53 protein-coding genes, 1 tRNA gene and 1 pseudogene (2 of these 55 running past the window's edge) are annotated in these 57,671 nt (G+C 71.4%); 36 read left to right on the forward strand and 19 right to left on the reverse strand.

Translation table 11 applies throughout. From position 1 onward, the window contains the following. On the forward strand, positions 1–20 hold the end of the coding sequence (locus ORI94_RS20225; protein WP_266077715.1) for a molybdopterin-dependent oxidoreductase. Its footprint begins 658 nt before the window's first position; 20 of the gene's 678 nt are visible here — the last part of the coding sequence; its start codon lies beyond the left edge, outside the window; it ends in the stop codon at positions 18–20. Then, on the forward strand, positions 4–639 hold the full coding sequence (locus ORI94_RS20230; protein ID WP_266077551.1) for a cytochrome b/b6 domain-containing protein: 636 nt from the start codon (positions 4–6) through the stop codon (positions 637–639). The genes ORI94_RS20225 and ORI94_RS20230 overlap by 17 nt, the downstream gene beginning before the upstream one ends. A gap of 181 nt (positions 640–820) precedes the next feature. On the opposite strand, the gene ORI94_RS20235 is transcribed toward ORI94_RS20230, so the two are convergent. Next, positions 821–2,218: a gluconate:H+ symporter gene (locus ORI94_RS20235; protein WP_042168601.1), complete on the reverse strand. Its 1,398-nt coding sequence runs from the start codon at positions 2,216–2,218 to the stop codon at positions 821–823. 84 nt (positions 2,219–2,302) lie between these two features. Continuing rightward, complete coding sequence (locus ORI94_RS20240) at positions 2,303–2,821, reverse strand: gluconokinase (RefSeq protein WP_266077554.1); 519 nt, start codon at positions 2,819–2,821, stop codon at positions 2,303–2,305. Between the two features lie 137 nt (positions 2,822–2,958). Here ORI94_RS20240 and ORI94_RS20245 point away from each other — a divergent pair, with 137 nt between their 5' ends. Continuing rightward, positions 2,959–3,660: a FadR/GntR family transcriptional regulator gene (locus ORI94_RS20245; RefSeq protein WP_266077556.1), complete on the forward strand. Its 702-nt coding sequence runs from the start codon at positions 2,959–2,961 to the stop codon at positions 3,658–3,660. A gap of 61 nt (positions 3,661–3,721) precedes the next feature. On the opposite strand, the gene ORI94_RS20250 is transcribed toward ORI94_RS20245, so the two are convergent. From ORI94_RS20250 to ORI94_RS20260, 3 genes are all read right to left on the reverse strand, one after another. Further along, positions 3,722–4,684 (reverse strand): alpha/beta hydrolase family protein, encoded by a 963-nt coding sequence (locus ORI94_RS20250; RefSeq protein ID WP_266077558.1) that lies wholly within the window; start codon positions 4,682–4,684, stop codon positions 3,722–3,724. Between the two features lie 255 nt (positions 4,685–4,939). Then, positions 4,940–5,314 carry a YchJ family protein gene (locus ORI94_RS20255; RefSeq protein WP_266077560.1) on the reverse strand — a complete coding sequence of 125 codons (375 nt, stop codon included), beginning with the start codon at positions 5,312–5,314 and terminating at the stop codon, positions 4,940–4,942. A gap of 72 nt (positions 5,315–5,386) precedes the next feature. Further along, positions 5,387–5,471: transfer RNA gene (locus ORI94_RS20260), tRNA-Leu, on the reverse strand. Positions 5,472–5,738: 267 nt separating this feature from the next. On the opposite strand from ORI94_RS20260, the gene ORI94_RS20265 reads away from it, so the two are divergent. The 3 genes from ORI94_RS20265 to ORI94_RS20275 all read left to right on the forward strand — a co-directional run bounded on the left by ORI94_RS20265 (position 5,739) and on the right by ORI94_RS20275 (position 8,352). Next, positions 5,739–7,067: a M20/M25/M40 family metallo-hydrolase gene (locus ORI94_RS20265; RefSeq protein WP_266077562.1), complete on the forward strand. Its 1,329-nt coding sequence runs from the start codon at positions 5,739–5,741 to the stop codon at positions 7,065–7,067. Positions 7,068–7,210: 143 nt separating this feature from the next. Beyond that, complete coding sequence (gene chpH / locus ORI94_RS20270; RefSeq protein WP_042168569.1) at positions 7,211–7,444, forward strand: chaplin ChpH; 234 nt, start codon at positions 7,211–7,213, stop codon at positions 7,442–7,444. A 221-nt stretch (positions 7,445–7,665) separates the two neighbouring features. Beyond that, positions 7,666–8,352 (forward strand): chaplin, encoded by a 687-nt coding sequence (locus tag ORI94_RS20275; RefSeq protein ID WP_323056073.1) that lies wholly within the window; start codon positions 7,666–7,668, stop codon positions 8,350–8,352. Positions 8,353–8,455: 103 nt separating this feature from the next. Here ORI94_RS20275 and ORI94_RS20280 read toward each other — a convergent pair whose 3' ends face one another. After that, entirely contained in the window at positions 8,456–8,644 is a 189-nt protein-coding gene (locus ORI94_RS20280) for a DUF5703 family protein (protein ID WP_055574802.1), read from the reverse strand. 47 nt (positions 8,645–8,691) lie between these two features. Here ORI94_RS20280 and ORI94_RS20285 point away from each other — a divergent pair, with 47 nt between their 5' ends. Then, positions 8,692–9,390 carry a hypothetical protein gene (locus ORI94_RS20285; RefSeq protein ID WP_266077568.1) on the forward strand — a complete coding sequence of 233 codons (699 nt, stop codon included), beginning with the start codon at positions 8,692–8,694 and terminating at the stop codon, positions 9,388–9,390. Between the two features lie 122 nt (positions 9,391–9,512). Here ORI94_RS20285 and ORI94_RS20290 read toward each other — a convergent pair whose 3' ends face one another. Both ORI94_RS20290 and ORI94_RS20295 read right to left on the reverse strand, forming a co-directional pair. Then, entirely contained in the window at positions 9,513–11,846 is a 2,334-nt protein-coding gene (locus ORI94_RS20290; RefSeq protein ID WP_266077570.1) for a helix-hairpin-helix domain-containing protein, read from the reverse strand. Next, entirely contained in the window at positions 11,843–12,829 is a 987-nt protein-coding gene (locus ORI94_RS20295) for an aldo/keto reductase (RefSeq protein WP_266077572.1), read from the reverse strand. Before ORI94_RS20295 ends, ORI94_RS20290 begins: the two co-directional genes overlap by 4 nt. A 189-nt stretch (positions 12,830–13,018) precedes the next feature. Between ORI94_RS20295 and ORI94_RS20300 the strand changes: the two genes are divergently transcribed. Beyond that, on the forward strand, positions 13,019–14,074 hold the full coding sequence (locus ORI94_RS20300) for an LLM class F420-dependent oxidoreductase (RefSeq protein WP_266077574.1): 1,056 nt from the start codon (positions 13,019–13,021) through the stop codon (positions 14,072–14,074). 367 nt (positions 14,075–14,441) lie between these two features. Here ORI94_RS20300 and corA read toward each other — a convergent pair whose 3' ends face one another. Beyond that, positions 14,442–15,437: a magnesium/cobalt transporter CorA gene (corA, locus tag ORI94_RS20305; RefSeq protein ID WP_266077576.1), complete on the reverse strand. Its 996-nt coding sequence runs from the start codon at positions 15,435–15,437 to the stop codon at positions 14,442–14,444. Between the two features lie 113 nt (positions 15,438–15,550). Between corA and ORI94_RS20310 the strand changes: the two genes are divergently transcribed. The 4 genes from ORI94_RS20310 (at position 15,551) to mshC (ending at position 19,160) form a co-directional block, all read left to right on the forward strand. Then, complete coding sequence (locus tag ORI94_RS20310; protein WP_266077578.1) at positions 15,551–16,234, forward strand: histidine phosphatase family protein; 684 nt, start codon at positions 15,551–15,553, stop codon at positions 16,232–16,234. A 78-nt stretch (positions 16,235–16,312) separates the two neighbouring features. After that, positions 16,313–16,903, forward strand: a complete 591-nt coding sequence (locus ORI94_RS20315) for a DUF3090 domain-containing protein (protein WP_266077580.1) — start codon at positions 16,313–16,315, stop codon at positions 16,901–16,903. Next, positions 16,867–17,730, forward strand: a complete 864-nt coding sequence (locus tag ORI94_RS20320) for an SCO1664 family protein (protein WP_266077582.1) — start codon at positions 16,867–16,869, stop codon at positions 17,728–17,730. Before ORI94_RS20315 ends, ORI94_RS20320 begins: the two co-directional genes overlap by 37 nt. Before the next feature lie 200 nt (positions 17,731–17,930). Next, positions 17,931–19,160, forward strand: a complete 1,230-nt coding sequence (mshC, locus tag ORI94_RS20325) for a cysteine--1-D-myo-inosityl 2-amino-2-deoxy-alpha-D-glucopyranoside ligase (RefSeq protein WP_266077584.1) — start codon at positions 17,931–17,933, stop codon at positions 19,158–19,160. A gap of 257 nt (positions 19,161–19,417) precedes the next feature. Here mshC and ORI94_RS20330 read toward each other — a convergent pair whose 3' ends face one another. The 6 genes from ORI94_RS20330 to ORI94_RS20355 all read right to left on the reverse strand — a co-directional run bounded on the left by ORI94_RS20330 (position 19,418) and on the right by ORI94_RS20355 (position 26,646). Further along, the gene (locus ORI94_RS20330; RefSeq protein ID WP_266077586.1) at positions 19,418–20,404 is read right to left on the reverse strand and encodes a PAC2 family protein; all 987 of its coding nucleotides are present in this window, start codon (positions 20,402–20,404) and stop codon (positions 19,418–19,420) included. 203 nt (positions 20,405–20,607) lie between these two features. Beyond that, positions 20,608–21,279 carry a FadR/GntR family transcriptional regulator gene (locus tag ORI94_RS20335; RefSeq protein ID WP_266077588.1) on the reverse strand — a complete coding sequence of 224 codons (672 nt, stop codon included), beginning with the start codon at positions 21,277–21,279 and terminating at the stop codon, positions 20,608–20,610. A 175-nt stretch (positions 21,280–21,454) separates the two neighbouring features. Then, a complete protein-coding gene (locus ORI94_RS20340) occupies positions 21,455–23,071 on the reverse strand; it encodes a glycerol-3-phosphate dehydrogenase/oxidase (protein ID WP_266077590.1) in 1,617 nt (538 codons plus the stop codon). Between the two features lie 18 nt (positions 23,072–23,089). After that, positions 23,090–24,649 (reverse strand): glycerol kinase GlpK, encoded by a 1,560-nt coding sequence (gene glpK / locus ORI94_RS20345; protein ID WP_416237859.1) that lies wholly within the window; start codon positions 24,647–24,649, stop codon positions 23,090–23,092. A gap of 86 nt (positions 24,650–24,735) precedes the next feature. Next, positions 24,736–25,527 (reverse strand): MIP/aquaporin family protein, encoded by a 792-nt coding sequence (locus ORI94_RS20350; protein ID WP_266077592.1) that lies wholly within the window; start codon positions 25,525–25,527, stop codon positions 24,736–24,738. 354 nt (positions 25,528–25,881) lie between these two features. After that, positions 25,882–26,646 (reverse strand): IclR family transcriptional regulator, encoded by a 765-nt coding sequence (locus ORI94_RS20355; RefSeq protein WP_266077594.1) that lies wholly within the window; start codon positions 26,644–26,646, stop codon positions 25,882–25,884. A gap of 316 nt (positions 26,647–26,962) precedes the next feature. On the opposite strand from ORI94_RS20355, the gene metH reads away from it, so the two are divergent. The 3 genes from metH to ORI94_RS20370 all read left to right on the forward strand — a co-directional run bounded on the left by metH (position 26,963) and on the right by ORI94_RS20370 (position 33,489). Beyond that, positions 26,963–30,475 carry a methionine synthase gene (gene metH / locus ORI94_RS20360; RefSeq protein WP_266077596.1) on the forward strand — a complete coding sequence of 1,171 codons (3,513 nt, stop codon included), beginning with the start codon at positions 26,963–26,965 and terminating at the stop codon, positions 30,473–30,475. A 224-nt stretch (positions 30,476–30,699) separates the two neighbouring features. After that, the gene (locus ORI94_RS20365; RefSeq protein WP_266077598.1) at positions 30,700–31,440 is read left to right on the forward strand and encodes an HAD family hydrolase; all 741 of its coding nucleotides are present in this window, start codon (positions 30,700–30,702) and stop codon (positions 31,438–31,440) included. 444 nt (positions 31,441–31,884) lie between these two features. Next, positions 31,885–33,489, forward strand: coding sequence for an ABC transporter substrate-binding protein (locus ORI94_RS20370; protein WP_266077599.1), 1,605 nt, complete (start codon positions 31,885–31,887; stop codon positions 33,487–33,489). Between the two features lie 104 nt (positions 33,490–33,593). On the opposite strand, the gene ORI94_RS20375 is transcribed toward ORI94_RS20370, so the two are convergent. Both ORI94_RS20375 and ORI94_RS20380 read right to left on the reverse strand, forming a co-directional pair. After that, positions 33,594–34,265: a response regulator gene (locus ORI94_RS20375; RefSeq protein ID WP_055597029.1), complete on the reverse strand. Its 672-nt coding sequence runs from the start codon at positions 34,263–34,265 to the stop codon at positions 33,594–33,596. 69 nt (positions 34,266–34,334) lie between these two features. Then, on the reverse strand, positions 34,335–35,306 hold the full coding sequence (locus ORI94_RS20380) for a PD-(D/E)XK nuclease family protein (RefSeq protein WP_266077602.1): 972 nt from the start codon (positions 35,304–35,306) through the stop codon (positions 34,335–34,337). Between the two features lie 209 nt (positions 35,307–35,515). On the opposite strand from ORI94_RS20380, the gene ORI94_RS20385 reads away from it, so the two are divergent. From ORI94_RS20385 to ORI94_RS20395, 3 genes are all read left to right on the forward strand, one after another. Further along, on the forward strand, positions 35,516–37,174 hold the full coding sequence (locus tag ORI94_RS20385) for a site-2 protease family protein (protein ID WP_266077604.1): 1,659 nt from the start codon (positions 35,516–35,518) through the stop codon (positions 37,172–37,174). 66 nt (positions 37,175–37,240) lie between these two features. Further along, positions 37,241–38,143: a tRNA (adenine-N1)-methyltransferase gene (locus ORI94_RS20390; protein WP_266077606.1), complete on the forward strand. Its 903-nt coding sequence runs from the start codon at positions 37,241–37,243 to the stop codon at positions 38,141–38,143. A gap of 220 nt (positions 38,144–38,363) precedes the next feature. Next, a complete protein-coding gene (locus tag ORI94_RS20395; protein WP_266077608.1) occupies positions 38,364–38,942 on the forward strand; it encodes a hypothetical protein in 579 nt (192 codons plus the stop codon). Positions 38,943–39,078: 136 nt separating this feature from the next. Here ORI94_RS20395 and ORI94_RS20400 read toward each other — a convergent pair whose 3' ends face one another. After that, a complete protein-coding gene (locus ORI94_RS20400) occupies positions 39,079–39,384 on the reverse strand; it encodes a ferredoxin (protein ID WP_042168509.1) in 306 nt (101 codons plus the stop codon). Between the two features lie 260 nt (positions 39,385–39,644). Between ORI94_RS20400 and arc the strand changes: the two genes are divergently transcribed. From arc to prcA, 6 genes are all read left to right on the forward strand, one after another. Next, positions 39,645–41,411 (forward strand): proteasome ATPase, encoded by a 1,767-nt coding sequence (gene arc / locus ORI94_RS20405; RefSeq protein WP_266077611.1) that lies wholly within the window; start codon positions 39,645–39,647, stop codon positions 41,409–41,411. 235 nt (positions 41,412–41,646) lie between these two features. Next, positions 41,647–43,158, forward strand: coding sequence for a depupylase/deamidase Dop (dop, locus tag ORI94_RS20410; protein WP_416237860.1), 1,512 nt, complete (start codon positions 41,647–41,649; stop codon positions 43,156–43,158). Positions 43,159–43,321: 163 nt separating this feature from the next. Next, the gene (locus ORI94_RS20415; RefSeq protein ID WP_042168504.1) at positions 43,322–43,537 is read left to right on the forward strand and encodes a ubiquitin-like protein Pup; all 216 of its coding nucleotides are present in this window, start codon (positions 43,322–43,324) and stop codon (positions 43,535–43,537) included. Between the two features lie 211 nt (positions 43,538–43,748). Beyond that, positions 43,749–44,180 carry an endonuclease domain-containing protein gene (locus tag ORI94_RS20420; RefSeq protein WP_323056074.1) on the forward strand — a complete coding sequence of 144 codons (432 nt, stop codon included), beginning with the start codon at positions 43,749–43,751 and terminating at the stop codon, positions 44,178–44,180. Then, a complete protein-coding gene (gene prcB / locus ORI94_RS20425; RefSeq protein WP_266077618.1) occupies positions 44,132–44,977 on the forward strand; it encodes a proteasome subunit beta in 846 nt (281 codons plus the stop codon). Before ORI94_RS20420 ends, prcB begins: the two co-directional genes overlap by 49 nt. Positions 44,978–45,038: 61 nt before the next feature. Continuing rightward, the gene (gene prcA / locus ORI94_RS20430; protein WP_266077620.1) at positions 45,039–45,794 is read left to right on the forward strand and encodes a proteasome subunit alpha; all 756 of its coding nucleotides are present in this window, start codon (positions 45,039–45,041) and stop codon (positions 45,792–45,794) included. Between the two features lie 305 nt (positions 45,795–46,099). On the opposite strand, the gene ORI94_RS20435 is transcribed toward prcA, so the two are convergent. Then, positions 46,100–47,116, reverse strand: coding sequence for a LacI family DNA-binding transcriptional regulator (locus tag ORI94_RS20435; protein WP_266077622.1), 1,017 nt, complete (start codon positions 47,114–47,116; stop codon positions 46,100–46,102). A gap of 130 nt (positions 47,117–47,246) precedes the next feature. Here ORI94_RS20435 and ORI94_RS20440 point away from each other — a divergent pair, with 130 nt between their 5' ends. The 12 genes and pseudogenes from ORI94_RS20440 to ORI94_RS20495 form a co-directional block, all read left to right on the forward strand. Beyond that, on the forward strand, positions 47,247–48,506 hold the full coding sequence (locus ORI94_RS20440; RefSeq protein ID WP_266077624.1) for an MFS transporter: 1,260 nt from the start codon (positions 47,247–47,249) through the stop codon (positions 48,504–48,506). A gap of 9 nt (positions 48,507–48,515) precedes the next feature. Beyond that, entirely contained in the window at positions 48,516–49,877 is a 1,362-nt protein-coding gene (gene pafA / locus ORI94_RS20445) for a Pup--protein ligase (protein ID WP_266077626.1), read from the forward strand. A gap of 135 nt (positions 49,878–50,012) precedes the next feature. Beyond that, positions 50,013–51,014 (forward strand): FKBP-type peptidyl-prolyl cis-trans isomerase, encoded by a 1,002-nt coding sequence (locus ORI94_RS20450; protein ID WP_266077628.1) that lies wholly within the window; start codon positions 50,013–50,015, stop codon positions 51,012–51,014. A gap of 60 nt (positions 51,015–51,074) precedes the next feature. Beyond that, positions 51,075–51,446: an FKBP-type peptidyl-prolyl cis-trans isomerase gene (locus tag ORI94_RS20455; protein ID WP_266077630.1), complete on the forward strand. Its 372-nt coding sequence runs from the start codon at positions 51,075–51,077 to the stop codon at positions 51,444–51,446. A gap of 171 nt (positions 51,447–51,617) precedes the next feature. Continuing rightward, the gene (locus tag ORI94_RS20460) at positions 51,618–52,571 is read left to right on the forward strand and encodes a helix-turn-helix transcriptional regulator (RefSeq protein ID WP_042168486.1); all 954 of its coding nucleotides are present in this window, start codon (positions 51,618–51,620) and stop codon (positions 52,569–52,571) included. An 18-nt stretch (positions 52,572–52,589) separates the two neighbouring features. Further along, positions 52,590–53,585 (forward strand): helix-turn-helix transcriptional regulator, encoded by a 996-nt coding sequence (locus ORI94_RS20465; RefSeq protein WP_078878242.1) that lies wholly within the window; start codon positions 52,590–52,592, stop codon positions 53,583–53,585. Positions 53,586–53,646: 61 nt separating this feature from the next. Next, positions 53,647–53,955 carry a hypothetical protein gene (locus ORI94_RS20470; RefSeq protein WP_416237861.1) on the forward strand — a complete coding sequence of 103 codons (309 nt, stop codon included), beginning with the start codon at positions 53,647–53,649 and terminating at the stop codon, positions 53,953–53,955. Between the two features lie 89 nt (positions 53,956–54,044). After that, a complete protein-coding gene (locus ORI94_RS20475) occupies positions 54,045–54,239 on the forward strand; it encodes a hypothetical protein (RefSeq protein WP_042168480.1) in 195 nt (64 codons plus the stop codon). 239 nt (positions 54,240–54,478) lie between these two features. Beyond that, positions 54,479–54,766, forward strand: coding sequence for a Sec-independent protein translocase subunit TatA (tatA, locus tag ORI94_RS20480; protein ID WP_042168478.1), 288 nt, complete (start codon positions 54,479–54,481; stop codon positions 54,764–54,766). Between the two features lie 48 nt (positions 54,767–54,814). Beyond that, entirely contained in the window at positions 54,815–55,765 is a 951-nt protein-coding gene (gene tatC / locus ORI94_RS20485) for a twin-arginine translocase subunit TatC (protein ID WP_266077637.1), read from the forward strand. A 126-nt stretch (positions 55,766–55,891) separates the two neighbouring features. Beyond that, positions 55,892–56,062 (forward strand): annotated as a pseudogene (locus tag ORI94_RS20490) (sphingosine kinase); the annotation flags it as partial. 29 nt (positions 56,063–56,091) lie between these two features. Next, positions 56,092–57,671, forward strand: partial view of a DEAD/DEAH box helicase gene (locus ORI94_RS20495; protein ID WP_266077639.1) — the 5' portion only. The gene runs 1,276 nt beyond the window's last position; only the first 1,580 of its 2,856 coding nucleotides appear in the window; its start codon is at positions 56,092–56,094; its stop codon lies beyond the right edge, outside the window.

The following is a 57,671-nucleotide window of genomic DNA, read 5'->3' on the forward strand; positions in this document are numbered from 1 at the left end:
ACGATGAACCCACGGACTGACCTGCCGCCCACCGCCGTCGCCGCCACGACCGGCGTCCCGCGCTTCACCCGCGCCGCGCGGTGGGCGCACCGCACCACGGCCGCGCTGATGGGCCTCTGCGTGTTCACCGCCGCCTGCCTGTACGTCCCCCAGCTCGCCCAGCTGGTCGGACGCCGCGCCCTGGTGGTCACCGTCCACCAGTGGTCCGGGCTCGCGCTGCCGGTACCGGTCCTGGCCGCACTGCTCTCCCGGGCCTTCCGCGCCGACCTGGGCCGGCTGAACCGCTTCGGCCCGCACGACCGCACGTGGCTGCGGGCCGCGCTGCGCCGCGACGGACGCCCCTCGCAGCGGCCGGCCGGAAAGTTCAACGCCGGACAGAAGATCTACGCGGCCTGGACCGCCGGCGCCACGCTGGTGATGCTCGGCACCGGTCTGATGATGTGGTTCACCCACCTGACCCCGTTGGTGTGGCGCACCGGCGCGACCTTCGTCCACGACTGGCTGGCCCTCACCCTCGGCATCGTCCTCGCCGGCCACATCGGCATGGCCCTGGCCGACCCGGAGGCCCGGCGGGGCATGCGCACCGGCACCGTCGACCGCGACTGGGCACGGCGCGAGCATCCGCTGTGGCGGCCCTGAGCACAGGGCGGACGGGCGCGCCCCCCGCCCCCCCGGGGGGCGGCCCGCGGGGCGCCGCCGCCGCCCACCGGTGCGCCCGGGGCGGCCCGCCCCCCCGGGGGCCGGGGGGGGGGGGCGCCGCGCCCGCGGCCGTACCGGAGACAAGCTGCGTGATCAACCGGACGACCGGCGTGGTGACCGGCTAAATGACCAACGACAGCAGCAGCACCAGCGCCCCGGCGACCACCGAGATGATCGTCTCCATGACCGACCAGGTCTTGACGGTCTGGCCGACACTCAGCCCGAAGTACTCCTTGACCAGCCAGAAACCGGCGTCGTTGACATGGCTGAAGAAGACCGAGCCGGCACCGATGGCGAGCACCAGCAGAGCGGCGTGCGTGGTCGACATGTCGGCCGCGAGCGGTGCCACCAGGCCGGCCGCCGAGATGGTCGCCACGGTCGCGGAACCGGTCGCCAGCCGGATCGCCACCGCGATCAGCCAGCCGAGCAGCAGGGCCGGGATCGACCAGTCCTCGGAGATGTCGAGCACCATCCGACCCACACCGGAGTCGATCAGGGTCTGCTTGAAGCCGCCGCCCGCGCCGACGATCAGCAGGATGCCGGCGATCGGGGCGAGGCCCTTCTCGACCAGCCCCGAGATCCGCTCCTTGCTGAACCCGGCGGGCAGGACCAGCGTGAAGATGCCGACGAGCACGGACGCGAGCAGGGCGATCATCGGGGAGCCGATGACGTTGAAGACCCGCTGAACGCCGTTCTCCGGGTCGTCGACGACGATCTCCACCAGGGCCCTGGCCAGCATCAGCACGACCGGCAGCAGAATGGTCGCCAGCGTCGGACCGAACCCGGGACGCTTCTCCAGGTCCTCGGAGGGGCGCTGGGGGATCATCCGGTCCGGGGCGGGGACGTCCACCCAGCGGGCGGCGTACGTGGAGAAGACCGGACCGGCGATGATCACCGTCGGGACGGCGACGAGCACGCCCAGCGCGAGCGTCACGCCGAGGTTGGCGTCGAGCGCGTCGATCGCGACCAGCGGGCCGGGGTGCGGGGGCACCAGGCCGTGCATCACGGACAGGCCGGCGAGCGCCGGGACGCCGATCCGCATCAGCGAGTAGTTGCCGCGCTTGGCGACCATCAGCACGACCGGGATCAGCAGCACGACACCGACCTCGAAGAACAGCGGCAGACCGATCACCGAGGCGATCAGCACCATCGCCCACGGCATGGTGCGGCCGTTGGCCCGGGCGAGGATCGTGTCGACGATCTGGTCGGCGCCACCGGAGTCGGCGAGCATCTTGCCGAGGATCGCCCCGAGGGCGATGAGCACGCCGACACCGGCGACGGTGGAACCGAGCCCGGCGCTGAAACTGGTGATGACCTTGTCCAGCGGCGCCCCGGCGAACGCGCCGAGCGCCAGCGAACCGATGGTCAGCGCCAGGAAGGCGTGCAGTTTGAAGCGGGTGATGAGCACGACGATGACGGCGATGCCCGCCAGGACGGCGATGCCCAGCTGAGCGTGGCCGGCCGAGGTGATCGGCTCGGGTGCGTCCGCTGCCAGCAGCTCGACACTGAGTCTGGTCACGGTGAATCCCTTGTGAGTACGGGGAGGGGGAGCGGGGGGAACAGGGGAGCGGCCGGGCCGAGTGCCGGCTGCTCCGGGCGGGGGCTAGGAGGCCGCTTCGGAGAGGTCCGCGAGGGCGGCGACCGCCTGTTCGGTGATCTCCTCGGGGCTGCCCGTGACCTCCACGGCGACCCCGCGCTCGTCCGGCTCCAGCGGCTGGAGCGTGGCGAACTGGGAGTCGAGCAGCGCCGTGGGCATGAAGTGCCCCTCGCGGTGCGCCATCCGGTCCTCGATCAGCGCACGGTCACCCGTGAGGTGCACGAAGACCACGCCGGGCGCGGCCGCCCGCAGCCGGTCGCGGTACGACCGCTTCAGCGCCGAGCAGCTGACCACGCCGCCGAGGCCGCCCCGTCCGTGCGCCCACCCGCCGATGGCGTCCAGCCAGGGCCGGCGGTCGTCGTCGTCGAGCGGGGTGCCCGCCGACATCTTGGCGACGTTGGCCGGGGGGTGGAAGTCGTCGCCCTCGGCGTAGGGGACGCCGTACCGGGCCGCGAGCAGGGGACCGATGGTGGTCTTGCCGGTGCCCGCGACGCCCATGACCACTACGACATGGGGGATGTTCATCGCTGCCTCACAGTCTGCTGTCGTCGTCGACAACCTGATGTCGAGGCAACTGAAACTCAAAGGTAAGACAAATACAAGGGGGTGTGACGCATAAGTCTGACCTTTGGAACCTGTGATCCGCCCCGTACTCTGAGTGGATGAGCACCATGGGCCGGGGTCTGCACGGCCGTGTACTGGACACCCTCGGCCCCGAGATCACAGCGGGCGAATACCCGCCGGGCAGCGTGCTACGCACCGACGAACTCGCCCAGCGTTTCGACGTGTCGCGGTCCGTGATGCGTGAAGTGGTGCGCGTCCTGGAGTCCATGCACCTCGTCGAGTCCCGGCGCCGGGTGGGGGTGACGGTCCGCCCGGCCCGCGACTGGAACGTGTACGACCCCCAGGTCATCCGCTGGCGGCTGGCCGGCGCGGACCGCCCCCGGCAACTGCGCTCGCTCACGGTGCTGCGCTCGGCCGTCGAACCGGTCGCGGCGGGGCTCGCTGCCCGCAACGCCACCGCCGAGCAGTGCGCCGAACTCACCGAGTGCGCCCTCGGCATGGTCGCCCACTCGCGCGGCCACCAGCTCGAGGGGTACCTCTTCCACGACGTGGCCTTCCACCGCGTCATCCTCACCGCGTCCGGCAACGACATGTTCGCCCGCCTCGGCGACGTCGTCGCCGAGGTCCTCGCCGGCCGTACCCACCACGACGTGATGTTCGAGGACCCCGACCCGGCCGCGGTCACCCTGCACGTCCGGGTCGCCGAAGCGGTCCGCGAGCGCGACGCCGCACGTGCGGAGGAACTGACCCGGGAGATCACCGTGGGCGCACTCCAGGAACTGGACATCCTGGCCCCGTGACCGTGACCGTGACCGGGCCGGGGCGCCGCCGTGCCCGGTCCGCCGCGCCGGTCCGTCCGGCCTACTTGGACTCGACCCGGCCGAGCGGGCCGGGGCCGGCCGTCAGCGCGTCGCACGCCTCCTGCCAGGCGGAATCCCCCGGGTGGAACCGGCTGCGCAGGTAGGCCCAGGTGAGCCGCGCCACCGCGGCGACCCGCGCGGGGTTCTCGTCCGTGGTCTCGGCGACGTCGTAGCCGGAGATCCCGCCGAGCCCGTGCTCCGCGCCGAACAGGGTGAGCAGCGACTTCGGTCCCGGCGCGAGGGCGTACGGATCGGCGTGCCAGTCCGGACCGCGGACCGTCAGATGGGCGGAGTCGTCCTGGTCGCCGGCGACCACGAGCGCGGGCGTGGTCATCCCGGAGAAGTCCGTGGTCAGGAGGAAGGGAAGGGCCTCGGCCATGGAGGGGGTGAGGGCGTCGCCCCCTCGGCCGGGTGCGGCGAGCAGCACCCCCGCCCCGATCCGGGGATCGGTCAGGTCCACTTCCTTTCCGTCGTCCGGATCGGTGAGCCGGGCGCCCAGCAGCAGACTCGCGGTGTGTCCGCCCATCGAGTGCCCGGCCACCGCCACGTGGTCGCGGTCCACCCGCCCGCGCAGCTGCGGCACCGCGGCCTCGATCGCGTCGAACCCGTCGAGGACGCGTGTCATGTCCTCGGCCCGTGACCGCCAGTGCAGGGGCGCCCCGGGTGTGGCGGGGTCCAGGTCCAGTGTCCTCGAGCTGAGATGGGTCGGCTGGACGACGACGAAGCCGTGCGCCGCCCAGAAGTCGGCGAGCGGAGCGTAGCCGTTCAGCGAGGAGAGGTGGTTCGAGTGGCCCTGGCCGTGCGAGAGGAGGACGACCGGCAGGCCGCCCCCGGTCACGGGCGCGGAGACCCGGACCTCCAGGTCCACCGCCCGGCCGGGAGCCGGCACCACCACCGGACTGACGGAGAGGACGGGGGCGGGGGCGGGGAGGGCTGTGCGGGCAGGGGAGGTCGGTGTGCTCATGCGGGGGTTCCCTTTCGATGGCCTCCGGCGCCGGCGCCCGCTCTCGGGCGGCCGACGGTGGTCGAGGCGGTCGGAAACGTCCGGTTCCGGCCACGCCAATAAGCGGAACGCTGTTCCAATTACGATACGGAACAGCGTTCCGCTCTGTCAACGGCGGTCCGGAACGAGGGGGGACGGGCGGGGCCGGTGGGCGGGAGCCCTCTGGGCGGGGGTCAGCTGAGCGGGGTCGGGTGAGCGGGAGCCGGGCGGGCGGGCTCAGCCCGGGAACTCCCCGTCGAGGTACATCCATGCCCCGTCCACCCGCTCGAAGCGGCTCCGCTCATGCAGCGAGCCGCCCCGGTAGGAGGCCCGGAAGGTCACCGTCCCGGTGGAGTGGAAGGCGGACCCGGCGGCCGCCTCCAGGATCTCCAGTCCGGTCCACCGCATCCCGGGATCGAGGTCGATCCGCTCCGGCCGCGTCCGCGGATGCCAGGTCCGCAGCAGATAACCGGCGTCCAGCCGTACGAAGGCGCAGTACCGCGACCGCATCAGCCGCTCGGCGGTCGGCGCGGCGGCCGCCCCCGAGTGGAAACGCCCGCAGCACGCCTCGTAGGTCTCGAGGAGTCCGCAGGGGCAGGGGTGAACGGCCATGGTCTTCCTCCGTGACGGGACGCGACAAAGCGCGAGGGCCGCGACCTGATGGTCGCGGCCCTCGCGTTCACGTGTCCGAGGGGGGACTTGAACCCCCACGCCCGTTAAAGGGCACTAGCACCTCAAGCTAGCGCGTCTGCCATTCCGCCACCCGGACAAGGTGTCTGACGCGCGGGTTTCCCCCGCAGCGACGACGTAAACATTACCAGGCTTTCCGGGGTGGCCGATCACCCCCGGCGGGTGCCCGGCCCGGCGTGCCCGGCCCGGGCGTGCCCCGTTCCCGGGGAACGCCGTGCGACGGGCCGGGTCCGGTCTTGGGGCGGGGGCCGCGCAGGGGGGAGGATGAGGGGAGACCCACGAGCAGTGACGGCGTGCGGGGAACAGAGTGCAGTGACAAGAGTGCAGTGACAGCGGGAGGAACCACGTGAGCGCGACGGACGGCACGGCCAAGGGCGTCACCGGTGAGGACGAGGTCGTGGACCTCTGCCGCGACCTGATCCGGATCGACACCAGCAACTACGGCGACCACTCGGGCCCCGGCGAGCGCGGGGCGGCCGAGTACGTCGCCGAGAAGCTCGCCGAGGTGGGACTCGAACCGCGGATCTTCGAGTCGCACAAGGGCCGCGCCTCCACCGTGGCCCGGATCGAGGGGGAGGACCCCTCCCGGCCGGCGCTGCTGATCCACGGCCACACCGACGTCGTGCCGGCCAACGCCGACGACTGGACCCACCACCCGTTCTCCGGCGAGATCGCCGACGGATGCGTGTGGGGGCGCGGGGCGGTCGACATGAAGGACATGGACGCGATGACCCTGGCGGTCGTCCGCGACCGGCTGCGCAGCGGGCGCAAGCCCCCGCGCGACATCGTCCTCGCCTTCCTCGCCGACGAGGAGGCCGGCGGCACCTACGGCGCCAAGCACCTGGTCCGCGAGCACCCCGAGCTGTTCGAGGGCGTCACCGAGGCGATCGGCGAGGTCGGCGGGTTCTCCTTCACCGTCAACGAGAAGCTGCGCCTGTACCTCGTCGAGACCGCCGAGAAGGGCATGCACTGGATGCGGCTCACCGTCGACGGCACGGCCGGCCACGGCTCGATGACCAACGACGACAACGCGATCACCGAACTCAGCGAGGCGGTCGCCCGACTCGGCCGGCACACGTGGCCGGTACGGGTCACCAAGACCGTACGGGCCTTCCTGGACGAGCTCTCCGACGCCCTCGGCACCGAACTCGACCCGGAGAACATGGACGAGACCCTCGCCAAGCTCGGCGGCATCGCCCGCATGATCGGCACCACCCTGCGCAACTCGGCGGCACCCACCATGCTCGGTGCCGGCTACAAGGTCAACGTCATCCCGGGCCAGGCCACCGCCCACGTCGACGGCCGCTTCCTGCCCGGACACGAGGAGGAATTCCTGGCCGACCTCGACCGGATCCTCGGCCCTCGCGTGAAGCGGGAGGACGTGCACGCGGACCGGGCGCTGGAGACCGGCTTCGACGGCCGGCTCGTCGACGCCATGCAGACCGCCCTCAGTGCCGAGGACCCGATCGCGCGGGCGGTGCCGTACATGCTCTCCGGCGGCACCGACGCCAAGTCCTTCGACACGCTCGGCATCCGCTGCTTCGGCTTCGCCCCGCTGCGGCTGCCGCCGGAGCTGGACTTCGCCGGCATGTTCCACGGGGTCGACGAGCGGGTGCCGGTGGACGGCCTGAAGTTCGGTGTCCGGGTACTCGACCGGTTCCTGGACGCGTCCTGAACGACCCCTTTCCTTACCGGACAGACGTACGGATTTAGCTGGGAAGAGTGAATGCGACGATAAGCTCGTAGCCTCATTACTTCCTTCTCGTTACCCGTGATGTGACCCGCTGATGTGGATCGCATTGCCAACGAGGAGGAATAATGATCAAGAAGGTCGTCGCTGTCGCCGCCGCCACCGGTGGGCTGGTTCTCGCGGGTGCGGGCATGGCCGCCGCCGATTCCGGTGCCCAGGGCGCCGCCGTGAACTCCCCGGGCGTCGCCTCGGGCAACGTCGTCCAGGTCCCGGTGCACGTTCCGGTGAACGCCTGTGGCAACACGGTTTCCGTGATCGGCCTGCTGAACCCCGCGTTCGGCAACACCTGCGTCAACCAGTGACGTTGTGCCTCGCCCATTAGGGCACGCTTTTTCAGGGTTTGATCCTGTCGGCCCCGCAGTGCGCGCCACGCGCTCCGGGGTCGACCGGTTTTCCCGTACGTCCCGAACGCCGGGAACGGAATCCGAGGGAGTCCGTGAGTCCGTGAGTCCGAGAAATCCCAGGAATTCATGGAATCCCGGGAAAACCCTTCCCGGCACTTGTCGAAGGCAGGAATCAGTACATGCGACAGGCCACCCGTAAGGGTCTGATGACCGTGGCAGCCGCGTCCGGTGTGATCGCCGCCGCGGGCGGGCTCGCGCACGCCGACTCCGACGCGCAGGGCACGGCCAAGGGCTCGCCCGGCGTGCTCTCCGGGAACTCGGTCCAGGCGCCGGTGCACGCGCCGGTCAACGTCTGCGGAAACACGGTCTCCGTCGTCGGCGTCCTCAATCCGTCCGTGGGCAACTCGTGCGCCAACCAGGACGGCTCGGCGGCGAGCGGCCACGGTGGCGCGCAGGCCGACGGGGACACCGCAGGTTCGCCCGGCGTGGCGTCCGGCAACCGCGTCGAGGCACCGGTCCACATTCCGGTGAACGTCTGCGGCAACAGCGTCGACGTCATCGGTCTCGGCAACGCGGCCCTGGGCAACGAGTGCGCGAACGGCGGCTCCGACGACCAGGAGCCGCCCGGCCGGCCCGGCGACCCCGGCGAGGCCGAGCCGGGCACGCCGTCCACCCCGGGCGAGGCCGCCCTCGGTGGCTCCGCGCCCGGCAACCAGCCGGACACCCACTCCGCCGCGCTGCCCCGGAACGACGTGGAGCTGGCCGCTACGGGCAGCGAACTGCCGGTCGGGCTCGCCCTGCCGGTCGGGGCGGGCGTGCTGCTCGCCGGCGTGGTCCTCTACCGCAAGGCGCGAGCCGCCGCGTGACACCGGCCGCGACAGGGGCCGAAACCTGTCGTACGGAGCGGGCCCGGCTGCGCCGGTGCCCGCTCCGTGGGTGAGGGCGCAGCGGTCGGCGGGGTGTCCGGACTCACCAGGTCGCGCGTACCTGGCGGATGATCCGCCGCCGCAGCCGCACCTTGCGGCTGCCGTCGCGCAGCAGACGCAGTCGGTCCAACTCCCAGTGACCGTACTCCGCGTGGTCCGTCAGCAGACGGGCCGCCTCCTTGCGGGAGACCCCACGCGGCACGTACACGTCGACAAATTCGTATTCCGGCATCGCATCTATTGTGCGGGCTGGGCCCCGGTACGGATAGCGTCTGCACTATGTCTGATGCTGCGCAGCCCACCGCTGCCGAGGTACGCGCCGCCGCCGAGGCGGTCAAGACCGCGCTCGACCGCCACCTGGCCGCGGTCGAACGCCGGTCGGGGGAGGACGACCCGGCCGTCTACGAAGCGTTCAACGAGCTGGCCGGGGCCGCTGAGGCGTACGACGAACTGCTCTACGACCGCTACGACGAAGTGACCCCCTTCGAGATCCCCGCGGCCGAGGACGCCCTGCCGCCCTACACCGGCCCCGAGGAGCCCAGCGCGCTCAGCGTGCTGATCCGCCGCGACTACGCCGTCGCGGAGCCGCGGCGGCTGCTGGCGCACGCGCAGCGGATCGAGGCGGCGGACGACGAGGGCTCCGGCACCTCCGGCACTTTTGATGCCTCGGGCACCGTCCACGGCGCGCTCGGCCTCCTGTTCGGCGAGTACGAACCGGACGAGATCGCTTCCCGGCACAAGGAGTTCGGCCTCGAGGAGGGCGACTCCACCCTCTGGGTGACGGCATCGGACGAACCGGCGGAAGCCGGTGAATGGCTCGAGGCGCCGTTCGACCAGGTGGACCCGGCGCAGGTCGTGTGCCGCTTCGACGTCAGCGCCGTCTTCGACGAAGATCCCGACGACGAGGCGGACGACCTCGACGACACCGGCGGGGACCTCGAGGACGGGCCGGTGCCGGCCCTCGACGCCGACCGCTGACCACTCCCGAGCCGAGCCGACGGGACCGGTGACGGCGGCAGGAGCGACACCGGCGGTGGCGGTGGCGGTGGCACCGAGGGTGTCGCCGCCACCGCGGGCGTCGTGGCGGGTGGTGCCCCCGGTCAGCCGGCCGGTGCCGGTACCTGTGGTGCCAGCAGTACCGGCAGCCGGGTCGTCCGGGGCTTCGCCGCCACCTCGGCCACGGCACGCGGCAGTGCCTGCTCCGCGCCGTGCACCACGGACAGGTGGCGGTCCGCCCGGCTGAACGCGGTGTACACCCACGGCCGGCTCAACGCCCGCACGGCATCGCCGGGCAGCACCACGACCACGGCCGGCCACCGGTCACCCGCCGCCTGGTGCGCCGTCAGCGCCCAGCCGTGCCGCACCGACTGCTCCACCCGCTCCTGCGGTACGACGACGGCCTCGCCCGCGCAGGACAGGTGCAGCCCGTCCGCGTCGGCCTTCACCACCCGGCCCGGCACCGTGCGTCCCCGGGCGGGGGAGTAGGCGATCCGGTCGCCCGGGTCGAAACCGCCGAAGCGCCCCGGCCCCGGATTCAGCCGCTCCTTCAACGCCGCGTTCAGCGCGCGCGTACCCACCGCGCCCCCGTGCCCCGGCGTGATCACCTGCGTCTCCTCCGCCGGTACCCCGATCGCGCGCGGCACCGAGTCGACCACGAGCTGCACCGTCCGGTGCACGGCCTCGCCAGGGTCCCGCACCGGCACGATGACGACCTCCCTGCCGGGCGCCGCCACCTGGTTCAGCTCACCGACCCCGATACCGGAGACCAGTTCGCCCAGCGGCCCGGGGTCCGGCCGCCGGGAGGCGACCTGCGGACACGCGCGCGCCGCCAGCAGATCGGCGAACACCCGACCGGGACCGACGGACCACAGCACGCCCGGATCCCCGGCCAGCAGCAGCCGGGCGCCGTCCGGCAGCGACTCGGTGACCAGCGCGGCCGCCTCGACGTCCAGCCGGGGAGCGTCCAGCACGACGAGCAGGTCCAGCAGCAGCGCCCCGTCGGCGTCCCGCCCCGGCCCCTCGGCACCGGACAGCAGCCCGGCGACGGTGGCGACTTCGGGGCCCTCGGGCCCGGCCTCCCCCGCCACGTCTGCTTCGGCGGTCGCATCCCCCAGGCCCGTGGCCGTGCCCGTGTCCCCGGCCGTGGCGGCCTCCAGCAGGGCCGCGAACCGGGTGCGCCCGACGGGGGTGTGGGCGGCGGCCCAGGCGCGCAGCCCGAGACCGTGCGCCGCCCGGAGCAGGGCCGCGGGCTCGGCGAGCGACGCCTCCCCGCCCGTGTGGAGCACCAGCCCGTGACCGGCGACCGCGCGGATCAGCTCCCCCGCGGAGCCCCCCACCGAGGCGGCGGCCCGCTCCCACTCCGTACCCGGACCTCCTCGTTCGGGCGAGGAGTCGACGAGCCGGGCGAGCCCGTCGGCGAGGCTCTCCTCGGCCATCGCATACCGCTCGAGCCCCACGAGTACCCTGACGGGCCGCTCCTCGTCCGCGCCCTCCGCGCCCTCCGCGCCCTCCGCGCCCTCCGCGCCCTCCGCGCCCTCCGCGCCCTCCGCGCCCTCCGCGTCGTCCGTCCCGTCCTCGCCGTGCGCGGCGCCGGCTCGCTGCGGTGCCGAGGGGCCCGTTCGGGGCAGCGGGTCCTGGAAGACGAGGACGTCACCGTCGGAGACCGCGGTCCGCACGGCCTCCTCGGCATCCGGTACCCCCTGCCGCGCCAGCGCCGCGGTCAGCGCGGACATCTCCAGGGCGGTGTGCCCCGCCTCCGCGGCCTGCTCCAGCAGCCACCCGGTGACCGCCCGCTCCCGACGTCCGTCGTCCGGCCCGGCTCCGCCGCCGAGCAGCGCCCGGGCGAAACCGTCCGCCTGCTCGGGCCGTACGCCCGTCACCCGCAACAGCAGCCAGGGATCGTTCCGCAGCGCCTGTGCGGCCCCCCCGCCCAGCACATCGGCCGCCTGCACGGCGAGCCCTCCGGGCGCGCCGCCCCGGGCGAGCACCTCGCGCACGGCCGCGACCACGTCGGGGGCGGGGGCCGGCCCGACGGTCGTCGGCGGCGCCGGCCGTACCGGTTCGGGAGCGGGCCGCCGTGGCGCGGGCCGGGGCTCCTCGGACACCGCGGCCGCCGGCTTCTCGCCGCTCTCCACGGCCCGTACGGCGGCGAGCAGATCGGCCGCCGTGCCGCTCAGCTTGCCGCCGGCCGCGACCGGCCCCTGCCGCTCCGCCTTCCGCCGCTCGATCCGCTCCCGCTCGGCCCGCTGCGCCAGCAACTCGGCCTCGGCCTCGGACACCTGCCGGGGCCCGGGTGCCTGCTCGCCCTCCGCCGCCGCGTTCTCCGACTCCGCCGGCGTCTTCGAAGAGGCGTCCGCGGCGTCCGTGGTGTCCGCGGCCTCGCCCGGCGTCCCCGGCTCGGCGTCCTCCGTGGTCTCGGGCGGCTCCGTGCTCACAGCGTGCTCCAGTCGTGATCGGGATAGCGGTGCACGGGAGCCGACACATCGTCGAGCGCCCGGCAGATCTCGTCAGGAAGACTAAGCGCCTCCACCGACAACGCCGCCGTGAGCTGCTGTGCGTTGCGCGCGCCGACGACGGGGGCGGTCACGCCCGGCCGGTCCCGCACCCACGCGAGAGCCACCTGGAGCGCGGTCACGGCGAGCCCGTCCGCCGCCGTCGTCACCGCGTCCACGATCCTGCTCGCCGTGTCGTCCAGATACGGCTCCACGAACGGCGCCAGGTGCGCGGAGGCGCCCCGCGAGTCCGGCGGCACGGCGTCGCCCCGGTACTTGCCGGTGAGTACGCCCCGCCCGAGCGGTGACGAGGGAATCAGCCCGATCCCGGTGTCGAGGGCGGCCGGCAGCACCTCCCGCTCCACACCCCGCTGGAGCAGCGAGTACTCCATCTGGGTACTTGCGAGCCGGGCGCGCGAGCCGGGCGCGGCGAGCTGCCAGGTCGCTGCTCTGGCCAGCTGCCAGCCGCAGAAGTTGGACACGCCGGCATAACGGGCCCGCCCGCTGGAGACGGCGATGTCCAGGGCCTGGAGTGTCTCCTCGAGCGGGGTGGCGGGATCGTAGGAGTGGATGTGCCACACGTCGACGTGGTCGGTGCCCAGGCGCGCGAGCGAGGCGTCCAGCGCGGAGAGCAGGTGCCCGCGCGAGCCGTCGACCCTGCGGTCCGGATCCGGCACGCTCCCGGCCTTCGTCGAGATGACGAGGTCACGGCGCGACACCAGCCCGTCCATGAGCTGTCCGAGCAGATACTCGGCCTCCCCGTCGCCGTACACGTCGGCGGTGTCGACGAGGTTCCCGCCCGCCTCGCAGAAGGTCTTCAAGAGGTCCGCGGCGTCGTGTTCGTCGGTGTCCCGACCCCAGGTCAGGGTCCCGAGGCCGATCCGGGACACACGCAGGCCGGTACGGCCGAGATGCCTCTGCTCCATGGACGCCGAGATTACTGGCCGGACCTTGTGGTGCGGGACCTGCCGACAACGGATTTCCCCAGGCACCGGACCGCCCGGACCGCCGGGCCCCGCCCGGCCGAAGGCCGCGGGCGCCGCCCGCTCCGCCCGTCCCCCGCGGTATAGGGTCTCCGCACAAGCTACGTTACCGATCGGTAAGGGGAGACGGCCATGCAGCTCGGGATCAACCTCGGCTACTGGGGTGCCGGAATGGACGCGGACAACCTCGCCGTGGCGCAGGAGGCGGACCGCCTCGGGTACGCGGTCTGCTGGGCGGCCGAGGCCTACGGCTCCGACGCCGCCACCGTGCTCACCTGGGTCGCCGCCCAGACCGAACGCATCGACGTGGGCTCGGCCATCTTCCAGATCCCGGCCCGCCAGCCCGCGATGACGGCGATGACGGCCGCCACCCTCGACTCCCTCTCCGGCGGCCGGTTCCGCCTCGGCCTCGGCGTCTCCGGCCCGCAGGTCTCCGAGGGCTGGTACGGCGTCAAGTTCGACAAGCCGCTCGCCCGGACCCGCGAGTACGTCGAGATCATCCGCAAGGCCATGACGCGCGAGCGCCTCACCCACGACGGCGAGCACTGGACGCTGCCCCTCCCCGGCGGCCCCGGCAAACCCATCAGGCTGACCGTGCACCCGCAGCGTGAGCACATCCCCCTCTACATCGCCGCGATCGGCCCGAAGAACCTCGAACAGACCGGCGAGATCGCCGACGGCGCCCTGCTGATCTTCCCCTCCGCCGACCACCTCGAGGACACCGCCGTCACGTACCTGAGGGCGGGCCGCGAGAAGGCCGGCAAGACCCTCGAGGGCTTCGACGTCTGCCCCACCCTGCCCCTCGCCGTCGGCGACGACAAGGACGTCACCGCCCTGGCCGACACCTTCCGCCCCTACACCGCGCTGTACGTCGGCGGTATGGGCAGCCGCAAGCAGAACTTCTACAACCAGCTCGCCGGGCGCATGGGCTACGAGCGGGAGGCCGCCGAGATCCAGGACAAGTACCTGTCCGGCGACAAGCAGGGCGCCGCCGCGGCCGTACCGCACGACCTGATCGACTCCACCACGCTCCTCGGCTCCGTGGACCGCATCGCGGACCGGATGAAGGCCTACGCGGCGGCCGGGGTCACCACCCTCACCCTCGCTCCGGCGGGTCTCACCCTCGACGAGCGCCTCGCGTCGCTGCGCGCCGGCACCGAGGCCCTGGAGCGCGCAGGCCTCGCGTAGCACCGCCGACCCAGCAGCCGAAGGTTCTCCGGCCGTGGCGGGGGCTCGGGGGTCTTCCCCGCCACGGCCGTCACCCACCACAACGCCCGGTGGCCTCCGCGGTTACGCCCCGGCGCCCCCTCGCCCCTCCTGTCTCCGGCGTGGTCGCCGGCCGTCCCGGCTGCCGTGCGCCCCTCCTCCCGCCCGGCTCCTTCCTCGCGGACGACTTCCGGCCACCGCGGGCACTGCGGGCGCTGCGGAGCGCCGCAGCCGCGGACTGCGGAACCGCGGCACGTGCGGAATCCTCGCGGAGACGGGCCCATGATGCTTGGAGACGGGCCCGTGATGCTTCTCGGCCCCGACGCCCGCTGCTTCGGTCAGCCTCCCGCTACATCCAGCCGCGTTGCTTGAACAGCCGGTACAGCAGCACCTCCAGCACGGCCATCACCACGATCACCGCCGGGTAGGACCCCTCCCACCGCAGCTCCGGCATGTGCTCGAAGTTCATGCCGTAGACCCCCGCGAGCATCGTGGGGACCGCCGCCATCGCCGCCCACGCGGAGATCTTCCGCATGTCGTCGTTCTGCCGGACGCTCACCTGGGCCAGATGCGCCGAGAGGATGTCCGACACCAGCCGGTCCAGGCTCTCCACGGACTCGTTCACGCGCGTGAGGTGATCGTGCACGTCACGGAAGAAGGGCCGCGCCTTCTTGGACACGAAGGGCACCGCCGCACCGAACGCGCCCGCTCCCGCCAGCCGTGCCATCGGCTGCGTCAGCGGCCCGGTCGCCCTGCGGAACTCCAGGATCTGCCGCTTGAACGTGTAGATCCGGGACGCGGTGTGCCGCGCGCCGGCACCGTCGGGGCTGAAGACCTCCGCCTCCAGCTCCTCGAGGTCGGTCTGCAGCTCGGTCGCCACGTCGAGATAGTGGTCGACGGCCGCGTCGGCGATCGCGTACACCACCGACGTCGGCCCCTTCCCCAGCAGCTCCGGCTCGTGCTCCAGACGGTTCCGTACGGCGTTCAGCGGGGAGCCCTCGCCGTGCCGGACGGTCACCACGAACGCGTCCCCCAGGAAGATCATGACCTCGCCGCTGGAGACGGTGTCGCTGTCCGGCTCGTAGGCGACCGGTTTGAGGACCATGAACAGCGAGTCGTCGTACATTTCCAGCTTGGGCCGCTGATGCGCCTTGAGGGCGTCCTCGACCGCCAGCGGATGCAGTCCGAACTCCTGGGAGACCAGGCCGAACTCGTCCTCCGTCGGCTCGTGCAGCCCGATCCACACGAAGCCGCCCGAGGCCCGCGCCTGCTCCAGCGCGTCGGAGAAGTCCTCGGGCCCCTCCGTCCGGTGCCCCTCCCGGTAGACGGCGCAGTCGACGATCACGGAACGCACTCTCCCTTCACCGGCCGGCCGGCACATCCGGTCCCACCGCACCGGGCAGCGCACCTCGCGACGCGCCCGGCCACACATCCGCGCGTACGCCTACCCTGGGCCGCATGCCCACATTGCTCCTGGTCCGGCACGGACGATCCACCGCCAACACCGAGGGGCTGCTCGCCGGCCGCACGCCCGGCGTCGCCCTCGACGAACGCGGGACCGCACAGGCCGCCGCCCTGCCCGGACGGCTCGCCGCCCTGCCCCTTTGCGAGGTCGTCGCCAGCCCTCTCCAGCGTTGCCAGGAGACGATCAGGCCGCTCCTGGACGCCCGCCCCGGCCTCACCGCCCACACCGACGACCGTATCGGGGAGTGCGACTACGGCGACTGGACGGGCCGCAAGCTCGCCGAACTCAAGGACGAGCCCCTCATGGAGGTCGTCCAGGCCCACCCGTCGGCCGCCGCCTTCCCCGGCGGGGAGTCCCTGCGCGCGATGCAGACACGTGCCGCCGAGGCGGTGCGCGAGTGGAACGCGCGCGTGGAGCGCGACCACGGCGGTGACGCCGTCTATCTCATGTGCTCGCACGGGGACATCATCAAGTCCCTCGTCGCCGAAGCACTCGGACTTCACCTCGACCTCTTCCAGCGGATTTCCGTCGATCCCTGTTCCATCACCGCGATCCGGTACACACGGCTGCGCCCCTACCTCGTCCGGCTCGGCGACACCGGTGACTTCGCCGCCCTGGCGCCCCGGGCCGAGTCGCCCGCCGACGCCCCGGTGGGCGGCGGCGCGGGCGCACCGTGATCGTCGGCCGCAGTAGGGTGAAGCCGTCGCGGCAGCGCCGTGGCCACAGGTACCCACGACTCTCAATGGAGACAGGACGTGTCCCGTCAGGTGTTCCTCTACGACCAGCCGGAACGTTTCGTGGCCGGTACGGTCGGGCTGCCAGGGCGCCGTACGTTCTTCCTCCAGGCCTCAGCCGGCTCCCGGGTGACCAGCGTGGCCCTGGAGAAGACCCAGGTCGCCGCACTGGCCGAGCGCATGGACGAACTCCTCGACGAGGTCGTACGCCGTAGCGGGGGCGGCGCCGCCGTGCCCGCCGTGGCACCGACGGAGATCGCCGACACCGCCCCGCTGGACGCCCCCGTGGAGGAGGAGTTCCGCGTCGGCACCATGGCGCTCGCCTGGGACGGCGAGGAGGAGTGCATGATCGTCGAGGCGCAGGCGCTCGTCGAACTGGACGCCGAATCCGAGGAGGACCTCGCCGAGGCGGAGGAGCGGCTGCTGCAGGACGAGGAGAACGGGCCCCCGATGCTCAGGGTCCGGCTCACCGGCGTCCAGGCCCGTGCGTTCGCCAAGCGCGCCCTCGAGGTCGTCAACGCGGGCCGGCCGCCGTGCCCGCTGTGCAGCCTCCCTCTCGACCCGGAAGGACACGTATGTCCGCGTCAGAACGGATACCGGCGCGGAGCGTGACCCCCGACGGCTCCGCCGGCCCCGTGGACCCTGCCGGCCCCGCGGCCGCGGTGCTGCTGCTCGCCGAGGGCGAGCTGACCGTGCGCGGACGCATCCGTGAGGCGTCGAACGCGGCACTGTACTGCACCGTGACCCACGAGGGCCGCGAGGCTGCCTGTGTCTACAAGCCCGTCGCGGGGGAGCGGCCCCTGTGGGACTTCCCGGACGGCACGCTCGCCGGGCGCGAGGTCGCGGCGTACCTGGTCTCCGAGGCGACCGGCTGGGGACTGGTGCCGCCCACCGTGCTGCGGGACGGGCCGCACGGGGAGGGCATGTGCCAGCTGTGGATCGAGACCGCCCCGGACGCGGAACTCCTCGCCCTGGTCGACCGGGCGGAACCCGGACCCGGCTGGAAGGCGATCGGGTTCGCCGAGGTGGGCGAGGGACGCACCGCGCTGCTCGTGCACGCCGACGACGAGCGGCTGCGCCGGCTGGCCGTGCTCGACGCGGTGATCAACAACGCCGACCGCAAGGGCGGGCACCTCCTGCCCACCCGGGACGGCCGGCTCCACGGCATCGACCACGGTGTCACCTTCAACGCCGAGGACAAGCTGCGCACCCTGCTGTGGGGGTGGGCGGGAGAGCCCTTGACCGAGGAGGCGCGCGAGGTCCTGGAGACCCTGGGGAAGGCCCTCGCCGAGGACGGCCCGCTGGCGGCCTCACTGGCCGCGCACATCACCCCCGCCGAGATCGACGCCACCCGCGCCCGCGTGGCCTCCCTCCTCGCCACCGGCACGCATCCGGAACCCGGCGGCGACTGGCCGGCCATCCCCTGGCCACCGGTCTGAACCGGGTCCGCCGCCCGGCTCCGGGTCCTTCGGCCCGCCCCGGGTTTGGTGGTCCGGATCCGCCGCGGGCCGGGCCCGGCCCGCACACTCTCCGCACGCACACCACCAGCACCTTCCGCGGTGACGCGCAAGAGTGCCTTCCCGGTCGTCCGGCCTGCTCCGGTTCGTATCCTGGACCATGGTCCGGTTACGCTCATGACATGCATGCCTGGCCCGCTTCCGAGGTCCCCGCCCTGCCTGGTCAGGGACGCGACCTGAGGATCCACGACACCGCGACCGGGGGGCCGGTCACACTCGACCCCGGTCCCGTAGCCCGTATCTACGTCTGCGGCATCACCCCGTACGACGCCACCCACATCGGACACGCGGCGACGTACAACGCGTTCGACCTCGTGCAGCGCGTGTGGCTCGACACCAAGCGGCAGGTCCACTACGTCCAGAACGTCACCGACGTCGACGACCCGCTGCTGGAGCGGGCCGAGCGGGACGGCGTCGACTGGGCCGCGCTCGCCGAGCAGGAGACCCAGCTCTTCCGCGAGGACATGACGGCCCTGCGGATGCTGCCGCCGCAGCAGTACATAGGTGCCGTGGAGGCGATACCCGGGATCGTCCCGCTCGTCGAACGGTTGCGCGACCTCGGCGCGGCGTACGAACTCGAGGGCGACACCTACTTCTCGGTCGAGGCCGACCCGCGCTTCGGGCAGGTCTCGCATCTCGACGCCGCCGCCATGCGGCTGCTGTCCGCGGAACGCGGCGGCGACCCGGAGCGCCCGGGCAAGAAGAACCCCCTCGACCCGATGCTCTGGTCGGCCGCCCGCGAGGGCGAGCCCAGCTGGGACGGCGGGTCGCTGGGCCGGGGCCGTCCGGGCTGGCACATCGAGTGCGTGGCCATCGCCCTCGACCACCTGGGCATGGGCTTCGACGTCCAGGGCGGCGGCTCCGACCTGGTCTTCCCGCACCACGAGATGGGCGCCTCCCACGCCCAGGCGCTCACCGGCGAGTTCCCCATGGCCAAGGCGTACGTCCACGCGGGCATGGTCGCCCTGCACGGCGAGAAGATGTCCAAGTCCAAGGGCAACCTGGTCTTCGTGTCCCGGCTGAGGCAGGACGGCGTCGACCCGGCGGCGATCCGGCTGGCGCTGCTCTCCCACCACTACCGCGCCGACTGGGAATGGACCGACCAGGTCCTCCAGGACGCCGTGACCCGGCTCGGGCACTGGCGGGCCGCCGTCTCCCGCCCCGACGGCCCCTCCGCCGAGGCCCTCGTGGACGAGATCCGCGAAGCCCTGGCCAACGACCTGGACGCCCCGGCGGCCCTGACCGCCGTCGACCGCTGGGCCGTGACCCAGGAGCAGCAGGGAGGCACGGACACCGGGGCGCCGGGAATCGTCTCCCGCGCGGTGGACGCCCTGCTCGGCGTGGCGCTGTAGGCCGACAGGACCCGGCTGCCCGGAAACACAGAGGGGTGCCCCGTCGGCTGGCGGGGCACCCCTCTCCCGCACACCCATGTGTCCAGGGCCTGTGGCGAGGGTGACGCCGGCCAAGCGGCGTCCGGCACGCCCTCGCGCCGCACCGCCCGAAAGCCCGGGTACGCCCGGTGCGAGGGCTTCCGGGCGGCACTACGAGAGCCCGCACCGGACGCCGCGCGGCCGCCCTTCGGGCGACGACGCCGCTTTCGCCGCAGGCCCTAGTCCTCCGAGGAATCCTCGCCGTCCGTGTCCGGTTTCGGGGGTTTCGGCGGGCGGGGCCGGCTGCCCGGGGTGTCCCGCCGGAACGACGCGCCGTCCCCGCCGTCGGCCGTGGCGTGGCCGCCGGGCTGCGGCGGGCCGGACGAGCCGTCACGGCGCCGCAGATAGCGCTCGAACTCGCGGGCGATCGCCTCGCCCGACGCCTCCGGCAGCTCGGCCGTGTCCCGGGCGTCCTCCAGCGACTGGACGTACTCCGCGACCTCGCTGTCCTCCGCGGCCAGTTGGTCCACGCCCACCTGCCAGGCGCGCGCGTCCTCGGACAGTTCGCCCAGGGGGATGCGCACGTCGATCAGGTCCTCCAGCCGGTTCAGGAGGGCCAGCGTCGCCTTCGGGTTGGGCGGTTGCGACACGTAGTGCGGGACCGCCGCCCACAGCGACACCGCCGGGACACCCGCGTGCGTGCACGCCTCCTGGAGGATGCCGACGATCCCCGTGGGTCCCTCGTACTTGGTCTCCTCGAGGTCCATGCGGCGGGCCAGGTCCGGATCGGACGTGGTCCCGCTGATCGGGACCGGACGGGTGTGCGGCGTGTCACCGAGCAGGGCGCCCAGGACGACCACCAGTTCCACCCCGAGTTCGTGGGCGAAGCCCAGCAGCTCGTTGCAGAACGAGCGCCAGCGCATGGAGGGTTCGATCCCGCGGACCAGCACCAGATCGCGTGGCTTGTCGCCGCCGACCCGGACCACCGACAACCGCGTCGTCGGCCAGGTGATCTTCCGGACGCCGCCGTCCATGAACACCGTGGGCCGGTTGACCTGGAAGTCGTAGTAGTCCTCGGCGTCCAGCGCCGCGAACACCTGGCCCTTCCATTCCCTGTCCAGATGCGCGACCGCGGTGGAGGCGGCGTCGCCGGCATCGTTCCAGCCCTCGAACGCGGCCACCATGACCGGGTCGATCAGCTCGGGAACCCCCTCGAGCTCGATCACCCAGTGCCTCCTTCCGACGTGCCCTCGCGTACCCCCCAACCTTACGGCGTGCCGGGGGAGTGCCCGCAGCCCCCTCGCAGGGGGAATGCCCCAACACTGCCCCGGCGGACACCGGGAAACACCCCGCATTGATCCGAGCTGTCCGGCAGGGCCGCCCGCTCACGGGGCGCAGCGGACCGGCTCACGGCGCGGACGGCGGGCTCTCACAGCGTGGACCGCAGCCACTGCTCGACGCTCGCGATGTGGACGGTGGCCCACGACCGCGCCGCCTCCGCGTCCCGGTCCCGCAGGGCCGCCAGGATGGCCCGGTGCTCGCGCAGGGTCCGGCCGACGGCGTCCTCCTGGGTGAGCCCGCGCCAGACGCGGGCCCGGGTGGTGGGACCGGACAGACCGTCGAGCAGCGAACAGAGCACGGAGTTGCCCGAGCCCCGCACGATCCCCCGGTGGAATTCCAGATCGGCGGCGACCAGGGCCTCCACCGAGGGTTCGGGTCCCAGCCCGTCCAACTGCTCCGACAGCGCGTCCAGTTCCCGCTCGCTGATCAGCGTCGCCGCGACGGCCGTCGCGGCCGGCTCCAGGATGCGGCGCACGGCGAGGAACTCCAGGACCGTGTCGTCCCGGTGGAAGTCCACGACGAAACTCAGCGCCTCCAGCAGCAGTTGCGGATCCAGGCTGGTGACGTACGTGCCGTCGCCCTGCCGCACGTCCAGGATCCGGATCAGCGACAGTGCGCGCACCGCCTCCCGCAGGGAGTTGCGCGACAGCCCCAGTTCGGCCGCGAGTTCGCTCTCCCTGGGCAGCCGGTCGCCGGGACGCAGTGCGCCGGAGACGATCATCCCCTTGATCTTCTCGATCGCTTCGTCGGTGACTGCCATCCCGGCCTCCTGCGGATCCCCTACGGACCAGACGTCCGATGTATCCGGGCCATTATGCGGGCCCTCCGGGGCGGTCCCACAGCCGGAAGGGGCGACTCCGCCGGCCCGCAGGACCTGTCCGGAGTCGCCCCTTCCCGTCACCGTCTCCCGTGCGGGAGGACCGGTGACCGTGCGGTCACCTCTTGTCGAGCAGGCCCTGGACCTCCGCGCGGACCTCGTCCGTGGCAAGACCTCGGATCGTCAGCGTCGTGCGGCGGCGCAGCACGTCGTCCGCAGTCTCGGCCCACTCGTGGTCCCGGGCCCAGACGACCTGCGCCCAGATCTCCGGGGCGTCCGGGTGGACGCGCCGGGCCAGCGCCGGGTCGTCGTTGGCCAGCCGGGCGATGTCGAAGGCCAGCGAACCGTAGTGGGTGGCCAGGTGCCGGGCGGTGTCCTCGGCCATGCGCGGGCCGGGCGCGGGGCCGTCCACCAGCAGCCGGTGGGTGACGGCGCGCGGGTTGGCGACCCCCGGCAGCGGCAGCTTGCTCGGCAGCGCCGCGACGGGCTCGAAGTCGTCGCCCAGCGGGTGGCCGGGCAGTTCCTGGAGCTTGCGCATCACCGTGCGGCCGATGTGGCGGAAGGTGGTCCACTTGCCGCCCGCGACGGACAGCATCCCGCCGCGGCCCTCGCTGACGACCGTCTCGCGCTTGGCCTTCGCGGTGTCCCCGGGGCCGCCCGGCAGCACCCGCAGGCCGGCGAAGGAGTACGTGATCAGGTCACGGTCCAGCTGCTGGTCGCGGATGGAGAACGCGGCCTCGTCGAGTATCTGGGCGGTGTCCTTCTCGGTGACCGCGACGTCCGCCGGGTCGCCCTCGAACTCCTCGTCGGTCGTGCCGAGCAGCAGCATGTCCTCCCAGGGGAGGGCGAAGGTGATGCGGTACTTGTCGATCGGCGTGGCCAGCGCGGCCCGCCACGGAGCGGTCCGCTTCAGGACCAGGTGCGCGCCCTTGGACAGGCGGATGGACGGAGCCGCCTTCGGGTCCTCCATCCGGCGCAGGTGATCGACCCACGGCCCGGTCGCGTTCAGCACCAGACGGGCGTCGAGGCCGAACTCGTCGCCCGACAGCCGGTCGCGCAGCTCGGCACCGGTCACCCGGCCCCTGGTGAACCGCAGACCGGTCACCTCGGCGTGGTTGAGGACGACGGCGCCCGACTCGGCCGCCGCGCGGACCGTCATCAGCGCCATCCGCGCGTCGTTCATCTGGTCGTCGCCGTACACGGCCACGGCCTTGAGGTTGTCCGTGCGCAGCTCCGGAACGTCCCGCGCGGCCCTGGCGGGGGAGAGCAGATGGCCCACGCCGTCGCCGAAGGCCGAGAGCGCCGAATACGCGAAGACACCTGCTCCGAGCTTCGCCGCGCCGTGCGGCCCGCCCTTGTACACGGGGAGGTAGAAGGTGAGCGGATTCGCCAGATGGGGTGCCACCTGGCGGGAGACCGCACGGCGCTCGAAGTGGTTCTCCGCCACCAGCCTCACCGCGCCGGTCTGCAGATAGCGCAGACCGCCGTGGAGGAGCTTGGAGGAGGCGGAGGACGTGGCGCCGGCGAAGTCGCCGGCGTCGACCAGAGCCACCCTGAGGCCGGACTGCGCGGCGTGCCAGGCGGTGGAGATGCCCAGGATGCCGCCGCCGATCACGAGGAGGTCGTACGACGCCTTGGAGAGCTGCTCCCGGGTCTCGGCCCGGCTCGGGTTCGAGCTGGAAGCCGGGTGCGTCCCCAGGGCAGGCACGGACTGCGGGGTGGACTGAGTGGTCATGTCGGGTCTTGCTCCTCGTCAGTCTTCGTCCTCGAGCCAGCCCATGGTCCGCTCGACGGCCTTGAGCCAGCTCTTGTACTCACGGTCGCGGATCTCCGCGTCCATGTGGGGGGTCCACTCGGCGGCCCGGCGCCAGTTGGCGCGCAGGTCGTCGGTGTTGTTCCAGAAGCCGACGGCGAGGCCGGCGGCGTAGGCGGCGCCGAGGCAGGTGGTCTCGGCGACCATGGGGCGCACCACGGGCGCGTCCACGAAGTCGGCGAGGGTCTGCATCAGCAGGTTGTTGGAGGTCATGCCGCCGTCGACCTTGAGGGCGGTCAGTTCGACGCCGGAGTCCTTCGTCATGGCGTCGGCGATCTCCCGCGTCTGCCAGGCGGTGGCCTCCAGGACGGCGCGCGCGATGTGCGCCTTGGTGACGTACCGGGTCAGGCCGGCGATCACACCGCGGGCGTCGGAGCGCCAGTACGGGGCGAACAGGCCGGAGAAGGCCGGTACGAAGTAGGCGCCGCCGTTGTCCTCGACCGAGAGCGCGAGGGTCTCGATCTCGGCGGCGGTGGAGATCAGGCCCATCTGGTCGCGCATCCACTGCACCAGCGAACCGGTGACGGCGATGGAGCCCTCGAGGGCGTAGACCGGCTTCTGGTCGCCGATCTGGTAGCCGACGGTGGTCAGCAGCCCGCTGTAGGAGTTGATGATCTTGTCGCCGGTGTTCATCACCATGAAGGTGCCGGTGCCGTACGTCGACTTGGTCTCGCCCTCGGCGAAGCAGGTCTGGCCGAACAGGGCCGCCTGTTGGTCGCCGAGCGCGGAGGCGACCGGGATGCCGCCGAGCAGGTCGCCCAGGCTCCCGCCCTTGATCTCGCCGTAGACCTCGGCGGAGGAACGGATCTCGGGCAGCATCGCCGTCGGCACGCCGATGGACTCGGCGATCTTCTTGTCCCACTGCATGGTGTGCAGGTTCATCAGCATCGTGCGGGACGCGTTGGTGACGTCGGTGACGTGCCTGCCGCCGTCCACGCCGCCGGTCAGGTTCCAGATGACCCAGGTGTCCATGGTGCCGAAGAGGATGTCGCCCGCCTCGGCGCGCTCCTTGAGGCCCTCGACGTTGTCGAGCAGCCAGCGGGCCTTGGGGCCGGCGAAGTAGGAGGCGAGGGGGAGACCGGTCTCGCGGCGGAAACGGTCCTGCCCCACGTTGCGGCCGAGCTCGCGGCAGAGGGCGTCGGTACGCGTGTCCTGCCAGACGACGGCGTTGTGGACCGGCTCACCGGTGTTCCGGTCCCACAGCACGGTGGTCTCGCGCTGGTTGGTGATGCCGATGGCCTTGATGTCGTCCCGGGTGATACCGGCCTTCTCGACGGCGCCGGCGACGACTTCCTGGACATTGGTCCAGATCTCGGTGGCGTCGTGTTCGACCCAGCCCGGCTTGGGGAAGATCTGCTCGTGTTCCTTCTGGTCGACGGCGACGATGCGGCCGTCGCGGTCGAAGACGATGCAGCGCGACGAGGTCGTGCCCTGGTCGATGGCGGCGATGAACGGACCGTGGCCGTGGGAGGCGATGCCGGCGGTGTGGTCGTCGGTCACTGTGTACTCCTGGAGGTTCCTTGGTTGCGGGGCTGTACGTACGGCGCTTCTACAAGACTGGGGGTTCTGCGGCGGCGGGGTCACCCTCAGGCGAAGGCGAGGTTGTAGACGCCCGCCGCGAGGGCGCCGCCGATCAGCGGACCGACCACCGGGACCCAGGCGTAGGACCAGTCGGAGCCGCCCTTGTTGGGCAGCGGCAGGAGGGCGTGCACGACGCGCGGACCGAGGTCACGGGCCGGGTTGATCGCGTAACCGGTCGGCCCGCCGAGGGACAGGCCGATGGAGACGACCACCAGGGCCGTGATCAGACCACCCAGCACGCCGAGGCCGTTGCCCTCGTCGTTCAGGCCCTGGGTGAGCACGGCGATGATCAGCACGAAGGTGCCGATGATCTCCGTGGCGAGGTTCTGCACGGCGTTGCGGATCTCCGGGCCGGTGGAGAAGATGCCGAGCACCGGGCCGGCGCCCTTCTCCTGGGCCTCGACCGCCTTGGCCTGGACCTGCGAGCCCCGGTCGCCGACGATCTCCTTGTCGGTGAGGTGCGCCTGGAACTGGCCGTAGTAGGCCAGCCAGACCAGCGTGGCGCCGAGCATCGCGCCGAGGAGCTCTCCGGCGAAATAGACCGGAACGTTGCCCCAGTCGCCGTCCTTGACGGCGAGGGCCACGGTCACGGCCGGGTTGAGGTGGGCTCCGGAGAGCGGAGCGGAGACGTACACGGCCGTCATGACGGCGAAGCCCCACCCGAAGGCGATGGCGAGCCATCCGGTGTTACGGGCCTTGGAAGCCTTCAGGGTCACGGCGGCACACACGCCGCCGCCGAGCAGGATGAGTATGGCGGTACCGATGGTCTCGCCGATGAAGATGTCGGAGCTGGACACCCGCGACTCCTTTGTCCTTCGTCCAGGGAAGCCGACCCCCGGGTCCCACCGGGGATTGGCGCCCTCAGGGATGAGAGCGATGTCGGCCCGTGGCGTTGTCACACTCTAACGCGTATTGCCGGTAAGTGTTCGACAATGCCGACCGATGGACGGGAGTCTTTCCTCGCCCTGCCTGTGCGTCAAGGGTTTGGTTGTCGAAAGCGCGATCGTTATCAATTGTCCCGGGATGTCGATCCACGGTATTCGATCTGTGGTGACACGCCCCCATTGTCCGCCGGGGGTACGGCGACGGCCGGGGCGCCGTACGGCGCCCCGGCCGGGTCCCCCTGTGTGCCGGTTGTACCCGCGCCGCGCTCAGAAGCGCCGGGCACCCAGGTCCCGCGACACCGAGCGGGCGCAGTCGCGGACCGCTGCGATCAGCTCCGGGCGCAGCTCGCCGTCCTGCCGCAGCCGCTCCACCGCGCCCGTGACGCCGACCGCGCCGACCGGCATGCGTCGCCGGTCGTGGACGGGGGCCGCGACCGAGGCCACGCCCTCCCAGGTCTCCTCGACGTCCGCCGCGTACCCGCGCGCGCGAGTGAGGTCGAGGATCCGCTCGAAGGCCTCCGGATCGCACACCGTGCGGTCGGTGAACGACTTGCGGTCGCCCTCCAGCGCCTCGCTGTGGGCCACCGGGTCGTAGGCTGCCAGCACCTTGCCCAGGGCCGTGGAGTGCAGTGGCTGCATGGCCCCGATCTCCAGGACCTGCCGGCTGTCGTCGGGCCGGAACACGTGGTGCACGATCAGTACGCCCTGCTGGTGCAGCACGCCCAGATAGACGCTCTCACCGCTGGAGCGCGCCAGGTCGTCCGTCCACACCAGGGCGCGCGCCCGCAGCTCGTGCACGTCGAGGTACGTGGTGCCCAGGCGCAGCAGCTCCGCGCCCAGCTGGTAGCGCCCGGAGGCGTCGTCCTGCTCGACGAAGCCCTCCTGCTGGAGGGTGCGCAGAATGCCGTGGGCGGTCCCCTTGGCGAGGCCCAGCGACGAGGCGATGTCCGACAGGCCGAGCCGCCGCTCGCCGCCCGCCAGCAGGCGCAGCATCGCTGCCGCCCGTTCGAGCGACTGGATGTTCCGTGCCATCCCCGTGCTGCCTCCGTCCCCTTCGACCGCCGCCCCGCGACGCTGCCGCTGTTCGGCAATGCCGAACACTACCGTTCGATGTCGACCTCTTGCCAACGGTCCGCCGCCATCGGCCGTGATCCGTGGCCTGATCCGCCCCCCGCCCCTGCACGGGGCGTGCGGAACCACGCCATCATGGTCCGCCCCGTGGACGTCCGGAACATCGGGGCGCGGTCCCCGATACCCTGGCGGCGTGCCCCTGCCCGGGAGGCTCCATCGGGGATCGTTCCGGGCAGCCGCAAAGCCGACAGCCGTCGCACCTGAGGGAGCCCCGTACATGGCCTCGTTGCCGCTGACCCCTTCCCCCGACAGCCGAGCCCGTGTGGCCGCGCTCCGAGAGGCGCTCGCCACCCGTGTGGTGGTCGCCGACGGAGCGATGGGCACCATGCTCCAGGCGCAGGACCCCACGCTCGAGGACTTCGAGAACCTCGAAGGCTGCAACGAGATCCTGAACCTGACCCGCCCGGACATCGTCCGCTCGGTCCACTCCGAGTACTTCGACGCCGGAGTCGACTGCGTCGAGACCAACACCTTCGGCGCCAACCACAGCGCCGCGTCCGAGTACGACATCGCCGACCGTGTGCACGAGCTCTCCGAGGCGGGCGCCCGCATCGCCCGGGAGGTCGCCGACGAGCACGCGGCGCGCGACGGCCGCACCCGCTGGGTGCTCGGCTCCATCGGCCCCGGCACCAAGCTGCCGACCCTCGGCCACATCGGCTACGGCACGATCCGCGACGGCTACCAGGCCAACGCCGAGGGCCTGCTCGCGGGCGGAGCCGACGCGCTGATCGTCGAGACCACCCAGGACCTCCTGCAGACCAAGGCCTCGGTCCTCGGCGCCCGCCGCGCCATGGAGGCGACCGGCGTCGAGGTGCCGCTGCTGGCCTCCATGGCGTTCGAGACCACCGGCACCATGCTCCTGGGCTCCGAGATCGGCGCCGCGCTCACCGCCCTGGAGCCGCTCGGCATCGACATGATCGGCCTGAACTGCTCCACGGGCCCCGCCGAGATGAGCGAGCACCTGCGCTACCTCACCCGGCACTCCCGCATCCCCCTGCTGTGCATGCCCAACGCCGGCCTGCCGGTCCTCACCAAGGACGGCGCCCACTTCCCGCTCGGCCCCGAGGGACTGGCCGACGCCCAGGACACCTTCGTCCGCGACTACGGCCTGTCCCTGGTCGGCGGCTGCTGCGGCACCACCCCCGAACACCTGCGTCAACTCGTGGAACGCGTCCGGGACGTCACCCCGCCCGAGCGCACCCCCCAGCCGGAGCCGGGAGCCGCCTCCCTCTACCAGAGCGTGCCCTTCCGCCAGGACACCTCCTACCTCGCGATCGGCGAGCGCACCAACGCCAACGGCTCCAGGAAGTTCCGCGAAGCCATGCTCGAGGGCCGCTGGGACGACTGCGTGGAACTGGCCCGCGAGCAGATCCGCGAGGGCGCGCACATGCTCGACCTGTGCGTCGACTACGTCGGCCGTGACGGCGTCGCCGACATGGAGGAACTGGCCGGCCGGTTCGCCACCGCCTCCACCCTGCCGATCGTGCTCGACTCCACCGAGGTCCCCGTCCTGCGGGCCGGCCTGGAGAAACTCGGCGGCCGGGCGGTCGTCAACTCGGTGAACTACGAGGACGGCGACGGCCCCGAGTCCCGCTTCGCGCACGTCGCGCGGCTGGCCCGGGAGCACGGCGCGGCGCTGATCGCGCTGACCATCGACGAGGAGGGGCAGGCCCGCACCGTCGAGAAGAAGGTCGAGATCGCCGAACGCCTCATCGACGACCTGACCGGCAACTGGGGCATCCACGAGGAGGACATCCTCATCGACTGCCTCACCTTCACCATCTGCACCGGCCAGGAGGAGTCCCGCAAGGACGGCATCGCCACCATCGAGGGAATCCGCGAGCTCAAGCGCCGCCACCCCGAGGTGCAGACCACCCTGGGACTGTCGAACATCTCCTTCGGCCTCAACCCGGCCGCCCGCATCCTGCTCAACTCCGTCTTCCTCGACGAATGCGTCAAGGCGGGCCTGGACTCGGCGATCGTGCACGCGTCGAAGATCCTGCCCATCGCCCGCTTCAGCGAGGAGGAGGTCACCACCGCCCTCGACCTGATCCACGACCGGCGCCGTGAGGGCTACGACCCGCTGCAGAGGCTGATGCAGCTCTTCGAGGGCGCCACCGCCAAGTCCCTGAAGGCCGGCAAGGCCGAGGAACTGGCGGCGCTGCCCCTGGACGAGCGCCTCGAGCGGCGGATCATCGACGGCGAGCGGAACGGCCTGGAGGCCGACCTCGACCGGGCGCTCGAGACCCGCAAGGCCCTCGACATCGTCAACGACACCCTGCTGGGCGGCATGAAGGTGGTCGGCGAGCTGTTCGGCTCCGGCCAGATGCAGCTCCCGTTCGTGCTCCAGTCCGCCGAGGTGATGAAGAAGGCGGTCGCCCACCTGGAACCGCACATGGAGAAGACCGACGAGGACGGCAAGGGCACCATCGTGCTCGCCACCGTCCGCGGCGACGTGCACGACATCGGCAAGAACCTGGTCGACATCATCCTGTCGAACAACGGCTACAACGTGGTCAACCTCGGCATCAAGCAGCCCGTCTCGGCGATCCTGGACGCCGCCGACCAGCACCGCGCCGACGTCATCGGCATGTCCGGACTGCTGGTGAAGTCCACGGTGATCATGAAGGAGAACCTGGAGGAGCTCAACCAGCGCGGCCTGGCCGCCGACTTCCCGGTGATCCTCGGCGGCGCCGCGCTGACCCGTGCCTACGTCGAACAGGACCTGCACGAGATCTACCAGGGCGAGGTCCGCTACGCCCGCGACGCCTTCGAGGGCCTGCGCCTGATGGACGCCCTCATCGGCATCAAGCGCGGCGTGCCCGGCGCGAAGCTGCCCGAGCTGAGGCAGCGCCGCGTCCGCGCGGCCACCGTGGAGATCGACGACCGCCCCGAGGCCGGTCATGTCCGCTCGGACGTCGCCGTCGACAACCCGGTGCCCCAGCCACCGTTCTGGGGCACCCGGGTGATCAAGGGCATCCAGCTCAAGGAGTACGCGTCCTGGCTCGACGAGGGCGCCCTGTTCAAGGGCCAGTGGGGCCTGAAGCAGGCCCGCGCCGGCGACGGGCCGACGTACGAGGAACTCGTGGAGACCGAGGGTCGGCCCAGGCTGCGCGGCCTGCTGGACCGGCTCCAGACGGACAACCTGCTCGAGGCGGCCGTGGTGTACGGCTACTTCCCCTGCGTCTCCAAGGACGACGACCTGATCGTCCTGGACGACGCGGGCAACGAACGCACCCGCTTCACCTTCCCCCGCCAGCGCCGCGGCCGCCGGCTGTGCCTGGCCGACTTCTTCCGCCCGGAGGAGTCCGGCGAGACCGATGTGGTCGGCTTCCAGGTCGTCACCGTCGGTTCCCGCATCGGCGAGGAGACCGCGCGGATGTTCGAGGCCAATGCCTACCGCGACTACCTGGAACTGCACGGGCTGTCCGTGCAGCTGGCCGAGGCGCTCGCCGAGTACTGGCACGCGCGCGTGCGCTCCGAACTCGGGTTCGCCGGTGAGGACCCGGCCGGGATGGAGGACATGTTCGCCCTGAAGTACCGGGGCGCCCGCTTCTCGCTGGGCTACGGCGCCTGCCCCGACCTGGAGGACCGCGCCAAGATCGCCGGGATGCTCCGGCCGGAGCGCATCGGCGTCCACCTGTCCGAGGAGTTCCAGCTGCACCCCGAGCAGTCCACGGACGCCATCGTGATCCACCACCCGGAGGCCAAGTACTTCAACGCCCGCTGACCCCGCGGGGCCCGTCCGGCACCGATCCACCGGACGGGCCCCGCGGGGCGGCCGGCGCCCTCCCCGCGGAGTCCTGCGCCGCCTCACGGTCCGGCCCCCGTGCCCGGGGTCCGTGAGACACCGGAAGCGGTTGCGGCGCGCACGACGTACACTGGTCGGTCCACCGCAGGCCGGTTCCCCTCCAGGGGAACCGGCCTGATCGTCCCTTAGACGGAGGTACGTGGATGACCAGTACGGTTCCCGCGCGCGGCACCCTCTCCCAGACGCTCCGGTCCGGCAGACCGCAGAAGCCCCGCACGGCCGGGAGGTCCGCCCTCCAGGCCGTGTTCCTGGACATGGACGGCACCCTGGTCGACACCGAGGGCTTCTGGTGGGACATCGAGGTCGAGGTGTTCGCCTCCCTCGGCCACACCCTCGACGACTCCTGGCGCCACGTCGTGGTCGGCGGACCCATGACCCGCAGCGCGGGCTTCCTCCTCGAGGCGACCGGGGCCGACATCCCCCTCGCCGAGCTGACGGTGCTGCTCAACGACGGCTTCGAGGAGCGCATCGCCGACACCCTGCCGCTGATGCCCGGCGCAGCCCGGCTGCTGGCCGAGCTGTCCGAGTACGGCATCCCCACCGCCCTGGTCTCCGCCTCGCACCGGCGCATCATCGACCGTGTGCTCACCTCGCTGGGACCCCAGCACTTCGCCCTGTCGGTGGCCGGCGACGAGGTCCCGCGCACCAAGCCGCACCCCGACCCGTATCTGGCGGCCTCCGCCGGACTCGGCGTGGACCCCCTGCGGTGCGCCGTCGTCGAGGACACGGCGACCGGTGTCGCCTCCGCCGAGGCCGCGGGCTGCCATGTCGTGGCGGTGCCCTCGGTGGCCCCGATCGAGGCGGCCGCCCGGCGGACCGTCGTCCCCTCACTGGAAGCCGTCGACCTGGCCTTTCTGCACGGCCTGATGACGGAAGTACGCTAGGCGTTCACGGAGCGTGGAGCGACGTAAGGGCCGGAATTCCAAGGATCCGCGCCCCGGCCGACCCGGCGGGTGCCCGAAGGAATTCGGACGGCTACCGAACGTTGAATTCCGGTCCCGCCAGGCCGGATTCAATGTGTGATGTTCACCACTTTTCGGGGCCTCGACAGGGGGGGCGTCATGTGCTGTCCGCCCCATTTCGGCAGACCTCCGCGTTCCCTTGTGTCCTGATTGGTGGATCGCTGCACCAATCCTGCCGCGCCGACGTTCGCCGGTGCGTTCGTGCCCGGTTCCACTCCGTGATGGAGGCTCAACTCCGGCCGCGGCAACCCTTCACGCGGGTGCGGACTAATCTCGTCGCGAGAACATCGCCCCCATCCCCGTGATCGGTAGCACCACCCTTGTATGCCGCATACACGGAGTCGACAGCTCTGGAGAAACTCGAGCATGAACCGCAAGACTTTGGTGCTGGCGGCCACGATCGGACTGCTCGCGCCGGTACTCGCCGGCTGCGGCGACACCGATGGCGGAAGCGGCGGCGGTGACGCGATCGTCGTCGGCACCACGGACCGGTTCACCGCCACGAAGGACACACCCGCGCCGGTAGACCCCGCGTACGCCTACGACGTCGGTACCTGGAACATCCTGCGCCAGACCGTGCAGACGCTGCTCATCCAGCCGCGAGGCGACGGTGAGCCGGTCCCCGAGGCGGCCGAGACCTGCGGCTTCACCGACTCCGGCAACGAGCGGTACAGCTGTACCCTGCGCGAAGGCCTGAAGTTCTCGAACGGCGACCCCGTCACCGCCGCCGATGTGAAGTACTCCATCGACCGCGCCCTCGCCATCCAGGCCGACAGCGGTGTGTTCGCGCTGCTGTCCACCATCGACACCGTCGAGACGCAGGGCGACCGCGAGGTGATCTTCCACCTCAAGTCGGCGGACGCCACCTTCCCGTACAAGCTGTCCACCCCGGTCGCGGGCATCGTCCCCGAGGACTCCTACGACAAGGGCAAGCTGCGCGAAGGGTTCGAGATCGACGGGTCGGGCCCGTACACCTTCGAGACCAAGGTCGAGGACGGTGAACTGGTCAGCGCCACCTACGTCAAGAACGCCTCCTACAAGGGTTCCCTGAAGGTCGGCCACGACAGGATCGAGATGCGCTCCTACGAGAGCGCCGAAGCCATGGGTGAGGCGCTCGAGGGCGATGACATCGACGTCATGACCCGCAGCATGTCGCCGGAGCAGGTCCGGGAGCTCGCCAACGCCTCCGAGGGCACCGTCGACCTGGTCGAGTCGCCGGGTCTGGAGATCCGCTACCTGGCCTTCAACACCGAGGCCCCCAGCGTGGAGACCAAGGCCGTCCGCCAGGCCATGGCCCAGGTCATCAACCGCGGTGAGCTGGTCGCCAAGGTCTACGGCTCCCAGGCCGAGCCGCTGTACTCGCTGGTCCCCGCGTCCGTCACCGGCCACTCCAACGCGTTCTTCAACAAGTACGGCGACCCCGACGTCTCCAAGGCCCGCGAGCTGCTGGAGGAGGCCGGCATCACCACCCCGGTGAAGATGACGCTGCACTACACGACCGACCACTACGGTCCCGCCACCAAGGCGGAGTTCGAGCAGCTCAGCAAGCAGCTCAACGACAGCGGCCTGTTCGACACCGACATCAAGGGCGCGGCCTGGGACACCTTCCGGCCGGACGGCCAGAAGGGCAAGTTCGACGTCTACGGCATGGGCTGGTTCCCCGACTTCCCGGACGCCGACGCGTTCATCGCGCCGTTCCTGGCCGAGGACAACTTCCTCAACTCGCCGTACGCCAACACCAAGATCCGCAAGGAACTGATCCCGGAGTCCCGCCGCCAGGCCGACCGGCTGTCCGCCGCCGACAGCCTGAACCAGATCCAGGACATCGTTGCCGACGACGTGCCCGTGCTGCCCCTGTGGCAGGGCAAGCAGTACGTCGCCGCGCACGACGACATCACCGGCACCGCCTACCTGGTCAACTCCTCCTCCTCGCTCCAGCTGTGGGAGCTGGGCCGTGGCGTGAGCGGCTGACACGACAGGGCCCGGACCGGCCCGCACGCTCCGAGGGCGCCTTTGCCTCCCGCAAGCCGGGAGGCAAAGGCGCCCTCGGAGTCTGTCGTACCGCCGGGTGGACGCTACTGCGCCCCCGGGCGCACCAGCCCGCTCTCGTACGCGTACACCGCGGCCTGCACCCGGTCGCGCAGTCCGAGCTTCGTCAGGACATGACCGACGTGCGTCTTCACCGTCGTCTCGCTGACGAACAGGTCCGCGGCGATCTCCGCGTTGGACAGCCCCCGCGCCACCAGCTTCAGCACCTCGACCTCACGGTCGGTCAGCGTGTGCAGCGTGTCCGGGACCGGCTCGTCACCGGACGGCAGATGCGTGGCGTACTTGTCCAGCAGCCGGCGCGTGATGCTCGGGGCGAGCATCGCCTCACCGGCGGCCACCACACGGATCGCCTGCACCAGCTCGTTGGCCGGGGCGTCCTTCAGCAGAAAGCCGCTGGCGCCCGCGCGCAGCGCCTCCACCACGTACTCGTCGAGATCGAACGTCGTCAGCACCAGGACCTTCGCCGGGCCGTCCCGCTCGGGGCCGGTGATCTGCCGGGTCGCCTCCACCCCGTCCATCCGCGGCATGCGGATGTCCATCAGCACCACGTCGGGCTGCAGCGCCCGCACCTGGTCCTGGGCCTGGAGGCCGTCCCCGGCCTCGCCGACGACCGCGATGTCCTGCTCGGCCTCCAGAATCATCCGGAAGCCGGTGCGCAGCAGCGGCTGGTCATCGACCAGTAGGACGCGGATGGCCACGTAAGTCTCCTTCGTTAGTCCACCCTCATTCTGCCCTGCGCCCCCTGCCCCGCCCGGGTCCGGGGCACATCAGCCCGCGGTGGGCCCGGCCGTGCGCACCGGCAGCGGATAGGGCGGGGGAGTGCCGCCGAACTCCGGGCAGTGCGCCTGGTGGTCGCACCAGCCGCACAGCTTGGTGGGGCGCGGCCGCCAGTCACCCGTCTCCGTGGCCTGTCGGATCGCCTCCCAGAGCGCCAGCAGCTTGCGCTCGACGCGCTCCAGATCCGCGCGGACCGGGTCGTACGTCACCACATCCCCGCTGCCCAGGTACACGAGCTGCAGCCGGCGCGGGATCACCCGCTTCAGCCGCCACACCACCAGGGCGTAGAACTTCATCTGGAACAGCGCGCCCTCTGCGTACTCCGGCCGCGGTGCCTTGCCCGTCTTGTAGTCGACGATCCGCACCTCGCCGGTGGGCGCCACATCCACCCGGTCGATGATGCCGCGCAGCCGCAGCCCGGAATCCAGCTCGGCCTCCACGAACAGCTCCCGCTCGGCGGGCTCCAGCCGGCTCGGATCCTCCAGGCCGAACCACCGCTCCACCAGCTGCTCCGCCTCCGCCAGCCAGCGCGCCAGCCGCTCACCCCCCGGATCCTCGGCGAACAGCTCCGCGACCTCCGGACGCGACTCCCGCAGCCGGTCCCACTGCCCCGGGACCAGGGCCTTCGCCCGCGGAGCGGTGCGCTCGGCAGCCGGAGCGTCGAACAGGCGCTCCAGCACCGCGTGCACCAGCGTGCCCCGCGTCGCCGCCTCACTCGGCTTCTCCGGCAGCCGGTCGATGACCCGGAACCGGTACAGCAGCGGACACTGCATGAAGTCGCTGGCGCGCGACGGGGACAGCGAGGCGGGCGCTCCGGGGGGCCGCACGGCCGCCGCCGCGGGGGCTCCGGCCGCCACCGCCACGTCCCCGCCGGCCGCCGCCTTTCCGGCAGCGGCCGGCGCGTCCGCCGCCACGACCGGCATGCTCTCGGACCGCCCCGCGGCCCCGGTGCTCGTCTCCATGTCACAGACCTTACGGCCCGGCACCGACAGAGACCGCCCGCGGCTGGGTGACCGAAGGGGGAGAAGGGGAAGGAGAGGGGGAACAGGCGCGGTGACGGAGGGGAACGGAGAGGGGTGCCGAGGCGAAACGTGTGGCAACGGCCGCATACCATCGACTGGAGACCCTCCCGCCCGGCAGGCGCGGGAGACGCAGCGACGAGGGGACACCGGTGGACGCAAGCGGCGGACGCGGGCAGCCGCGCTCCGGCAACGACGAGTCGACCGAGCGCCACGCGGGGCCCCCGGTGGGCGAACCCCCCACGGACGGAGAGCGCCTCGATCCGGCCGGGCCCACCCCGGCCGCTCCGGACACCTTCAGCAACACGGACCGTACGGACAACGCGGACGGGCGGACCGCCGCGCCGCCTGCCGACCCCACCGCGTCGGCCTTCGGAAACACCCCGTCACGGCCCGGCGGCACTCCTGCGGAAGCCGGGAGCACCTCTCGGAACGGAACACCCGAGCAGCCCTCCGCCCCGGGGCGACCTGCGGCGAACCGGGCCCCGGGGGCCCCGGACGAGGACGACGCCGCCCGGGGCGACGCACCCGGGAGTCACGGGAGTCACGCCACCGGCCGCCGACCCGACCCGTTCCCCGCACCTCAGCAGCACCCCGACCGCCCCCTCGCCCACTCGGAGCCCGGCAGGAAACCCGCGCCACAGCGCCCGCCGGAGCCGCGGAGGCGCGGCGGACTGCTGATGGGACGCCCGTTCGGCGTGCCCGTCTACGTCGCCCCCAGCTGGTTCCTCGTCGCCATCCTCATCACCTGGGTCTTCGGCGGCCAGATCGACCGCGTGCTGCCCGAACTCGGAGCCGCCAGCTACCTGGTCTCGCTGTTCTTCGCCGTCGCCTTCTACGCCTCGGTCCTGGTCCACGAACTCGCCCACACGCTGGCCGCCCTCCGCTTCAAGCTCCCGGTGCGCCGCATCCAGCTCCAGTTCTTCGGAGGCGTCTCCGAGATCGAGAAGGAGGCCGAGACACCCGGACGGGAGTTCGTGCTCGCCTTCGTGGGCCCGCTGCTCTCCCTCGTCCTGTCCGGCCTGTTCTACCTCGGACTGCTCGCGGTGGACCCCGGCTCCGTACCCGGCGTCCTGCTGGCCGGCCTGATGGTCTCCAACCTCATCGTCGCCGTCTTCAACCTCCTGCCCGGCCTCCCCCTCGACGGCGGACGCATGCTCCGCGCGGTCGTCTGGAAGATCACCGGGAAGCCGATGAGCGGCACCGTCGCCGCCGCCTGGGTCGGCCGCGCCCTCGCCGTCTCCGTCCTGATAGGCCTCCCCCTGCTCACCCAGTCCGGAGCCCTCGGCTCCGACGCCGCCGACAGCGTGGGCATGGACACCGTCCTCGACGCCCTGCTCGCCGCCATCCTCGCGGCGATCATCTGGACCGGTGCCGGCAACAGCCTGCGCATGGCCCGCCTGCGCGAGCACCTGCCGGAACTGCGCGCCCGCGCCCTGACCCGCCGCGCGGTGCCCGTCGAGACCGACACCCCCCTCTCCGAGGCGCTGCGCCGCGCCAACGCCGCCGGAGCCCGCGCCCTCGTCGTCGTCGACACCGACGGCAGCCCGCTGTCCCTGGTGCGCGAGGCCGCCATCGTCGGCGTACCCGAGCACCGCCGCCCCTGGGTCGCGGTCAGCGGGCTCGCCCAGGACCTCACCGACGGCATGCGCGTCTCCGCCGAACTCGCGGGGGAGGAGCTCCTGGAAGCCCTGCGGGCCGCCCCCGCCACCGAGTACCTGGTCGTCGAGGCGACCGGCGAGATCTACGGCGTCCTGTCCGCGGCCGACGTCGAGCGCGCCTTCGTCAAGGCCATGGCCCGCCCCGCCTGACGCCCGACGCCGCCCGCCCCTCCCAGAGTGGTCGGCGGCCCGCGCCGGTACCGGTAGGCTGGTCACATGTCCGAACCGACCGGTGCCGCCCGCCGCCGCGGGCCCTTCAAGGTCGGGGACCAGGTACAGCTGACCGACCCCAAGGGCCGCCACTACACGTTCACGCTCGAGGCCGGGAAGAACTTCCACACCCACAAGGGTTCCTTCCCCCACGACGAGCTGATCGGCGCACCCGAGGGCAGCGTTGTCCGCACCACCGGGAACGTCGCCTACCTCGCGCTGCGCCCCCTGCTCCCCGACTACGTCCTGTCCATGCCCCGCGGGGCAGCCGTCGTCTACCCGAAGGACGCGGGACAGATCCTCGCCTTCGCCGACATCTTCCCCGGCGCCCGCGTGGTGGAGGCGGGGGTCGGCTCCGGCTCGCTCAGCAGCTTCCTGCTGCGCGCCATCGGCGACCAGGGCATGCTGCACAGCTACGAACGCCGCGAGGACTTCGCCGAGATCGCCCGGGGCAACGTGGAGCGCTACTTCGGCGGCCCGCACCCCGCCTGGCAGCTCACCGTCGGCGACCTCCAGGACAACCTGTCCGACACCGAGGTCGACCGGGTCATCCTCGACATGCTCGCCCCCTGGGAATGCCTGGAGGCCGTCTCCAAGGCCCTCGTTCCCGGCGGCATCCTCTGCTGCTACGTCGCGACCACCACCCAGCTCGCCCGGACCGTCGAGTCCATCCGCGAGATCGGCTCCTTCAACGAGCCGACCGCCTGGGAATCGATGATCCGCAACTGGCACATCGAAGGCCTCGCCGTCCGCCCGGACCACCGGATGATCGGCCACACCGGCTTCCTGCTCACCGCCCGCCGCCTCGCCGACGGCGTGGAACCCCCCATGCGCCGCCGTCGCCCCGCCAAGGGCGCCTACGGCGAGGACTACTCGGGACCCAACGCCGACGCGGGCACCGCACGCTGACGCGACCCGCCACCACGACAACGCACGAGCGCCGTGGCGCAGTTCCCCACCCGCACCGGGAACTGCGCCACGGCGCTCGCGTACTGACGCGACGGCACGTGACACGACGGCACCGGGCGGCCTCCCCGTCACCACCGCGCCCCCGCCGTTCCCTCGCACTGTGACGTGTGGCACGATGCTGGCCACCCCACCGGCACAGCTCTCACAGGAGACACTCCTCGTGCAGTCATCCGCCGTCCCGGAGCTCGCGCACACGCCCACCCGCCCGATCCACTGGGTCGCCACCGCCACGGCCCTCGCAGGCGTGGTGGCGCTCTCCTCCCTGATGCAGCCCGGAGCCGCGACGGCGGTCCAGGCGCCCGCCTCCGGGACGAAGAGCGCCCCCGCACCCACGGCGCCCCCCGACCCGGCGGCCGTCGAGTTCCCGCTCGAGTGCGGTCCGGTGGACGTGGTGGTCAAGAAGCACGTGGCCGGCGACCTGGACGGCGACGGCCGCCCCGAGACGGTGGCGGCCGTACACTGCGACGCCTCCATGGGCACCCCGCCCGACGGCATGTACGTGCTGACCCGGGCCGCCGGAGCCGACACGCCCCGTGTGGTGGCCACCCTCGTCGACCCCGAGGACCGCAGCAACGTCGACGACTTCGCCGTGCGCGACGGCGACATCACTGCGGCACTCCTCGGCTACTCGTCCACCGACGTGCCCCGTTGCTGCCCCGACGTGCGCACGAGCGTGAAGTGGTACTGGGACAACGGGGCGTTCGTCCGGTCCGAGCCCTCCGGCGCCCGGAGCGTCTGAACCGGGCGCGGGCCCACCGCGCGAAACCCCCGAGCACCCGCCCCGGCACCCGCCCGTGCGCGCCCCGGAGCACCGCAGCGCGTGTGAGGAACGCGTGTGAGGGAACAGCCAGGGGTGACGAGCGGTACGGAACCGGTCACCCGGCGTCCGGACCGTACACCTCCACGCCGTCCGCCACCCGACGCACGTGGATGCACTCGCCGGGGCACTCCTTCGCGGAATCGACCACATCCGTGAGAACCGGCAGCGGCACGCGCGTCGTCGCCCCCGCGGCCTGCAACAACTCGTCGTCCGAACCCTTCACGTACGCCAGCCCGTCGATGTCCAGCTCGAACACCTCGGGCGCGTACTGCGCGCAGATGCCGTCACCGGTACACAGGTCCTGGTCGATCCAGACCTCCAGGTCCTCGCCCTCGACTCCGGCCTCCTGCTGCACGCTCATCTCTCCTGCCGTCTCCCCGCATCCCGGTCCCACGCGTCGGACCGGGCGGGAATCCGGCCAGCTCCGACGGGTGTTGAACACATCGACCCTACCCTCGCCGGGGTTCCCGTCATCCTCGGTGGGTATTCCCTGGCGTGAGGGAGAGCGCAAGGGTGAAGATCGGACACGCCCCGACCGTCTTTGTGATCTAGGGGTTTCAATCGACACCCGCCCAGGTAGGGTCTGGAAGCGTCCAGCTCCCCTTGGAGGAGGTGAGGACCGTGGCAGCCCACGACGACGACATGAACCGCGGCATCCGCCCGGGACGCGGGTCCGAGGACCCGGCCGGGCAGATCGCCTATCTTGAGCAGGAGATCGCCGTCCTGCGCCGCAAGCTCGCCGACTCTCCGCGACACACGAGGATTCTCGAAGAGCGGATCGTCGAGCTGCAGACCAACCTGGCCGGCGTGTCCGCCCAGAACGAACGACTCGCCGGCACACTCCGCGAGGCCCGCGACCAGATCGTGGCCCTCAAGGAGGAGGTCGACCGGCTCGCACAGCCCCCGGCCGGTTTCGGAGTCTTCCTCATGGCCAACGAGGACGGCACCGCCGACATCTTCACCGGCGGCAGAAAGCTCCGGGTGAACGTGAGCCCCGGGGTCGACCTGGACGAGCTCCGGCGCGGCCAGGAAATCATGCTCAACGAAGCGCTCAACGTGGTCGAGGCCATGCAGTTCGAGCGCGTCGGCGACATCGTCACCCTCAAGGAGATCCTCGAGGACGGCGAACGAGCACTCGTCCTCGGCCACACCGACGAGGAGCGCGTGGTCCGGCTCGCCGAACCGCTGCTGGGCATCACCATCCGCCCCGGCGACGCACTCCTGCTCGAACCCCGCTCCGGGTACGTCTACGAGGTCGTCCCCAAGAGCGAGGTCGAGGAACTCGTCCTCGAGGAAGTCCCCGACATCGGCTACGAGCAGATCGGCGGCCTCGGCAACCAGATCGAAGCCATCCGCGACGCCGTCGAGCTGCCCTACCTCTACCCGGACCTGTTCAAGGAGCACGAACTGCGTCCGCCCAAGGGTGTCCTGCTCTACGGGCCCCCGGGATGCGGCAAGACGCTCATCGCCAAGGCCGTGGCCAACTCGCTGGCCAAGAAGGTCGCCGAAGTGACCGGAGTGGCCGCCGGCAAGAGCTTCTTCCTCAACATCAAGGGTCCCGAGCTCCTCAACAAGTACGTCGGCGAGACCGAGCGGCAGATCCGTCTCGTCTTCCAGCGGGCCCGCGAGAAGGCCAGCGAGGGCACCCCCGTCATCGTCTTCTTCGACGAGATGGAATCCCTCTTCCGCACCCGCGGCTCCGGCGTCAGCTCCGACGTGGAGAACACGATCGTCCCGCAGCTCCTCGCCGAGATCGACGGTGTGGAGGGCCTGCAGAACGTGGTCGTGATCGGTGCCTCCAACCGTGAGGACATGATCGACCCCGCCATCCTGCGCCCCGGCCGGCTCGACGTGAAGATCAAGATCGAACGTCCGGACGCCGAGGCGGCCAAGGACATCTTCGGCAAGTACCTCACCCAGCGTCTCCCGCTGCACGGCGACGACCTCGCCGAGCACGGCAGCGACCGGGACGTCACGGTCCAGAGCATGATCCAGACCGCGGTGGAACACATGTACGCCGAAACCGAGGAAAACCGCTTCCTGGAAGTCACCTACGCCAACGGAGACAAGGAAGTCCTCTACTTCAAGGACTTCAACTCCGGCGCCATGATCGAGAACATCGTCGGCCGCGCCAAGAAGATGGCGATCAAGGACTTCCTCGAGAAAAGCCAGAAGGGCCTCCGCGTCTCCCACCTGCTCCAGGCCTGCGTGGACGAGTTCAAGGAGAACGAGGACCTGCCCAACACCACCAACCCCGACGACTGGGCCCGGATCTCCGGAAAGAAGGGCGAGCGGATCGTGTACATCCGCACCCTCATCACCGGAAAGCAGGGATCGGACACCGGACGCTCCATCGACACGGTGGCAAACACCGGTCAGTACCTGTAAAAAGCAGGGTGGCTGCGGGTGCCTTCGAGGGGTACCCGCAGCCCACTGTTTTCTGCAGCCACCACCGGAACACGGCAATGACGCAATTGATCTCCCCACCAGCGCAAAGGCGTTCTAGGCTCTTCGGTACCGCCGAGTCGCACAGTGCGGGGACGGGCACCGCACACGCACCGGAGCGCCAGCGGTACTTCAGCAGCGCCCCCGACCGGGGGCGCCGCCGAGCAAGGAGGGCCGCATGACCGTACGGCGAGTAATGGGCATCGAGACGGAGTACGGGATCTCCGTCCCCGGCCACCCCAACGCCAATGCCATGCTCACCTCGTCCCAGATCGTGAACGCCTACGCGGCGGCGATGCACCGGGCCCGCCGAGCCCGCTGGGACTTCGAGGAGGAGAACCCGCTGCGGGACGCGCGAGGCTTCGACCTCGCCCGCGAGGCGGCCGACTCCACCCAGCTCACCGACGAGGACATCGGCCTCGCCAACGTCATCCTCACCAACGGCGCGCGGCTCTACGTCGACCACGCACACCCCGAATACAGCGCCCCCGAGGTCACCAACCCCCGCGACGCCGTCCTCTGGGACAAGGCCGGTGAGCGGATCATGGCCGAGGCCGCCGAACGGGCCGCCGCGCTGCCGGGCGCGCAGCCCATCCACCTGTACAAGAACAACACCGACAACAAGGGCGCCTCCTACGGCACCCACGAGAACTACCTGATGAAGCGGGAGACGCCCTTCTCGGACATCGTCCGCCACCTCACCCCGTTCTTCGTCTCGCGCCAGGTCTTCACCGGCGCAGGACGCGTCGGCATCGGCCAGGACGGCCACGAGCACGGCTTCCAGCTCAGTCAGCGCGCGGACTACTTCGAGGTCGAGGTCGGCCTCGAGACCACGCTGAAGCGGCCCATCATCAACACCCGCGACGAACCTCACGCCGACGCCGAGAAGCACCGCCGGCTCCATGTGATCATCGGCGACGCGAACCTGTCCGAGATCTCGACCTACCTGAAGCTCGGCACCACCGCGCTCGTCCTGTCGATGATCGAGGACGGCTTCATCGCCGTGGACCTCGCGGTCGACCAGCCCGTACGGACGCTGCACCGGGTCTCCCACGACCCCACCCTCAAGCGGCTGGTCACGCTCCGCAGCGGCCGCACACTCACCGCCGTCCAGCTCCAGATGGAGTACTACGAACTCGCCCGCAAGTACGTCGAGGAACGGTACGGAGCCGACGCCGACGACCAGACCAAGGACGTCCTGACCCGCTGGGAGGACACCCTCAACCGGCTGGAGAACGACCCCATGAGCCTGGCCGGCGAGCTGGACTGGGTCGCCAAGCGGGAAGTCATGGAGGGCTACCGGCGCAGGGACGGCCTGGACTGGGACGCCGCCCGACTGCACCTCGTCGACCTCCAGTACGCCGACGTACGCCCCGACAAGGGGCTCTACAACCGCCTCGCCGCCCGCGGCCGCATGAAGCGGCTGCTGGACGAGGCCGAGGTGGAGCGGGCCCGGACGAAGCCGCCGGAGGACACCCGCGCCTACTTCCGCGGACGCTGCCTGGAGCAGTACGCGGACGACGTCGCGGCGGCCTCCTGGGACTCGGTGATCTTCGACCTCCCGGGCCGGGACTCGCTCCAGCGGGTCCCAACCCTGGAACCGCTTCGCGGAACGCGTAATCACGTCAAGGAGCTCCTGGACCGTTGCCACACGGCGGAAGACCTGGTCAGGGTGCTCTCCGGGAACTGAAACACGAGCGCGGCACCGGGAGGGACCGGTCGGCCGGGGTGGAAAGTCCGGCGGCAGGGAATCATCGAGGTGGCCGCCGTACGTTGGAGGAACTGCGGGGCCGAAGTCGGACCCTGCTTGTAGGGTCTGATCAAGAACGTCGAACCGAGCGGGGTGAGGGGTTATGGCGACCAAGGACACCGGCGGCGGACAGCAGAAGGCGACGCGTTCCACCGAGGAGGTCGAGGAGGCGCCCGAGGCGCAGGCATCCGAGGACCTCAAGGAGCGCCAGGAGAAGCTGAGCGACGACGTGGACGACGTCCTCGACGAGATCGACGACGTACTCGAGGCCAACGCCGAGGATTTCGTGCGAAGCTTCGTGCAAAAAGGTGGGCAGTAAAGGTCCGCTCGGTCGCTTCTCCTTTGAAACAAAGGTGCCGGGGGGAAGGGTGGCTGGCGAGCCGAACGTGAAGCAGTGCAGGGAGTGCAGACGTGGGCTTCCTGCGGCTGTACCCGCGCGGGACGGGAATCGATGTGGTGGCCTCCGGGCGCACTGCCGGGAGCGCGTGGCGAAGTACCGTGCCGCGCACTCCCGGCGCCGCCGGGAGGCCGTGCGCGGGAAGGCGGACGTCCCGGCCGGCCACAAGCTCCGCGGGACGTGCGGCGGGATCAAGCCTCACGGTGAGCGGCGCCGTCATGCGGGCGCGTCCGATGCTCTCTCGACGCGTCGCGCGGCGTGCAGGGCGGTCCAGGGGCGGCGGGACCACCTGAAGCGCCAGTACGGCATCACCGAAGCCGGGCGCGACGGACCGATCGCCTCGCAAGGGGGCGCCCGCCGCACCTGTCCGTCCGCCCCGGCCGCACATGTGGATCACTGCCATGGGACGGGTAGGGTCCGTGGCGTACCGTGCTTCAGCCGCAATGCCGCGCTGGGGCAGTTCAAGGACCGGCCCGATGCCATAAGGCGGGCTGCTGCTTACGTGGAAGGAATCGCGTGGAAGCCAACACTCGTGGCACCGGGCGTCTACCGGCTGCCTTCCTGACGCCCGGGTCGTCGTCCTTCATGGACTTCCTCTCCGGGCACCAGCCCGAGATGCTTCCGGGGAAGCGGCAGTTGCCGCCGCTCCAGGGTGTGATCGAGGCGCCGCACGGCACCACGATCGTGGCCGCGAGCTTCCCCGGCGGGGTGGTGCTCGCCGGTGACCGCCGGGCCACCATGGGCAATGTCATCGCCCAGCGGGACATCGAGAAGGTGTTCCCCGCGGACGAGTACTCGGCGGTGGGCATCGCCGGCACGGCGGGGCTCGCCGTGGAGATGGTGAAGCTGTTCCAGCTGGAGCTGGAGCACTTCGAGAAGGTCGAGGGCGCGCAGCTGTCCCTGGAGGGCAAGGCGAACCGGCTGTCGACCATGATCCGCTCCAACCTCGCGATGGCCATGCAGGGTCTGGCCGTGGTCCCGCTGTTCGCGGGATACGACGTGGACCGTGGGAAGGGGCGGATCTTCTCCTACGACGTCACGGGCGGGCGTTCGGAGGAGCAGGGGTACGCGGCCACCGGTTCCGGGTCGGTCTTCGCGCGCAATGCCATGAAGAAGCTCTTCCGGGGTGATCTGAGCGAGGCCGAGACGACCACTCTGGTGGTGCAGGCCCTCTACGACGCCGCGGACGACGACTCGGCGACCGGCGGTCCCGACGTCGCCCGGCGGATCTACCCGATTGTCACGGTGATCACCGAGGGCGGTTTCCGCCGGCTCTCCGAGGACGAGGCGTCCGAGGTCGCCCGGACGGTGCTGGAGCGGCGGCTGGAGCAGCCCGACGGCCCGCGCGCCCCGTTGCTGTAGGCGCGGTTCGTTGGTGACGGTCCTCCATCCAGTGACTTCGACAGAAAGGGACGGTTGATCCGTGTCGACGCCGTTCTACGTCTCACCCCAGCAGGCGATGGCCGACCGGGCGGAGTACGCCCGCAAGGGCATCGCGCGCGGCCGCAGTCTGGTCGTGCTGCAGTATGCCGACGGCATCGTGTTCGTCGGTGAGAACCCGTCCCGTGCGCTGCACAAGTTCAGCGAGATCTACGACCGGATCGGCTTCGCGGCCGCCGGTAAGTACAACGAGTACGAGAATCTGCGGATCGGCGGTGTGCGCTACGCCGACCTGCGGGGTTACACCTACGACCGGGACGACGTGACGGCCCGGGGCCTGGCGAACGTGTACGCGCAGACGCTGGGCACGATCTTCTCGAGTGCGGCGGAGAAGCCGTACGAGGTGGAGCTGGTGGTGGCCGAGGTCGGGGAGACGCCGGAGGGCGACCAGATCTACCGGCTGCCGCACGACGGTTCCATCGTCGACGAGCACGGCTCGGTGGCGGTGGGGGGCAACGCGGAGCAGATCAGCGGCTATCTGGACCAGCGGCACCGGGACGGCATGACGCTGGCCGAGGCGCTGGCGCTGGCGGTGCAGTCGCTGTCGCGGGACACGAACGGCAGTGAGCGGGAGATTCCGGCGGAGCGGCTGGAAGTGGCCGTGCTGGACCGTACGCGGCCGCAGCAGCGGAAGTTCAAGCGCATCACCGGCCGGCAGCTGGCGCGGCTGCTGGCGGTCGACGGCGCGGAGACGGCGTCCGAGGCGGAGGCCGATGTGGAGGCGGAGGACGAGGCCTGAGGCGTGTCCGGAGGGCCGTCCGAGGGCACCCCGGAGGGCAAGGGGTGGAACCGGCCGGTGCCCGGCTCGTTCGGGTGAGGCGGCGGGCCTGTGCGGCCCGGTGGTTCTGTGCGGCCTGGCGGGGGTGTGCGTCCGCGGTGCGGGCGGGCGCCCCCGTCCGGCCTGTCCGGGGGCCTGCCGGAGACGTGGGAGCCGGCGCGCACCTCTCCTGCGCCTCGCAGTCGCGAGCACCGGACCCCGCCGACCCGGCTGGAAGGATGCCGCCGGTCGTCCCCGCCGTGATCCGCCGGACAGGCCAGGGTGTGTCAGGGGTGCGTGGCGGGCGGGGCCGTCGAGCCCCGGGGCACCAGGTGGACGGGGATGTCGCCGGCTTCGGGGGTGCGGTGGTCGAGGACCGCGAGGAGGGCTTGCATCCCGCGCTCGCCGAAGAGTTCCGCGTCGAGGCGGACCGTGGTCAGCTCCGGGTCGAGGGCCGTGGCCAGGGCCAGGTCGTCGAGGCCGGTGACGGAGAGGTCGTCGGGGACGCGCAGGCCGAGGCGGCGGGCCGCCTTGTAGACGCCGGCCGCGAGCTGGTCGTCGTCGCAGACGACGGCGGTGGGCCGGCCGGGGGCGGCCAGGGCGGTGTGGGCGGCGGTGACGGCGCCCTGGATGGAGATGGGTGAGCGGGCGGTGCGCAGGGCGGTACCGGGGGCGGCGGCCAGGTGGGCGGCCAGTTCGCGGGCGCGGACGTCGAAGGTCCAGGAGGGGATGTCGGCCGCCAGATGGAGGAAGTCGCGGTGGCCCAGCTCCAGGAGATGGCGGGTGATCTGGCGGACGCCGTCGGCGATGTCGAGGTTGACGGTCGCGGCGCCCGGGTTGCTCGTGGGGTCGCTGTCGAGCATGACCAGGGGGAGCTGGTCGCCGCGGATGGCGGTGAGGGCGTCGGCGGCCATGGAGGACGCGATGACCCCGTCGAGGGCGGCCTGCGCGGAGGCGAAGGGGTTGCGGGCGGGGCCGATGCCCTCGGGGGAGGGGTAGAGGACGACGCCGAAGCCGTGCTGGGCGGCGACGCGCGCGGCCCCGGTGTAGACGCCGGCGAAGAACTCGGTGGTGAGGGCGGGGACGACCAGGAGAACGGTGCGGGTGTGGCCGAGGCGCAGGTTGCGGGCGGCCAGGTTCGGGCGGTAGCCGAGGGTGTGCGCCGCCTCGCGTACGCGCTGTGCGGTGGTCTCCGAGACGCGGCCGCGCCATTTGTCGCCCATGACGAGGGAGACGGCGGCCTGGGAGACGCCGGCGGCCTGTGCGACGTCCCGGCTCGTGGGGCGGATCTGGGCTCGGGCCACCGTGGTACCGCTCCTTCGGCTGGACTCCGTCTGGACGGGTGAACAGCGGCCATGGTACGTATGAAGACCGAAGTTATACGTACAACGCCGAGGCTCCGAGAGACCTCGACGGGTGAATGGAGGGTGCCGCATGGCCACCGGATACCTGGAGATCCTCCGGGCGCGCCACGCGACCCGGCTCCTGGTGGGCACGCTGGTGGGCCGACTGCCCAACGCGACCGCGGCCATCGCGATTGTGCTGTTCGTCCGCGCGGAGGGCGGTTCGTACAGTCTGGCCGGCGCCCTGGCGGCGGTGTACGGCGTGGCCAACGCGGTGGGACAGCCGGTGCTGGGGCGGCTGGTGGACCTGCGGGGCCAGCCGCGGGTGCAGTTGCCGGCCGCGGTGCTGTCGGCGCTGGCGATGGCGGTCTTCGCGTTCGTGGGGACCGAGCCGAGGGCGGCGGCGTACGGGGCGGTGGCCGCCGCGGGGCTGTTCACGCCGCCGCTGGAGGGCGGGCTGCGGGCCCTGTGGTCGTCGGTGCTGCACCGCGAGGACCACGTGCACCGGGCGTACGCGATGGACGCGGTGGCCCAGGAGGTGATGTTCACCGTCGGGCCGCTGCTCGTCACGGTGTGCGCGTCGCTGTGGTCTCCGCAGGCCGCCCTCCTGGTGCTGAACGGGCTGGGGGTGCTGGGCGCCCTGTCCGTGGTGGTGTCGAAGCCCTCGCGCGCGTGGCGGTCGGCGCCGCGCGCGGCGCACTGGCTGGGCGCGCTGCGCTCGCCGGGGCTGCTGGCGCTGCTGGGCGCCTTCCTGTTCGTCGGCATCGCGATGGGGTCCATCACCGTGGCCGCGGTGCCCTACGGGGACGAGAACGGCGGTGACCACGTGTACGGCTGGCTGATGGCGGGCCTGGGGTTCGGCGCGCTCGTCGGCGGGACGGCCTACGGGGCACGGCAGTGGGCGGGGGAGCCGGCGCGGCGACTGCAGGTGCTGGTGGCGTTCCTGGCGGTGTGTTACCTGCCGCTCACGCTGATGCCGGGGCCGGTGGCGATGAGCCTGCTCGCGGTGGTCGCCGGCCTCTTCCTGGCTCCGGCGATCGCATGCGCGTTCGTGCTGATCGACCGGCACGCGCCGGCGGGCACGGTCACGGAGGCGTTCTCGTGGCTGGTGACGACGTTCACGGTGGGCGCGTCGGTGGGAACGGGCCTGGCCGGGCCGGTGGTCGAGACAGGCGGCGCGCAGGGAGGTTTCGCGATCCCGGCCGTCGCGGGTGGCGTGGCTTTGCTGGTTCTGCTGTCGACCGGAAGGGTACTGGCGGTTCCCGCAGACGGGGTCCTGGTTGCGGCCAGTTCGGAAAATGATCCGAACCGTGCCGTCGAACCCCGTTTGGGTTCAGGGGATCGGGCGTAATGTTCAGTCATGGACCGCCGCATTTTCGGGCTGGAGAACGAGTACGGCGTCACGTGCACGTTCAGGGGACAGCGCCGCCTGTCTCCTGACGAGGTGGCGCGGTACCTCTTCCGCCGTGTCGTGTCATGGGGCCGCAGCAGCAATGTCTTCCTGCGCAACGGTGCCCGCCTCTATCTCGACGTGGGTTCGCATCCGGAATACGCCACACCCGAATGCGACAACGTGACCGAGCTGGTCACCCACGACAAGGCCGGGGAGCGCATTCTCGAAGGACTCCTGGTGGACGCCGAACGACGCCTGCACGAGGAAGGAATCGCGGGCGACGTCTACCTGTTCAAGAACAACACCGACTCGGCGGGTAACTCGTACGGGTGTCATGAGAACTATCTGGTGGCCCGGCACGGGGAGTTCTCCCGGCTCGCGGACATCCTCATCCCGTTCCTGGTGACCCGCCAGTTGCTGTGCGGCGCCGGGAAGGTGCTGCAGACGCCGCGTGGCGCGGTGTACTGCGTCAGCCAGCGGGCCGAGCACATTTGGGAAGGCGTCTCGTCGGCGACGACCCGGTCCCGGCCGATCATCAACACGCGTGACGAGCCGCACGCGGACGCCGAGCGGTACCGCCGGCTCCATGTCATCGTCGGCGACTCGAACATGTCCGAGACGACCATGCTGCTCAAGGTCGGCGCCACCGACCTGGTGCTGCGCATGATCGAGGCGGGCACGGTGATGCGTGACCTCACGCTGGAGAACCCGATCCGGGCGATCCGCGAGGTGAGCCACGACATCACGGGCCGCCGCAAGGTCCGCCTGGCGAGCGGCCGTGAGGCCTCCGCCCTCGAGGTGCAGCGTGAGTACTACGAGAAGGCGCTGGACTTCTGCGAGCGCCGCGGTACCCGCACCGGCACGGTCGAGCAGGTGCTCGAGCTCTGGGGCCGCACCCTGGACGCGATCGAGACCGAGGACCTCGACCGTATCGGTACCGAGATCGACTGGGTGATGAAGTACAAGCTGCTCGAGCGGTACCGGGCCAAGCACAACATGACCATGTCGCATCCGCGGGTCGCGCAGATAGACCTCGCCTACCACGACATCCACCGCCGCCGTGGCCTGTACTACCTGCTCGAGAAGAAGGGGCAGGCCGCCCGGATCTGCAACGACATGAAGATCTTCGAGGGCAAGTCCGTTCCGCCGCAGACCACCCGGGCGCGGCTGCGGGGTGACTTCATCCGCCGGGCGCAGGAGCAGCGGCGGGACTTCACCGTCGACTGGGTGCACCTCAAGCTCAACGACCAGGCGCAGCGGACGGTGTTGTGCAAGGACCCGTTCCGTGCGGTGGACGAGCGGGTGGAGAAGCTGATCGCCGGTATGTGAGACGCGGCGTTCCGCGGTTCTCCCGAACCGCGGAACGCCACACGGGCGCCGTACGTTACTCAGTGCGGCGCCCTTCTCACGCCGTAGAGTTGCGCGGACGCCACCGACAAGATCGATGATTACGAGGCCCCCACCGTGCGCCGACGCTCACTCCTCATCGCCGTACCCGCTGGACTGGCCACTCTCGCCGCGTGCGGCGACGGCGGGTCCGATTCGAGCAAGGCCAGCGAGAGCGCCTCGCCGTCCGCGCCGGACGCCTCGGCCGCGCCCCCGCCGAAGATCGTCGACGGTCCGCTGCCGGCGATCACCGAGGGGGTGGAGTTCGGTGAGAAACCCACCGTGGCCAAGGGCAGCGGTGACCCCTCCAAGGACCTCGCGGTGAAGACCGTCATCGCGGGCGGCGGCAAGGCCATCGCCGAGAACGACTTCGTGGTGGCCCACTATCTGGGTCAGGTGTGGAGCACCGCGAAGGTGTTCGACAACTCCTACGACCGCAAGGCCCCGCTGGCGATCCAGCTGGCGCAGGGCAGCATCATCGACGGCTGGCGGTACGGGCTGACGGGGAAGAAGGCCGGCAGCCGGGTCCAGATGGCGGTTCCGCCCACCTGGGGCTACGGCACGCAGGGCAACGAGCAGGCGGGCATCAAGGGCACCGACACGCTGGTGTTCGTGGTGGACGTGCAGGACACGTTCAACGCGAGAAGTTCCGCCGAGGGCGGCGAGGTCGCCCAGGACAACGTCGACCTGCCGAAGGTCGGCACGAACACGGACGGTAAGGCGCCCTCCATCGAGGTGCCCGACACGAAGGCCCCGACGAAGCTGGTGTCGAGCTACATCCTCGAGGGCGACGGCGAGGAGGTCGGCGCCGAGAACAGTGTGCTCGTGCAGTACAAGGGCGTCCTGTGGGACGGCGGCAAGGAGTTCGACTCGACGTACGAGCGGGGGCAGTTGACCTCGTTCTCGCTCCAGCAGGTCGTCAAGGGGTGGGCGCAGGGGCTGACCGGCAAGAAGGTCGGCAGCCGGGTCCTCATCGTCATCCCGCCCGAGCTGGGGTACGGCGACACGCCGCCGCAGGGCAGCGACATCAAGAAGGACTCCACGCTGGTCTTCTCGGTCGACATCCTCGCGAAGTTGTGACCGCGCGTGATGTAAGACTGTGTGTGTTCGCCTTTCCGTAGACAAGCAGGAGCGTTAGACGTGAGCATCGACAAGCCCGAGATCGACTTCCCGGGCGGCGAGCCCCCGGCGGACCTCGAGATCAAGGACATCTGGGAGGGCGACGGAGAGGTGGCGCAGGCGGGTCAGACCGTCACCGTCCACTACGTCGGTGTCTCCTTCAGCACGGGCGAGGAGTTCGACGCCAGCTGGAACCGTGGCACTCCGTTCCGCTTCCCGCTGGGCGGCGGCCGGGTCATCCAGGGCTGGGACCAGGGCGTGCAGGGCATGAAGGTCGGCGGCCGTCGCCAGCTGACCATCCCCGCGCACCTGGCCTACGGCGACCAGAGCCCGACTCCGGCGATCAAGCCCGGCGAGACGCTGATCTTCGTGGTCGACCTGCTCGGGGTCTGATCACTCGCCCGATCGCCGATCGGTCGCCCGTGCGACGTCACGTCGCGGTTGCGACCGGACCCGATCACCTGGGGTCCATGCCTGTCCGGGCATGGGCCCTCGGCTTTTGCCGCGCCACCACGGGGCGGTACGGTCATCGGACTGAGCAGCATGAGGAGGCGAAGGGCGTCGATGGCCATTGCCAAGGCCGAGCGGCTGATGAACCTGGCGCTGTGCCTGCTGGGCACGCGGCGGCCACTGAGCAAGCGTGAGCTGCGCGGGTCCGTCGAGGCCTACCTCGAGGCGGCCTCGGACGATGCGTTCAACCGGATGTTCGAGCGCGACAAGGACGATCTGCGTGAGCTCGGGCTCGTCATCGAGACGGTGGAGAACCTCGACGGCGAGGTCGGCTATCTGGCCCGGCGGGACAGCAACCGGCTGCCGCCCATCACCCTCGACGCCGAGGAGGCCGCCGCCCTGGGCCTGGCGGCCAAGGTGTGGCAGCAGGCGAGACTGGCCGGCGCGGCCAGCGGCGCTCTGCAGAAGCTGCGCGCGGCGGGACTGCCCGAGGACGTCGACCCGTACGGGGCCCACAGCGCGCTCGAGCCGCGCATCCCGGTGCACGAGGCCTCCTTCGAACCGCTGATGCTGGCCTGCCGCGACCGCCGCTCCGTCGTCTTCGACTACCGCAAGGCCAACGCCGCACAGCCCGAACCGCGCCATGTCGAGCCGTGGGCGCTGGAGTGCTGGCGCGGCCACTGGTACCTGGCGGGCTGGGACCGCGACCGGGGCGCCGAGCGGGTCTTCCGGCTGTCCCGGATCACCGGGAAGGTGCGCTCCCGCGGCACCCCTTACACCGTCCCGGTGCCGGATGTCGTCACCGTGCGCGAGACGGTGGCGAGCTGGGCGGGGGAGAGCGCGGAGCGCTCCGCCCGGATCCGGCTGCGCGCCGACGCGGGGTACCCCCTTCGGGCGAAGGCCACGTCGGTGCGGGAACTCGGCGAGGGCTGGGAAGAGTTGGAGATTCCGTACGGGCACGGCCTGGACGCCTGGCTGGTGGAGTTCGGGGCGGACGTGGTGGTCCTGGAGCCCGCCGAGCTGCGGGCCGACGTGGTGGACCGGCTGCGCGCCGTGGCCAAGGGCTGAGGGGGACGGGACAAGAACGTGGCAGGCAAACCGGTCAGGCCAGTGAACGCCATCGACCAGACCCGGCGGATGCTCTCCCTGGTCACCTACCTGAGGGAACGTCCCGGGGCCCGGATCGAGGACGTGGCGCGTGCCTTCGGCATCACCGAGGACGAGCTGGTCTCGGACCTCGACGTGCTGCCCATGTGCGGCACCAGCTTCCGCGGCGGTGACCTGCTGGACATCGACACCGACGGGGAGCGCATCTGGTGGCACAACCCGGCCGCGCTCGGGGCGGAGGCCGCGGAGCCGCTCCGTCTCGCCGCGGACGAGGCCACCGCGCTGCTGGTCGCCGCGCGGGCCGTGACCACCCTGCCCGGACTGCGCGAGAGCGACCGGCAGGCGCTGCTGCGGGCCACCGCCAAGGTGGAGGCCGCGGCCGGAGAGGCGGCGGGCGCCAGCGCCCGGCTGTCGGTGACCTTCGAGTCGGAGGGCGGTGTCTTCGCGGACGTCGACCGGGCCATCGCCGAGCGCCGCAGACTGTGGATCCGCTACTACTCGCCCGCCCGCGACGAGCTCAGCGAGCGCGAGATCGACCCCATCCGCCTGGTCAGTGTCGGCCACACCTATGTGGAGGCCTGGTGCCGCCGCTCCGAGGCGCGCCGCACGTTCCGGCTCGACCGGGTCGCCGAGATCAGGATCCTCGACGAGCCGTCCGCGCCGCCCGAGGTCGAACTGCGGGACCTGTCGGAAGGTCTGATGCAGCCGGCGGCGGAGGATCCGGAGGTCGTGGTCGAGGTCGGGCCGGGCGGTCGCTGGGTCGCCGAGTACTACCCGCACGACAGCGCGGACGAGCTGCCGGACGGCGGGCTGCGTATCACCCTGCGGACACCCGACCCGGCGTCGCTCAAGCGGCTGGCGCTGCGTCTCGGGCGGGACGGCCGGATCGTCACACCGGACGACCTCGCGGACAGCGCCCGGCGGGCGGCCCGCGAGGCGCTGGCGGCGTACGACGGCGCCGGGGCGGCCGGATGAGCGGGCCGCACACGGTGTGCGCGGTCCGGGGCGGGCAGGACGACAGGCAGGAGCGAGGACTGTGAGCGAGTCGGCCACCCCCGGAGCACCGGCCCCCGGAGCACGGGGCATGACGGTGGCGTCCGCGTTCTCCGGGATGAGGAGCGTGGCGCCGGTCGTGTTCCGGGCGGGCTGCCCGGACTGCAGGGGGCGTTTCGAGCTGGGCGCGAGCGCGCTGCGCCTGGTCATAGGGGCCAGCAGACGCACCACCTTCTACTCGTTCACCTGCCCCGCGTGCGAGACGGCGGTCCGTAAGCCGGCGGGGGAGCGGGTCGTCGAACTCCTCACCGGCGGCGGGGTCAGCACCCTGCGGCTGCACTCGACGGCGTAGAGGCCGCCCGGCTCATGTCCCGGCGGCGCGCGGTCCCCCTCCCGGGCGCCGGGCGTTCCGCGCGGACGGGGACCGTCTAGGCTCGCCCTATGTTCTGGGCGATGTTCGCGGTTGCTGTGGGGTTCCTGGGGCTTGTGGTGCTCGGGGTGTTCGCCGTACGGGTCTTCGTCGAGGCGGAGCGGCTCGGCAGACAGGTCGCGGACTCGGCGAGCCGTATCGGCCGGGCCGCCGAGGACCTGGAGCGGGCGGCGGCCGGCGCGGCACGCTCCGCACAAGCGCTCTGACCCGGCCCGGGACGACCGTCCGGGTCCGCACGCCCTGTCGGGTTGCCGACCCGGGCGGGTACGCTGCTGACCGCGGCCCGGAGAACGAGGCCCGGACCGCGGACGGGAGTACGCACGGGGATTGCCTTACGTTCACCCCTGAGCGTTACGATCGCTGACAACGCGGTCATCGGACGCGTGTCCGAACGACCGGACAGGGCAGCATCCCACCCCAGCAGCCTCGGTGAGAAGGTAAAGAAATGTTCGGAAGGCTCGGAGCTCCCGAGATCATTCTCATCCTCGTCGTCATCATCCTGCTGTTCGGCGCGAAGAAGCTTCCGGACATGGCGCGGTCGCTCGGCAAGTCCGCCCGCATCCTCAAGAGCGAGGCCAAGGCGATGAAGGAGGACAAGGACAAGTCCTCCGCCCCCGCCGACCCGCCGGCCCCGGGCGACGACTCCCCGGCGCAGCGCACCATCCAGGCCGCCCCCGGTGACGTGACCAGCTCCCGCCCGGTGACGGAGCCGACGGACACGACCAAGCGCTGACGCAGGGCCGGACCGTGTCCGGCCCGCCGCACGAGATGGGAACGTGGGTTGCTCAAGTCTGCCCGCAAGCAGGAGAGGGATCCCGAGGGGCGGATGCCCCTCGCGGAACACCTTCGTGAGCTCCGCAACCGGCTCGCGAAGGCGCTGCTGGCCATCGTCCTGGTGACGGTCGGCGCGGCCTTCTTCTACAACGAGATCATCAACTTCTTCACCGAACCGGTGCTCAAATCGGTCGGCTGCGCGAAGTCCTTCGAGGAGATCGCCGCCTCGGCACGCGACGAGCAGCCCTGCGCGCAGATCACCATCAACGGTCTGCTCACGCCGTTCACCCTGGCGCTGAAGGTCTCCCTGATGGCCGGCGTCGTCCTGGCCTCGCCGGTCTGGCTGTACCAGCTGTGGTCGTTCGTCGCGCCCGGCCTTCACCGGCACGAGAGGAAGTACGCCTACGCGTTCGTCGCGACGGGCTTCCCCCTCTTCCTCGCCGGCGGCTACTTCGCCTACCGGGTGCTGCCGACCACGGCGAAGGTGCTCATCGAGTTCACCCCGTACGCCGTCGACAACCTGCTGCCGCTGGACGACCTGCTCGACCTCGTCACGCGCATGGTCATCGTCTTCGGGCTCTCCTTCGAACTGCCGCTGCTGCTGATCATGCTCAACTTCACCGGGGCGCTGACGGGCAAGCGCATGCTCGGCTGGTGGCGCGGCATGGTCATGGGCATCACGCTGTTCGCGGCCCTGGCCACGCCGAGCACCGACCCGCTGACCATGATGGCCCTCGCCGGACCGATCTGGATCCTGTACTTCCTGGCTGTCGGTGTCTCCCTGTTCAACGACCGCCGCAGGCGCCGTCTGGAGGCCATGGGCCCCGCCGACGACGAGGCCTCCGAGCTGGACCTCACCCCCGAGGACATCGGCGAGGCCGAACCCGTGCCGGCCCGGCGCGCCCTGCCCGAGCAGGCGAGCACGGACCGGGTCAACGGCTACGACGACGTGACCTGAGGACCGGGGCGGGGCTCGCAGGGTCACAAGGCGGCCGGCGGGACCACCCTCTTCGTCCCCCCGCCGCCGCGGGCCGCGGCCGGGGCGCCCGAGCGGCGCGGCCGGCCGCCGCCGCGGACCCTCCCCGCCGTGCACCGCGGAACGCGCGTCGGCCGCCCCGAAGCGAGCGTGTTCCGGGCGTCGCGGGTGGAGCCGGCCGCCGAACAGGTCACCGGTTACGGGGACGGCGAACCGCTCGGGCCCCTGCCGCCGAACGCGAGCTGCGTACGCGGCGCGGTGCGGGGCGTGGGCCCCTGACGGGCCGCGTCGGCTCCTGGATCCGGATAATGATCGTCCTGTTGTCGGCGCGGCCCGGTACGCTCGAAAGCACGATGACAGAGGACCTCTCACCGGCCGAGCGGTACGCGGCAGCACGCAGGCGCGCTGTCGAGCAGGCCACCGCACTCGCCTCCTTCCGCGAGATGTACGACTTCGGTCTCGACCCCTTCCAGATCGAGGCCTGCCAGGCGCTCGAAGCGGGGAAGGGCGTGCTGGTGGCCGCGCCCACCGGCTCGGGCAAGACGATCGTCGGCGAGTTCGCCGTCCACCTCGCTCTCCAGCAGGGCAAGAAGTGCTTCTACACGACGCCCATCAAGGCGCTGTCGAACCAGAAGTACGCCGACCTGTGCCGCCGCTACGGCGCCGACAAGGTCGGCCTGCTCACCGGCGACAACAGCGTCAACTCCGGTGCCCCCGTGGTCGTGATGACCACCGAGGTGCTGCGGAACATGCTGTACGCGGGCTCGCAGACGCTCCTCGGCCTCGGGTACGTGGTCATGGACGAGGTGCACTACCTCTCCGACCGCTTCAGGGGCGCCGTCTGGGAGGAAGTGATCATCCACCTCCCCGAGTCGGTGACCCTGGTGTCCCTCTCGGCGACGGTGTCGAACGCGGAGGAGTTCGGCGACTGGCTGGACACCGTGCGCGGCCACACCGAGGTCATCGTCTCCGAGCACCGGCCCGTGCCACTGTTCCAGCACGTACTCGCCGGGCGCCGGATCTACGACCTGTTCGAGGAGGGCGAGGGCCGGAAGAAGGCCGTCAACCCCGACCTCACGCGGATGGCCCGGATGGAGGCGACCCGCCCGGCGTGGGGCGAGAGGCGCCGCGGCCGGAACACGCGCGAGGCGGACCGGGAGCGGGAGCGCAGACAGCGCACGCGGGTCTGGACACCGGGCCGGCCCGAGGTGATCGAGCGGCTCGACGCCCAGGGCCTGCTGCCCGCCATCACCTTCATCTTCAGCCGCGCCGCCTGCGAGGCCGCCGTCCAGCAGTGCCTGTACGCGGGGCTGCGGCTCAACGACGAGCAGGCGAGGGAGCAGGTCCGCTCCCTCGTCGAGGAGCGCACCGCCTCCATCCCCACCGAGGACCTGCACGTCCTCGGCTACTACGAGTGGCTGGAGGGCCTGGAGCGCGGCATCGCGGCCCACCACGCGGGCATGCTGCCGACGTTCAAGGAGGTCGTCGAGGAGCTGTTCGTCCGCGGCCTGGTCAAGGCGGTCTTCGCGACCGAGACCCTCGCCCTGGGCATCAACATGCCCGCCCGCTCGGTGGTGCTGGAGAAGCTCGTCAAGTGGAACGGCGAGCAGCACGCCGACATCACCCCCGGCGAGTACACCCAGCTGACCGGCCGGGCCGGCCGGCGCGGCATCGATGTCGAGGGCCACGCGGTCGTGCTGTGGCAGCGCGGCATGAACCCCGAGCACCTCGCGGGGCTGGCCGGCACCCGCACCTATCCGCTGCGCTCCAGCTTCAGGCCCTCGTACAACATGGCGGTCAACCTGGTCGAGCAGTTCGGCCGGCACCGCTCGCGCGAGCTGCTGGAGACGTCGTTCGCCCAGTTCCAGGCGGACCGTTCGGTGGTCGG

The organism is Streptomyces sp. NEAU-W12, assembly GCF_026242095.1.
In the GTDB taxonomy this organism is placed as follows: Bacteria; Actinomycetota; Actinomycetes; order Streptomycetales; family Streptomycetaceae; genus Streptomyces.

Coding starts and splice junctions, on each gene's coding strand:
- ORI94_RS20380 (WP_266077602.1), bottom strand. CDS start 35,306: ATGGAGACGAGCACCGGGGCCGCGGGGCGGTCCGAGAGCATGCCGGTC.
- ORI94_RS20440 (WP_266077624.1), top strand. CDS start 47,247: ATGGCCACCGGATACCTGGAGATCCTCCGGGCGCGCCACGCGACCCGG.
- dop (WP_416237860.1), top strand. CDS start 41,647: ATGACCGTACGGCGAGTAATGGGCATCGAGACGGAGTACGGGATCTCC.
- pafA (WP_266077626.1), top strand. CDS start 48,516: ATGGACCGCCGCATTTTCGGGCTGGAGAACGAGTACGGCGTCACGTGC.
- tatA (WP_042168478.1), top strand. CDS start 54,479: ATGTTCGGAAGGCTCGGAGCTCCCGAGATCATTCTCATCCTCGTCGTC.
- ORI94_RS20355 (WP_266077594.1), bottom strand. CDS start 26,646: ATGGCACGGAACATCCAGTCGCTCGAACGGGCGGCAGCGATGCTGCGC.
- ORI94_RS20295 (WP_266077572.1), bottom strand. CDS start 12,829: ATGGAGCAGAGGCATCTCGGCCGTACCGGCCTGCGTGTGTCCCGGATC.
- chpH (WP_042168569.1), top strand. CDS start 7,211: ATGATCAAGAAGGTCGTCGCTGTCGCCGCCGCCACCGGTGGGCTGGTT.
- ORI94_RS20370 (WP_266077599.1), top strand. CDS start 31,885: ATGAACCGCAAGACTTTGGTGCTGGCGGCCACGATCGGACTGCTCGCG.
- ORI94_RS20300 (WP_266077574.1), top strand. CDS start 13,019: ATGCAGCTCGGGATCAACCTCGGCTACTGGGGTGCCGGAATGGACGCG.
- ORI94_RS20280 (WP_055574802.1), bottom strand. CDS start 8,644: ATGCCGGAATACGAATTTGTCGACGTGTACGTGCCGCGTGGGGTCTCC.
- ORI94_RS20310 (WP_266077578.1), top strand. CDS start 15,551: ATGCCCACATTGCTCCTGGTCCGGCACGGACGATCCACCGCCAACACC.
- ORI94_RS20320 (WP_266077582.1), top strand. CDS start 16,867: ATGTCCGCGTCAGAACGGATACCGGCGCGGAGCGTGACCCCCGACGGC.
- mshC (WP_266077584.1), top strand. CDS start 17,931: ATGCATGCCTGGCCCGCTTCCGAGGTCCCCGCCCTGCCTGGTCAGGGA.
- ORI94_RS20335 (WP_266077588.1), bottom strand. CDS start 21,279: ATGGCAGTCACCGACGAAGCGATCGAGAAGATCAAGGGGATGATCGTC.
- metH (WP_266077596.1), top strand. CDS start 26,963: ATGGCCTCGTTGCCGCTGACCCCTTCCCCCGACAGCCGAGCCCGTGTG.
- ORI94_RS20255 (WP_266077560.1), bottom strand. CDS start 5,314: ATGGCCGTTCACCCCTGCCCCTGCGGACTCCTCGAGACCTACGAGGCG.
- ORI94_RS20245 (WP_266077556.1), top strand. CDS start 2,959: ATGAGCACCATGGGCCGGGGTCTGCACGGCCGTGTACTGGACACCCTC.
- ORI94_RS20415 (WP_042168504.1), top strand. CDS start 43,322: ATGGCGACCAAGGACACCGGCGGCGGACAGCAGAAGGCGACGCGTTCC.
- ORI94_RS20460 (WP_042168486.1), top strand. CDS start 51,618: ATGGCCATTGCCAAGGCCGAGCGGCTGATGAACCTGGCGCTGTGCCTG.
- ORI94_RS20340 (WP_266077590.1), bottom strand. CDS start 23,071: ATGACCACTCAGTCCACCCCGCAGTCCGTGCCTGCCCTGGGGACGCAC.
- ORI94_RS20475 (WP_042168480.1), top strand. CDS start 54,045: ATGTTCTGGGCGATGTTCGCGGTTGCTGTGGGGTTCCTGGGGCTTGTG.
- ORI94_RS20230 (WP_266077551.1), top strand. CDS start 4: ATGAACCCACGGACTGACCTGCCGCCCACCGCCGTCGCCGCCACGACC.
- ORI94_RS20365 (WP_266077598.1), top strand. CDS start 30,700: ATGACCAGTACGGTTCCCGCGCGCGGCACCCTCTCCCAGACGCTCCGG.
- ORI94_RS20250 (WP_266077558.1), bottom strand. CDS start 4,684: ATGAGCACACCGACCTCCCCTGCCCGCACAGCCCTCCCCGCCCCCGCC.
- ORI94_RS20390 (WP_266077606.1), top strand. CDS start 37,241: ATGTCCGAACCGACCGGTGCCGCCCGCCGCCGCGGGCCCTTCAAGGTC.
- ORI94_RS20275 (WP_323056073.1), top strand. CDS start 7,666: ATGCGACAGGCCACCCGTAAGGGTCTGATGACCGTGGCAGCCGCGTCC.
- ORI94_RS20400 (WP_042168509.1), bottom strand. CDS start 39,384: ATGAGCGTGCAGCAGGAGGCCGGAGTCGAGGGCGAGGACCTGGAGGTC.
- ORI94_RS20240 (WP_266077554.1), bottom strand. CDS start 2,821: ATGAACATCCCCCATGTCGTAGTGGTCATGGGCGTCGCGGGCACCGGC.
- ORI94_RS20285 (WP_266077568.1), top strand. CDS start 8,692: ATGTCTGATGCTGCGCAGCCCACCGCTGCCGAGGTACGCGCCGCCGCC.